A 57,671-nucleotide genomic window follows, 5' to 3' on the forward strand; every position below is an offset into this window, starting at 1 on the left:
CCGACCGGCTGCGCTGGGCGCATCTGGTGATCGCGCGCGCCGGGGCGTCAACCGTGGCCGAACTCGCCTGCGCCGGCCGGCCCGCGATTTTCGTGCCCTATCCGCACGCGATGGACAATCACCAGACCTATAATGTCGTCGATATGGTCGAGGCAGGCGGGGCGCGTTCGATCCCGCAGCCGCAATTCACCGCCAGCGAACTCGCCAAACAGATCCAGCGCATGGCGCTCGAACCCGGCGCGTTGGAAAATGCTGCCGCGCGCGCCGCGAGCTGCGGTCTGCCCGACGCGACCCGCGACCTTGCTGACCTCGTCGAATCGCTCGCCGCGCCGCCGATGATGGACGTCATCCGCGTCGGTGCACCGTCGGGCCAGCGCGCCGCGGCCGGCGGCATGGCGTCGGCGCGCATGGGAGGCGAATGATGCGCGGCGTTGCGACCGACATCGGCACCATCCATTTCATCGGCATCGGCGGCATCGGCATGTCGGGGATTGCCGAGGTCATGCACAACCTCGGTTATCAGGTGCAGGGCAGCGACATTGCCGACGGTTATGTGATCGAAGGCCTGCGCAAACGCGGGATCAAGGTCGCGATCGGCCACGATGCGGCGAACGTCGATGGCGTTTCGGTGGTTGTCACCTCGACGGCGGTCAAGCGCGGCAATCCCGAGGTCGAGGCCGCGCTGGCGCACCGCATCCCGCTGGTCCGCCGCGCCGAAATGCTCGCCGAACTGATGCGGCTGAAATCGACCGTTGCCATCGCCGGGACGCACGGCAAGACGACGACGACCAGCCTTGTCGCTGCGCTGCTCGACGCGGGCGGGATCGACCCGACGGTGATCAACGGCGGCATCATCAACAATTATGGCTCGAACGCGCGCCTTGGCGCCAGCGACTGGATGGTGGTCGAGGCCGACGAGAGCGACGGCAGCTTCCTGCGCCTTGACGGCACGATCGCGGTCGTCACCAACATCGATCCCGAACATCTCGACCATTATGGCTGCTTCGACGCGATCAAGGATGCGTTTGTCGAGTTTATCGAAAATGTGCCTTTCTATGGCGCGGCGATGCTGTGCCTCGATCATCCCGAGGTGCAGGCGATCATCCCGCGCATCCGCGACCGGCGGATCGTCACCTATGGCTTCTCCGCCCAAGCGGACGTGCGCGGCACCAATGTGGTACCCGGCCCCGATGGCAATCGCTTCGACGTCGTGGTGCGCGATCGCGACGGCAACAGCCGGACGATCGAGGGCATCCACCTGCCGATGTCGGGTCGGCACAATGTCCAGAACTCGCTCGCCGCGATCGCGGTCGCGCTGCACATGGGCGTTTCCGACGACAAGATCGTGTCGGGCTTCAACGGCTTTGCCGGGGTCAAGCGGCGTTTCACCAAGGTCGGCGAAATCGCGGTTGGCGCCAAAGGGGAGGGGGGCGTGGTGACCGTCATCGACGATTACGCGCACCACCCGGTCGAAATCCGTGCGGTCCTCTCGGCCGCGCGCGAAGGGGTCGGGGCAGGGCGCGTTGTCGGTGTCGTCCAGCCGCACCGCTTCACGCGCCTGCGCGACCATATGGACGATTTCCAGCAGGCGTTTAACGACGCCGACATCGTCCTCGCGCTGCCCGTCTACGCGGCGGGCGAGGCGCCCATCGACGGGGTCTCTTCGGACGCACTCGTCGAAGGGCTGCGCGATCGCGGGCATCGGCAGGCGAGTGTGGTTGCCGATGCCGGGGCGCTGGCCGCCAGCCTGGCGGCGAGCATCGCGTCCGGAGAGCTGGGCGCGGGCGACAAGATCATCTGCCTTGGTGCGGGCGATATCACCAAGATGGCGGCGGGTCTGGCTGCGGCGGTGGAGGGCGCGGCGTGACAAACTTCTCCGTTCCCAGCCCACCTCCGTTTGTGTCGAGCGAAGTCGAGACACGCCAGCGCCGCGCAGGGCGTCCCTCGACTTCGCTCGGGACGAACGGGGAAGGGGTGCGGTTGTGAGCGACCTTGCCACGCTCCCGGCCGTCCGCGGCAAACTGACCGCAAGCGCACCCCTCGCGCCGCTCGTCTGGTTCAAGTCGGGCGGCCCCGCCGACTGGCTGTTTGAACCGAAGGACGCCGACGATCTCGCCGATTTCCTGCGCGATCTTGATCCGGCCACGGCGGTCATGGCGCTGGGCCTCGGCTCGAATCTGATTGTCCGCGACGGCGGCTTTCCGGGCGTTGTCGTCCGGCTCGGCAAGGCGTTCGCCAAGGTCGAGGCGGTCGATCCGACGACGCTGCGCTGCGGCGGCGGCGCGTCGGGCATTCTCGTTTCCTCGACCGCGCGCGGCGCGGGGATTGCGGGCATGGAGTTCCTGCGCTCGATCCCCGGCACCGTCGGCGGCTTCGTGCGCATGAACGGCGGCGCCTACGGCGGCGAAGTGAAGGACATCCTCATCGACGCCGACGTCGTGTTGCGCTCGGGCGAGCGCCGCACGTTGCCGCTCGCCGACCTTGGCTACACCTATCGCCACAGCGAATTGCCCGACGGCGCGGTCGTCATTGGGGCAACTTTCCGCGGCCGCCCCGGCGATCCGGCGGCCATCCAGGCCGAAATGGACCGCATCTCGGCCAGCCGCGAAGCGTCGCAGCCGCTGCGGTCGAAAACCGGCGGATCGACCTTCAAGAACCCCGATGGGCATAAGGCCTGGCAACTCGTCGACGAGGCCGGCTGCCGCGGCTTCGCGGTCGGCGGCGCGCAGGTCAGCGAGAAGCACACCAACTTCTTGATCAACACCGGCGATGCGACGAGCGCCGACATCGAGGCATTGGGCGAAGAGGTCCGCCGCCGGGTCAAGGTCAAGAGCGGCGTCGAACTGCATTGGGAGATTCAACGCGTGGGGAAACCCGTATGAGCAGGGGGCCGTGGCATGTTGCCGTCCTGATGGGCGGCTGGTCGGCTGAACGCGAAGTGTCGCTCATGAGCGGCAATGGCGTCGCCGACGCGCTGGAAAGCCGCGGGCACAAGGTCACGCGCATCGACATGGACCGCGATGTCGCGCAGCGGCTTGCCGAGGCGAAACCCGACGTCGTGTTCAACGCGCTCCACGGTGTTCCCGGTGAGGACGGCACGGTGCAGGGCATGCTCGACCTGATGGGGCTCAAATATACCCACAGCGGCCTCGTCACCTCGGTCATCGCGATCGACAAGGAATTGACGAAGCAGGCGCTGGTGCCGCATGGTATCCCGATGCCGACGGGGACGATGGTCGACAGCGAAAGCCTGTTTACAGTCGACCCCTTGCCGCGCCCCTATGTGCTGAAACCCGTCAACGAAGGATCGTCGGTCGGGGTCGCGATCGTCAAGGACGACAGCAATTACGGCAACCCGATTGCACGCGAAGCCGTCGGCCCCTGGCAGGAGTTCGACCGCCTGCTCGCCGAACCCTTTATCAAGGGGCGCGAGCTGACCGTCGCGGTGCTGGGCGACCGGGCGCTCGCGGTGACCGAGCTGCGCGTCAAATCGGGCTTTTACGACTATGACGCCAAATATACCGACGGGCTGACCGAACATGTCTGCCCCGCCGATGTCCCCGCCGACGTCGCGCAGCGAATGATGGATCTGGCGCTGCAATCGCACCGGCTGCTAGGCTGCAAGGGCGCTTCGCGATCGGATTTTCGCTGGGATGACGAACATGGGCTCGCAGGAATTTTCCTGCTCGAGGTCAACACCCAACCGGGGATGACGCCGCTCAGTCTGGTGCCCGAACAGGCGCGGGCGGTCGGCATGGATTATGCCGAACTGGTCGAACGCATCGTGGGGGAAGCGTTATGAGTAACACACGCATCAAACGCGGCAGCTCGCCGCCACGGCGTCCGGCGCGTGCGCCGAAGAAGCGGCGCAAGGTGCAGACCTCGCGGCTCAACGCGGTGATCAACGCCCTGCCGATCAGCCCGCAGCGGTTGCAGAAGGTCGCCAACTGGACGATCGCGATCAGCCTGTTCGCGGTCGCCGGCCTCGCCGCGCATGCCACCGGCGTCACCGCGAAAGTCCATGAAGAATGGGCGCAGGCCGTCGGCCGCGCCGGGTTCCAGGTCAAGAAGGTCGAGGTCGTCGGCGCCGACCGCATCGACCGGCTGAAGGTCTACGACATCGCGCTCGCGCAAAAGGATCGCTCGATGGCGGCGGTCGACCTCGACGGGGTGCGCGGCGATTTGATGCGCTATGGCTGGATCAAGGATGCGCGGGTGTCGCGGCGGCTGCCCGACACGCTGGTCGTCGACATCGTCGAGCGCACCCCGGCGGCGATCTGGCAGCATAATAATCGCCTGTCGCTGATCGACGACAAGGGGGTGGTGCTCGAACCGGTGACGGTCGCGACGATGCCCGATTTGCCGCTGGTCATCGGCCCCAAAGCCAACCAGCGCTCGCAGGATCTCGACCGGTTGCTCGCCGAGGCGAGCTCGCTGAAAGAATTGCTCGCTGGCGCTACCTGGGTCGGCAACCGCCGCTGGGACCTGCGCTTCCGCAGCGGCGAGACGTTGTCGCTGCCCGAAGGCGAGGGCGAGGCGAAGGCCGCGCTCGCCAAATTCGCCCATATGGACGGCGCCAACCGCCTGCTCGGGCGCGGTATCCTGCGCTTCGACATGCGCGATCCGAACCGGTTCGTGCTGCGCCTGCCGCACGAAGGACAGGTCGCGCCCGCCAAGCTCGACGAGGCGCGCGCCGCGGTCGATGCGGTCGCCGACGTCGCTGCGGCGGAAAAGGGGTAAGTCATGGCGCCGCCGCGCATCGAAAAAATCATCACCGCGCTCGACGTCGGGTCGTGGAAGGTGTGCGCGCTGATCGCGGGGCAGACCGCCGACGGCCAGCTCCATGTGCTCGGCACCGGCCAGCGCGAAAGCCGCGGCGTCCAGCGCGGCTATGTCGCCGACATGGAGCAGACCGAACATATCGTGCGCGAGGCGATCGAACAGGCCGAGCGGATCGCGGGGCTGAACATCGATGACGTCTGGGTCAGCTTCTCGGCGGGCGGCTTGCTCAGCGATGTGGCGCCGATCGAAAGCGAACTCGGTGGCCACCGGATCGAGAAAGAAGACATCGACGACCTGCTCGCGGCGGGGCGCGCCGGGATCGACCCCGAAGGCCGGATGATCCTGCACGCGCAGCCCGCGCTCTATACGCTCGACGGGCTGACCGGGGTCAAGAACCCGATCGGGCTCCACGCCGACCGGCTGGGCGTCGACATCCATATCATCATGGCCGACGGCGCCCCGGTGCGGAACCTCGAGGCGGCGGTGCGGCAGGCGCATCTCGACGTCAACGCAGTCGTCGCGTCGCCGATCGCGGCGGGGCTGGCGTGCCTGTCCGACGAGGAGCGCGACCTGGGCGTCGCGCTTGTCGAACTTGGCGCCGCGGTTACCACCGTCTCGCTCTACGCCGGGGGGATGCTCGTCGAAATGGCGTCGCTGCCCTTTGGCGCCAGCGACATCACCGACGACATCGCCTCGGCCTTTGGTATCCGCCGCAGCCAGGCGCAGCGTTTGCAGAGCTTTTATGGCTCGGCGTCGGCGTCCCCACGCGACAATAACGAGATTATCGAACTCGAACCCGGCGCGCCGACGACGGGCGATTCCCCGCGGATCACCCGCGCGCAACTGGTGTCGGTGATCCGCCAGCGCCTCGACGCGATGATGGGAGAGATTGGCAGAACGTTGAAAGACCTGCATTTCGTTGGCCCGATCGGGCGCCAGGTGGTGCTCGTCGGTGGCGGCGCCGACCTGAAAGGCATTGCCGACTATACCCAGAGCGCGCTCGGCCGCGCCGCCCGCGTCGGGCGGCCGCGCGGGCTGCACGGACTACCCGATGCGCACAGCGGCCCCGCTTTCGCAACGCTCGCCGGTCTGGTTCTCTACGCCGCGTCGGACCCGGTCGATCTGCGCGATTTGCCGATGATGTCGCAGGATGTCTATCGCCCGGCGGGCACTTCGATCCTCCACCGGTTGATGGCGGCGTTAAAAAGCAGTTTTTAGCGGTGAAACGCGAAAAAAGGTTAATTTTTTGGGTGATTCCCCGGTCACAATAGTGCAATGCGGGGTAAGAAAACCGGGCGGCGGGACACCCGCTCGTTTGGGTCGCAAGGTTGGGGAAGCGGCACCTGTCCGCCGCTGCAGGGAGACTTTTTGATGAGCATCAATATTGGCCCGCCGCAGGTCGATGAGCTGAAGCCGCGGATTGCGGTGATCGGCGTCGGCGGTGCTGGCGGCAATGCCATCGCGAACATGATTGCGGCGCGGGTCGAGGGGGTCGACTTCATCGTTGCCAACACCGATGCGCAGGCGCTGAACGCATCGCCCGCCGAACGGCGCATCCAGCTGGGAACGCAGATCACCCAGGGGCTGGGCGCAGGTTCGCGGCCCGAGGTCGGCCGTGCGGCCGCCGAGGAAAGCATCGCGCAGGTCGAAGAGGCGCTGAACGGCGCGCATATGTGTTTCATCGCGGCGGGCATGGGCGGCGGCACCGGCACCGGGGCGGCGCCGGTCATTGCCAAGGCAGCGCGCGATCGCGGCATCCTGACCGTCGGCGTCGTGACCAAGCCGTTCACCTTTGAAGGCCAGCGCCGCATGCGCTCGGCGGATTCCGGCATTGCCGAGCTGCAGGATCATGTCGACACGCTGATCGTCATTCCGAACCAGAATCTGTTCCTGGTCGCCAATCCGAATACGACCTTCAAAGAAGCCTTCACCATGGCGGATGAAGTGCTGCAACAGGGGGTGCGCGGCATTACCGACCTGATGGTCATGCCCGGCCTGATCAACCTCGACTTTGCCGACGTGCGCAGCGTGATGCGCGAAATGGGCAAGGCGATGATGGGCACCGGCGAAGCCGAAGGCGATGGCCGCGCGCTCGAAGCCGCGCAAAAGGCGATTGCTAACCCGTTGCTCGACGGTGTGTCGATGGCGGGCGCCAAGGGCGTCATCATCTCGATCACCGGCGGCGAGGACATGCGCCTGATGGAAGTCGACGAAGCCGCGAACCATATCCGCGAGCTGGTCGATCCCGACGCCAACATCATCTGGGGCAGCGCGTTCAACGATAACCTCGACGGCAAGATCCGTGTCTCGGTGGTCGCCACCGGCATCGACAGCAACGGTGAAATGGCGGCGCAGGCATCGCCCGCGACGCGCAGCTTCTCCTTTGCTCCGGCACGTGCGGCAACCCCCGCGCCGGTGGCCGAAGAGGCGTTTGAGCCGGTCGTCGAAGAAGAGCTCGTCGCCGAAGTGCCGACGGACGAGGACAATGACCCGACCCCTGGCTTCTCGCTCGGCGACGCCGAAGCGCCTGCGGCCGAAGAAGAGCCGATGGAATTGTCGCAGGTCGCGGCCAGCTATGACGATACGTCGGACGAGCTGGTGCTCGACGCGCCCGAAGCAGCGGTTGCCGAATATCAGGCGCCGTCGGGGCCCGCTGGCGATGCAGCGGCAGGCGAGGAATCGTCGGCCCGCTCGATCGGCGGCGGCACGTTGTTCGAACGCATGTCGCGCCTGTCGCGCGGAGCGCCGGCGCCCGAAGCCGACGGTGGCGACAAGGAAGATGGGGTCGATATTCCCCGTTTCCTGGGGCGGCAGAACAACCAGTAACGGGGCATCGAACGGCCGCCCGCCGGGCACGGCAGGCCGGAAATCGGGATGAGTTGCCCATGCGGCAGGCGAAAATGACGGGCAAGTCGGCGCGCGCGCGGCGCGGTGTCGGCGCGTTCGGCGCGCTGCTCATGGGGCTCGCGGCGCTGCCTGGCCAGGCCCAGGTGACGCCGCCCGATGCCGCGACCAGGGCGGCGATGGAAAAGCGCACCGCGGCCCGGACCCTGCTGTCGTCGGCTTTGGCGCGCATTGCCGCCAACAACAGCGACAGCCGCGCGTTGCTCGACGCCGGTCGTGCGTCGATCGAACTCGATGATTACCGCGCCGCGCTGGGCTTTCTGGTGCGCGCCGAGCAGATCACCCCACGCGACGGCACGGTCAAGGCGGCGCTTGGGTCGGCGATGGTCCATATGGAAAACCCGACCCGCGCTCTCGACTATTTCGGCGAGGCGCAGTTGCTCGGCGCCCCCGAACGGCTGTTCCTGTCCGACCGCGGGCTGGCGCGTGACTTGCTGGGACAGCAGGAGGCGGCGCAGCGCGATTATCAGCTCGCGCTGGCGATTTCGCCGAATGACGAGCTGACGCGGCGCTATGCGCTGTCCTTGGGGATCAGCGGCGAGACCGACCGCGCGGTGGCGATGCTGACCCCGCAACTGCGCGCGCAGGATCGCGGCGCGTGGCGACTGCGTGCGATGATTTTGGCGATGAACGGCCGCGACGGCGAGGCGAGCGAGATCGTCAACGCGACGATGCCGCCCGCGATGGCGCAGAATATCCTGCCCTATCTGACCCAGATGGACCGGCTCAATCCGGCGCAACAGGCCGCCGCGGCGCATTTCGGCCGTTTCCCGAACGGCCAGCTGGCGGCGAAGCGCAAGCCGGTGCAAGTGGCGGCCGCGGCGCCGCCCCCCGCCGCATCTGGAAACCGCGCATTGGTCAGCTCCAAGCGCCCGCCCGCGGCGTCGGTTGCGGCGACCCCGACGCCGGTCACCCGGCGACCGGCGGTCGCGGACGCCGAGCCGCGTTCGGCGACGGCACAGCCCGCGCCGGTTTCCGTGCCGCAGCGATCGACGACATCGGCGACCGCGCCGGTAACGGCTGCCGCGTCGAATACACCAAGGCCGACGCCGGATAATCCATTTCCGGCCGCCGGCAGTCCGCCGCCAACGATCGTCAGGGTCGGACCGACCCCGCAAAACCCGTTCCCCGCCGCCGCTGGGCCAGCGCCCGTGTTTGTCGATGCCAAAGCGGTGGCGGCGTCGCCGGCGGCAGAGCCTTCGCCCGCGCCGATTGGGACAAACCCGGCGCAGTCGGCTGCGCCCGTGGGACCGGGCTTTTCGATCGCCGACATCGGGCGTGGTGCCACCGCCGAGCCGTCGGCCGCCGCGACGGCATCGCAACCGCCGCTAGTCTCGCCCGTCTCGGCGGCGCAAGCATCCGTGGCGGCGCCGCTCGCCTCGCTCGCCGACATCGTCGGGTCGATCGAGATTCCACCCGAGGAACTGACCCAGCCCGATAATGCGATCGGCGCCGACACGCTCGCCAAATTGCTCGCTGACAAGCGCCGCGCCGACGCCGCTGAAGACGCCAAGCGCGAAAAGGACGCCGTCGCCGCGAAAGCCAAGGTCGAGGCCGATGCCAAGGCCAAAGCCGAAGCGGCGGAGAAAAAGGCCAGCCCGGCGCGGATCTGGGTGCAGGTCGCGACCGGCGCGAACGCGAAAGCGCTGGCGACTGACTATGGCAAATTTGCCAAAAAGAGCCCCGATCTGTTCAAGGGCAAAGCCGGTGCAACCGCCGAATGGGGCAAGACCCGCCGCTTGCTGGTCGGCCCGTTCAAGGACCGCAAGGCGGCGCAGGATTGGCTGACCGGCTATAAAAAAGCCGGCGGCGACGGCTTCCTGTTCAACAGCGAGGCGGGCCAGACCGTCGATCCGATCAAGTGAGCGTTGCCCACTGCGCCAGCGACCCCGCGCAAAGCCGCGGGCGCCGCTATGCCGAGCTGGGCCGCGTCGTCCGCGGCCCGCGCGACGATTTCCAGCGCGACCGCGACCGCATCATCCACTCGATCGCCTTTCGCCGCCTGCGCCACAAGACGCAGGTGTTCGTCGCCCCCGACGGCGACCATTACCGCGTCCGCCTGACCCACAGTATCGAGGTCGCGCAGATTGGCCGCGGCATCGCCCGCGCACTCGGGCTGAATGAGGATCTGACCGAGGCTTTGTGTCTGGCGCACGACATCGGCCATCCGCCCTTTGGTCATGCGGGGGAGGATGCGCTGAAGGCGGCGATAGCGGACCATGGCGGGTTCGACCATAATGGCCATACGCTGCGCACGCTGGCGCAGCTCGAATGCCCCTATCCACGCTTCGACGGGCTCAACCTGACGTGGGAAACGCTCGAAGGCCTCGCCAAGCATAATGGCCCGGTGACGAACCCCGGCTGGGCACTTGCCGGGATCGATGGCGATTTTCGGCTCGATCTGGGCAGTCACGCCAGTCTTGAGGCGCAGATTGCGGCGGTCGCCGATGACATCGCTTATGACAATCACGACATCGACGATGGGCTGCGCGCGGGGTTGCTCGATCTCGATCAGTTGATGGAACAGCCGTTCGTTGCCGCTAATTTCCGAGCCGTCGAGGGGCGTTTTCCAGGCGCGCCGCGCGACCGCTTGCTGCGCGAGCTGGTGCGTGACCAGATCGGGGTGATGGTCAATGATGTTATCGCCGCGACCGAAGCCAATGTCGCGGCGGCAGGCGTGGTGAGCGTCGCCGAGGTCCGCGCCGCGGGCCGGTCGCTGGGCGGCTTTTCGCTTGGACTTGCGGCCGAGGAGCGCGAACTCAAGCGCTTCATGTACGCGAATCTTTATCATCATCCCGAACAGGTCGCCGCCGCCGAGGCCGCGAACCAGATCGTCGGCCGCTTGTTCGCTGCCTATATCGACGATCCGCGCCTGATGGGCGAGGATTGGTCGTCGCGGCTGCCCGGCGAAACGACCGCGACAATCCGACATATCGGCGACTATATTGCCGGGATGACCGATCGTTTCGCCATCGACCGTTATGCCGAAATCTTCGGCCGGGAAACGGTACCGGACGCGCTGGCGCATGTCTGAGGCGCTGATCGTTGGTGCCACCGGGCTGATCGGGCGCGCGGTGATCGACGCATTCGGGGACAGGGCCGTCACAATCGTCGCTCGCCGTCCGGTCGAGGGACTGGCGCCGCACCACGCCGAACGGATCGCTCCGCCCGAAAGCTGGCCAGATATCATTGCCGCCGAAAAACCTGCTGTCCTCATCTGTTGCCTTGGTACGACGATCCGCCAGGCGGGGTCGCAGGCGGCTTTCCGCGCCGTCGATCACGACCTGATCCTCGCCGCGGCGCGCGGCGCCCGGCTGGGCGGTACGGCGCAGATGATCGCCGTCAGTTCGGTCGGCGCATCGGCGAAAGCGGGCAATTTCTATTTGCGGACCAAGGGCGAGACCGAGGATGGGCTGCGCGCGCTCGGGTTCGAGCGGCTCGACCTGATCCGTCCTGGCTTGCTGCTCGGCGCTCGGCCTGGTCCACCGCGGCTGGGTGAAGGGCTTGCGACAATCGCGGCGCCGTTGGCCGATGCTTTGCTGCACGGGTCTTTCCGCCGCTACCGCTCGATTCAGGGCGCCGCCGTCGCCGCGGCGATCGTCGCGCTGGCGGGGCAAAGGGGTCCGGGCGTGCATATCCACGAAAACGACGCAATCCGCGCGCTCGCCGATTGACTCCGCTCGGGGGCAGCGCCAAGGCTCGGGCGTCTGTCGGGTCTTGCAAGAGATTCGACCGGCCGCGCGGGAGAGCGTGAGGGCAGGGCAACCGGCGCCTCACCACCGAAGGAGCAACCGCCCCGGAAACTCTCAGGTCAGCAGGACCGCGCAGGCTGGAACGGACACTCTGGAAAGCGTTCCGGCTGTCGGCTGGAACCACCGAAGGGGTAACCCTGGACTTTGCGTTCGGGGGAAAACTCTCAGGTTCCCGTGACAGAGGGGGCATGGCGAAAGGCGCGGCACCCTGCCGCGCATCCGCCGTGCAACCGCGGGAGACTGACATGACCGAAACCGAACAGCTCGACGACGACGTCGCGATCGAAGCCGCGACCGAAGTGCTGCCGCTCGACGCCTGGCACCGCGCCAAAGGCGGCCGGATGGTCGAATTCGCGGGTTACTGGATGCCGATCCAGTATGAAGGCATCATGGCCGAACATCTGTGGGTTCGCGAAAATGCCGGGCTGTTCGACGTGAGCCATATGGGGCAGCTGGCGCTATCAGGCGATAAGGTCGCCGAGGCGCTCGAAACCCTCGTCCCCGGCGATATTTCGGCGTTGAAGCCCGGACGGATGCGCTATTCGCTGCTGCTGGACGAGGATGGTGGCATCCTCGACGATTTGATGATCACCAACGAGGGTGATCAATATGGCATCGTGGTCAATGGCGCGGTGAAGTGGGAAGATATCGGGCATCTGCGCGAAAACCTGCCCGACGACATCACGCTCAATCATAACGAAGATTATGGTCTGCTCGCGCTGCAAGGCCCGAAAGCCGTCACGGCGCTGGCGCGACTGATGCCCGAGGCTGCGGGTCTGGTGTTCATGCAGGCGATGCGCGCGACATGGAACGGTCATGCGATCGGGATCAGCCGCTCGGGCTATACCGGCGAGGATGGGTTTGAGATTTCGCTGCCGAACGCGGCACTGACCGATTTTGCCGATGCGCTGTGCGCGATGGACGAGGTGAAGCCGATCGGGCTTGGCGCGCGCGATTCGCTGCGGCTGGAAGCTGGATTGCCGCTCTATGGCCATGATCTCGACCCGGCGATCGATCCGGTCGAAGGCGATCTGGCGTTCGCGATCAGCAAGCGCCGCCGCGAGGAAGGCGGCTTTCCGGGTGCCGCGCGCATCCTTGGCCATCTCGCCGACGGCTCGCCCCGCAAGCGCGTCGGGTTGCTAGTCGACGGCAAAATGCCGGTGCGCGAAGGCGCGAAGCTGTTCGACGGCAACACCGAAATCGGCGTCGTGACCTCGGGCGGTTTCGCCCCCAGCGTCGGCGCGCCGATCGCGATGGGATATGTGCCGCGGGACCATGCCGAGCCGGGTACCGCGATTGCCGCCGAGGTGCGCGGTAAGCGGGTGGCCTGCACCGTCACCGCCATGCCCTTTGTTCCGCATAATTATGTCCGTAAAGCAGGAGCCTGATCGATGCCGCGTTATTACACCGAAGAACATGAGTGGATCGACGTCGACGGCGACGTCGCGACGGTCGGCATCACCGATTTTGCGCAGGGCCAGCTTGGTGACATCGTGTTCGTCGAAGTTCCCGACACCGGCGCCGAGCTGAGCCAGGGCGGCGACGCTGCGGTGGTCGAATCGGTGAAGGCGGCGAGCGACGTCTATGCCCCCGTCGACGGCACCGTGACCGAGGGCAACGGCCAGCTCGAGGAAGATCCCGCGCTGGTCAATGCGGACCCCGAAGGCGAAGGCTGGTTCTTCCGGCTGGCGCTGAGCGACAAAAGCCAGCTCGACGGGTTGATGGACGCAAAGGCCTACAAGGCCTTCTGCGACGCGCTCTAGCGATTTGACCCCTCCCCTTCAGGGGAGGGGCAGCGAGACTTGGGGGCTTGCTCGCTAGTCGCAGCGGGGTGGGCCCAATACCGCGACCCCCACCTCAACCCCTCCCTGAATGAGAGGGGCTTATGGAGATAATGTTATCGCCACCGAACCCGCCCTCGCCAATTGCCGCCTGATGGTGGCGACGCCCATCTATGAAGGGGCGCAGGGCACCTACGTCCGCGCCGCGCTGGCGCTGGCGCTGCGCGCGCAGGCGATGGGCGTTTCGGTGCGGTTCGAATTCATTCTTTACCAGCCGTCGATTACCCGCGCGCGCAACATGTTGGCGGCGATGTTCCTTGCCAGCGATTGCACGCATCTGCTGTTTATCGATGCCGACATCGATTTTTCGGCCGAGGATGTGTTCTCGCTGATCCGCGCGATGGAGGCGAACCCCGATTGCGGGGTGCTGGGCGGCGCCTATCCGCGGCGGATGATCAACTGGGCCAATGTCGCGCGCGCGGTCGAACAGGGGCTCGCGAAAGATAACCCCGCCGATCTCGCGCGCTATACCGGCGACTTCGCGCTGCATTTCCTGAATCCCGAGCAGAATTTCAAGATGACCGACCTCGTCGAGCTGACGCGGCTCGGCACCGCAATGATGCTGATCCGCCGCCAGGTGCTCGAAGGCATGGCGGCGGCGATGCCTGACCTGGTGTTCCGGCCCGACCCCGCCGAGCGTCAGGCGCACGGCGTCGGCGACATCGTTCCCGCCTTTTTCTGTCCCTATATCGAACCCGAAAGTCAGGCTTTGCTGTCGGACGACTATGCCTTTTGCCGCCGCGTTCGCGACGCGGGGTTTCGCATCTGGCTCGCGCCATGGATCCGCACGACCCACGCCGGTCCGGCGATCTTTTCGGGCACACTCGCCGACACCGTTCAGCTTTTTTCCCAAAAACCAGCTTCTTCTGCGGAGTAGTTCATGCGTTACCTGCCCCTTACCACCGATGACCGCAGCGCAATGCTCGCTACCATCGGCGCGGCGTCAATCGACGATCTGTTCGCCGATGTCCCCGTCGATGCGCGGCTCGACGGCCCGATCGCCGACCTGCCGCTCCACGCCAGCGAGCTGGCCGTCGAGCGCCATATGGCGGCGCTGTCGCGCCAGAACCGCGCCGCGGGCGACGGCCCGTTCTTCCTCGGCGCCGGGGCGTATCGTCACCATGTCCCTGCCAGCGTCGATCATCTGATCCAGCGCGGCGAGTTCCTGACCGCCTATACGCCCTACCAGCCCGAAATCGCGCAGGGCACGCTGCAGATGCTATTCGAGTTTCAGTCACAGGTCGCGCGGCTGCTCGGCACCGATGTCGCCAATGCATCGATGTACGACGGGTCGACCGCGTGCTGGGAAGCGATCGTGATGGCGCGGCGGATCACCAAGCGCGGCAAGGCGCTGCTGTCGACCGGGCTGCACCCGCATTATCGCAGCGTTGCGCGCACGATGGCCAAATATACTGGCGATGTGCTGGTCGACGGCGACCCCAGCCTCGACGCGGGGACCGACTGGGGCGCGCTCGCGGCGGCGATCGACAAGGAAACGAGCTGCGTCGTCGTCCAATATCCCGACATCCTCGGCCGCATCGACGATATGACCGCGCTGGCTGCGGCGTGTCAGGCGGCGGGCGCGCTGCTCATCGCGGTGGTCACCGAACCCGTCGCCCTCGGCCTGATCAAGGCGCCGGGCGAAATGGGCGCCGACATCGTGGTCGGCGAAGGGCAGTCGCTGGGCGTCGGGCTCCAGTTCGGCGGGCCTTACGTTGGCCTGTTCGCCTGCAAGACCAAATATGTCCGCCAGATGCCGGGCCGTCTGTGCGGCGAAACAGTCGATGCCAATGGCAAGCGCGGCTTTGTGTTGACGCTGTCGACGCGCGAACAGCATATTCGCCGTGAGAAGGCGACGAGCAATATCTGCACCAATTCAGGGCTCTGCGCACTGGCCTTCAGCATTCACATGACTTTGCTGGGCGAAGCAGGGCTGCGTCAGCTCGCCGCAATCAACCATGGCCGCGCCAAGATGGCTGCGACCGAACTGGCCAAAATCCCCGGGGTGTCGGTGCTGAACAACAGCTATTTCAACGAATTCACCCTGCTGCTGCCGACCGAGGCGCGCCCGGTGATTCACAAGCTGGCGGAACGCGATATCCTCGGCGGCGTGTCGCTTGGCCGCCTCTACCCCGCCAACGCAAACTTGGCGAACGGCCTCGTCGTCGCAGTGACCGAAACCGTCACCGAGGCGGATATATCCGCCTTCGCTGCCGCTCTGAAGGAGGTGCTGGCATGACCGCGCTCAACCGCGCCGGCTGGCGTCCCGAAATGACCGCTGCGGGCGGTGCCGACGACAACACGACCTTCACCGGCAATCGCGCGCTGATGCTCGAGGAAGCGCTGATCTTCGAAATCGGCTCGACCGCAACCACCGGCGTCGATTTCGACGAGACGGCGCCCACCGCCGATCTCGGCGCGCTGGCGCGCACTGCACCTATCGGCCTGCCGGGGCTGAGCGAAGCAGAAACCGTGCGCCACTACACGCGCCTGTCGCGGCAGAATTATGCGATCGACCTTGGCCTGTTCCCGCTGGGCAGCTGCACGATGAAGCACAACCCGCGCCTGAATGAAAAGGTCGCGCGGATGCCCGGCTTTGCCGACGCGCACCCATTGCAGCCGCAGGAGACGGTGCAGGGTGCCTATGCGGTGATCCACGAACTCGCCGAATGGCTGATCACGCTGACCGGCATGCACAGCGTCGCGATGTCGCCCAAGGCGGGCGCGCACGGCGAGCTGTGCGGCATCCTGTGCATCAAGGCGGCGCTGGAAGCGCGCGGCGAAGACCGCCGCGTGATCCTCGTCCCCGAAAGCGCGCACGGCACCAATCCGGCGACTGCAGCGTTCGCGGGCTTCACCGTCGAGGATATTCCGGCGACCGAAGCCGGCCGCGTCAACCTCGAAGCGCTCAAGGCACGGCTTGGTCCCGATGTCGCGGGGGTGATGATCACCAACCCCAACACCTGCGGGCTGTTCGAGCGCGACATGAAGGCGATTTCGGACGCGGTCCACGCCGCGGGCGGTTATGTCTATTGCGACGGAGCCAATTTCAACGCCATCGTCGGCCGCGTGCGCCCCGGCGATCTGGGCGTTGATGCGATGCACATCAACCTGCACAAGACCTTTTCGACCCCGCACGGCGGCGGTGGGCCGGGTTCGGGGCCGGTGGTGCTGTCCGAAGCGCTCGCGCCGTTCGCGCCGCTGCCCTTCGTCACGAAGCAGGGCGATGCGTTCCGCCTGATCGAAGAGGAAAACGCGGGCGAGGATCATCCGCAGACCTTTGGCCGCATGACCGCCTTTCACGGCCAGATGGGGATGTTCACCCGCGCGCTGACCTATATCCTCAGCCATGGTGCCGACGGGCTGAAACGGGTTGCCGAGGATGCGGTGCTCAACGCCAATTATGTCCTGCGCAGCCTGGAGGGCGTCCTCGATGCGCCGTTCGCAGCGTCGGGGCCGTGCATGCACGAGGCGCTGTTCAGCGATAAAGGCCTCGCCGAAGGTTTCTCGACGCTGGACATCGCCAAGGGGCTGATCGACGAGGGCTATCATCCGATGACGGTCTATTTCCCGCTCGTCGTCCATGGCGCGATGCTCGTCGAGCCGACCGAAACCGAAAGCAAGGCGGCGCTCGACCAGTTCATCGGCGCGCTGCGCAGCATCGCGATGCGTGCCAGAAACGGCGACCCGGCGCTGAAAACCGCCCCGCATTTCGCCCCCCGCGCGCGGCTTGACGAGACCGCGGCGGCGCGCAAGCCGGTGCTGGCCTGGAACGAGCCAGCCGCCGCACCCGGCACCCCGTCGCTGAGCGAGATCGGCGGCAGTTGAGCGAAAGCGTCGACAGCGGCGCGAAACGCACCGCCGCAGGCTGTCTGACGGGTGGAGTGCTGTTCGCGGTCGTCTTCGTCGCCGTCTGGCTCGCCGCGATCACGCTCTACGGGCTGGTAGTCGAGTAATGGGAGCTGGTCGAGGTCCGCCGCGAGTTCAGCTATGACTGGGCGTTTCTCTACGCGCCGCTAATCGCATTAGGGCTCGGCCTCGCCGCGGCCTTCGCGGCGACGCGGCGACTGCCCGCGGCGCGCATGACGCTGCTGATCGTCACGACCGGGCTGGTCGCATTGTTCGGCGGGATCGTGCTGTTCGGGCTTGGCGGGTTGATATAGGCTGTGGTCAACCGAAACGCCCGCGACATGCGTGCACAAGCCGCATGTCGCGGAGACAGAATGCGTTTTGCGTTCAGGGGGAGGGACGATAGATGACTTGGGATACGATCTTTTTGCTCGCCAATTATTGGGCCTTCGCCAGCTGGATCGCACTCGCCTTTCTGCCGCGCGGTCCGAAAATTCTCGCCGTAATCCTTTACGCCGGGGTGTTCCTGCTCTGCCTCGCTTACACCGTGATGATCGTCGGGTTCCTCAGCGGCGGAATCGATCCCGGCGGTCCCGGCGGCGGTAATTTCACGACGCTGGCGGGGGTGATGAAGCTGTTCGACAGCCCCGGCGGCGCGACGCTGGGGTGGACGCATTATCTGGCGTTCGACCTGTTTACTGGCATGTGGATCGCGCGCGATGCTGACAACAAGGGGTTCAGCCGTATCGTCCAGTTCCCGTTCCTGTTCCTGACCCTGATGGTCGGCCCGGTCGGACTGCTGGCATGGCTGATCGTTCGCGAGCGCCGCGCACGGGCGCAGGCCAAGGCCTGATGGCATCGTCACCGCCGTGGATGCCCAGCGACGGCGGCAGCGGCGATAAGCGCCACGCCCCGGCGACGCTGCGCAACCGCGACGCGATTGCGGCGGCGCTGGGCGAATGGCTGCCCGCGACCGGAACGGTGCTGGAAGTCGCGAGCGGATCGGGCGAGCATATCGTCCATTTCGCCGCGACCTTTCCGGCGCTGCACTGGCAACCGAGCGATCCCGATCTGGCGGGGCTGGTGTCGATCGTGGCATGGTGCGCCGATGCGGGGCTGGCCAATATCGCGCCGCCGCTCGCGCTCGACGCATCCGCCGACGACTGGCCGATCGAGCAAACCGACGCAATCTTGTGCATCAACATGGTCCACATTAGCCCATGGGCGGCGACGCTGGGGCTGCTCGCGGGTGCCGCGCGGTTGCTGCCGAGCGGCGCCCCGCTGATCCTCTATGGCCCCTATATCGAGCCCGACGCACCCACCGCGGACAGCAACCTGGCCTTCGACACCAGCCTGCGGATGCGGGATCCGGCGTGGGGACTGCGCCATAGCGATGACGTCAAGGCGGCTGCCGTTGCCGCCGGTCTGACCTTCGTCGAGCGCCGCGCTATGCCCGCGAACAATTTGATGCTGCTGTTCCGCCGCACCTGATGCCGGTGACCGGGTGAGCGATCGCCGCTTTACCTGACCGGCGCAGCCGCTAGCCTTCTCGCAATTGCACGCAAAAGATGCGATTCGAGGAGAGAGAGTTCATGCCCCGCGACGTTTCGGAGCTTTTCACATTCGACGAATTCCTGACCCACTGGGCCAGCGAGCGCGCCGACCGCGTCGCGCTGCGCGAGGAAGATCGCGTCTACACCTACGCCGAACTCGACGAGGCGACCGCGAAAGTCGCGTCGGCGCTGTTCGCTGCAGGGCTGAAAAAGGGCGACCGGATCGCGTGGATCGGCAAGAACAGCGATCTGTATTTCATCCTCTTTTACGGCGCGGCGCGTGCGGGGATCGTGATGGCCCCGATCGGTTGGCGGCTGTCACCCACCGAATGGGCGTTCATCGTCAACGATACGCAGGCAAAGATGGTGTTCGCGGGGCCGGGGTTCGACAGTCTGGCCGAGCAATTGGCGGGGAAGCTCGACCATGCTCCCACCATAATCGCCGCGGCGGCGGCGCGGACGATGATCGATGGGGCAGCGCGCACCGCCTTCGCCTCGTCGGGCGCCAATGATGCGGTGCTGCAACTTTATACGTCGGGCACCACCGGCAATCCCAAGGGCGCGGTGCTGTCGAACCACAATCTGTTCGGCTTGCGCAAACATTCGAACGACCTCGACCTGCCCTACACCAAATGGGAGGATGACGAGGCGGTGCTGGTGGCGATGCCGTGCGCGCATATCGGCGGCACCGGGCTGGGCATCATGGCGCTCGCTGCGGGACTGCCGGGTGTCGTGCTCGCCGAATTCAATCCCGACGGGGTGTTCGACGCGGTCGAGCAGCATGGCGTCACGCGCTTTTTCATGGTCCCCGCGGCGCTGCAATTCCTGCTCATGCACCCGCGCTGTGCCAGCGTCGATTACAGCCGCCTCAAATATATCCTCTATGGCGCAGCGCCGATCCCGCTCGAATTGCTGCGTCAGTGCATCCAGATGTTCGGGGCGCAGTTCATTCAGGCTTATGGGATGACCGAAACCACCGGCACCATCTCGATGCTGCCGCCCGAGGATCATGATCCGGCGGGCAATGCGCGGATGCGATCGGCGGGCAAGCCGTTGCCGGGGGTCGAGATCAGGATCATTGGCCCCGATGGCGAGGAAGTCCCGGTCGGCGATGTCGGCGAGGTCGTCACCCGCTCGTCGAACAACATGCTGGGGTATTGGAATCTGCCCGACGCGACCGCCAAGACAGTGAGCGCCGACGGCTGGATCCGCACCGGCGACGCCGGCTATCTCGACGATGACGGCTATTTGTTCATCCACGACCGGATGAAGGACATGATCATCTCGGGCGGCGAGAATATCTACCCTGCCGAGGTTGAAAGCGCGATCTTCGGCCACCCCGCGGTGCAGGAGGTCGCGGTGTTCGGCATTCCCGACGACAAATGGGGCGAGAGTGTGAAGGCGGTGTGCGTCGCCAAACCCGGGATGACGGTCGACGAGGCCGACATCATCGCCTGGGCGCGCGAACGCATCGCGCCGTTCAAATGCCCGCGCAGCATCGACGTGATCGACGCGCTACCGCGCAACGCGAGCGGCAAGATTTTGCGCAAGGATCTGCGCGCGCCGTACTGGGCGGGCTACGCGCGGATGGTGAATTGAGCGCGGTCGGCTAACGCGCACGCGCGCCTGCGATCAATCGTCATCATCATCGTCGTCGTCGTCGCGCGACCAGCGGCGATTATCGTCGCGATAATATCGCCGGTCGTCGTCGCGGTAGCGCCCGCCGCGACGCCCGTCGCGGTAGATGCTGCGGCGCTCGTAGCGCTGGCAATAGCCGTCCTCGCAATAGCGATCGACAATGCGCTCGCGGGTGACGCCATTGTTCGACGAGCTGTTCGAACTGGTGTTCGACGACTGGCTGGCCGCCTGTGCCGCGGTGGCGGTCAGCAGAGCGGCGGTGGTGAGCAGCGCATAACGGATCATGGGACGTCTCCGGCTTGATGGATGGCGCATCCTGACCGGATGAAGCGATACCCAAGCTGAACGCCGCTCGGCGTGCGCGCGGCTCGGCGCGCCGCGGGCTCGGTCTGGCGCGCGGTCAGGTGGGGGCCGGCCGTTGCCGCTCGCGTGCTTGCTTGAACCCCTCGCGCGCCATGCACCGGGCCAGCCATGCCTTCGTCGCTTCGCCCAGCATATCCTCGGCGCCGAGCGTCGTTGCCAGGAACGCCGCATAGCCGATCGCGATATCGGCGACGGTGAACCGTCCCGCGACCAACCACTCGCGCCCGTCACCCAGCGCCGCTTCGATGCTCTTGGCGCGCCCGCCGAAGAAGGCTTTGTAGTCGTCGACCGCCTGCGCCAGCCGCCGCTCAGGCGCTTCGACGCGCGTATAGCGGATCATGATCGCGAGCGGGAAGGTCAGCGTCGCATCGCTGCGGTGCATCCAGTTGCGATAGTCCCAATAATCACATTCGTCGCGGCGCACCTCCAGCGGGGTTCCCTCGGCAATCCGTTCGCAGATTGCGGCGGATTCGGTCATCAGCCGCCCGTCCTCGACCCAGCCCGGAACCGTCATCAGCGGGTTCACCGCACGATAATCGGGTTCGAACGCGCGCGGCGGGAATTTCAGGACGCGGAGGTCGACGTCGATCCCGGCCTCCTCGACCGCCCACAGACAGCGCAGCGAGCGGGCGTCAGGGCAGTGATACAATATCGCCCGAGTTTCTTGGCTTGTCATGCGGCAACCTCCTTGGGCCGGGCGATATGGCGGCGATGTTCACGCCACGCGATGAACAGGCCCGACGCGACGATCAGCGGCGCGCCGACCCATGTCGTGTCGGCGGGCAGGGTACCAAAGAACCACCAGCCTGCCGCGATCGCCCACAACAGGCTGGAGTAATCCATCGGGATCACCACCGCGACCGGCGCAAGGCGCAGCGCGCCGGTCAGCGACATCTGGACGATCGCCCCCAGGAAACCGAGCGCGAGGAGCAGCAGCCATTCGCTGCCGCTGTGCGGGGTGAAAACAAAGGGTAGCGCGATGCCCAGCGGCACCATCGACAGCAGGCTGAACCAGAAGACGATCGTTGCGGCATTTTCGGTGCGGCCAAGGTCGCGCACGGCGATGGTGATCAGCGCGGTCATGATCGCGCCCGCGAGCGCGACGAGGGTGCCGAGGCCATGCGTGCCGCCGAACCCGCCCGCAAAGCTCGCCAAGGGGTTCAGCACGACGAGCACGCCGACAAAGCCGATGATCACCGCGCTCCACCGCTGCCACCCGGTCGCTTCGCCGAGCAGCAGCGCGGCAAAGATCACGGCAAAGATCGGCACCGACAGGCTGATCGTCGTCGCCTCGGCCATCGGCAGCAGGATCATGCCGCCGAAATTGCACGCCATGCCGGTCAGCCCCATCAGCATCCGCCGCGTGTGCGCGCCGATGCGATTCGTCCGCAGCGAGGCAAAGCCGCCGGTTGCCTTCACCCACATAAGCAGGAAGGGCAGGACCAGCGCCTGCCGCCAGAACAGGCTCTCGACGATGTGGATGCCCGCTCGATCGACATATTTGACCACCACGAACATCAACGACAGGCTGGCCATCGCCAGCAGTCGCAGCGCGATGCCGCCCAGATAGTTTTGCGGCGCGGCGGCGGAGGGGGCGGCGGCGGATGTCATGCGAATTTGCGCATATCAGGCGCGCGCGCGCGCGCAAGCTGCGATCCCCCTTGCCCCGCCTCGGCAATCGGGCTAGTGGCGCACTCCGGCCTAGGGGTATAGCTCAGTTGGTAGAGCATCGGTCTCCAAAACCGAGGGTCGTAGGTTCGAGTCCTACTGCCCCTGCCAGGCCTTAAATCACCAAGAGGCCACGTCCTCCCCGCGCCGCGCGCGGGTTTTCAAGTCCGGGACGGCCCGGCAGCCTTGCAAAGGAGGCTGTCCTGGCCTGGATTTATCTCGCAATTGCCGGTGCGCTCGAAATCGTCTGGGCGTTTTCGATGAAACAATCGGACGGCTTTACCAAGCTGGGCCCGTCGCTGGTCACGCTTGTCGCGGCGTTCGCCAGCTTTGCGCTGCTGGCGCTTTCGATGAAATCGCTGCCGCTCGGCACGGCCTATACGATCTGGACCGGGATCGGCGCGGTGGGGGCGTTCCTGGTTGGTATTGCGGTGCTGGGCGAACAGGCGAGCGCGATGCGGATTGTCGCGGCGCTGCTGATCGTCAGCGGGCTGGTGCTGATGAAATATTCCTCACCGGGCTGACCGGCCAAAGGTGGTGATCGTCGGCCAGTCGCCGCCGGTCTCGACGCGCGCGTCGATGCCGTAAACGGCGCGCAGCCGTTCGGCGGTCAGCACCTGGGCAGGGGTGCCGTCGGCGACGATCCGCCCGGCGTCGATCAACAGCAGCCGGTCGCAATAGCGCGCCGCGAGCGTCAGATCGTGCAGCACCGCGATGACCAGCGCGCCGCCCGCCGCTTCGGCGCGCAGCATGTCCATGACGTCGATCTGGTGCCCCGGATCGAGGCTGGCCAGCGGTTCGTCGGCGATCAGCGCCGCCGCCTCGACCGCCAGCGCCCGCGCGAACAGCACTCGCGCGCGTTCACCACCCGACAATTCGGTCGCGACCCGGTCGCGCAGATCGAGCACGTCGGCACGCGCCATCGCGCGCTCGATCGCCGCGGTGTCGGCGGCGCCGATCCGCGACATCGGGGCAAGGTGGGGCAGGCGGCCCAGCCCGACCAGCCGTTCGACGGTCAGCGGCCAGTGCAGCAGCTGCCCCTGCGGGACATAGGCGATCCGCCGCGCCAGAGCGGCGCGCGGCATCGCGGCGGCATCGACGCCATCGACACGGATCTTCCCGGTCGCGGGGACAAGCGCAAGCATCGCCCGCGCCAGCGTCGATTTTCCGGCGCCATTGGGGCCGACGATGGCGGTCAGCGTGCCGGGGGCGAAGGTGGCTGATACGTCGCGGACGACGGCGCGGCGGCCGAGGGTGACGCCGACATGGTCGAGGACCAGACTCACCATAGCCGCCGCTCCCGCATCAGATGGACCAGGAAGACCGGTACCCCCAGGAAAGCGGTGACGACGCCGAGTTTCAGCTCGTTGGTCGATGGAATGATCCGCACGCCGAGGTCGGCAAGGGTCAGCAAGGCCGCGCCGCCGATCGCCGAGGGCAGCAGGATCGCCGACGGGCTGCGATCGGTCAGCGGGCGGATCAGATGCGGGACGATCAGCCCGACAAAGCCGATCGCCCCCGCCACCGCGACCGCGCCGCCGACCCCGATCGCGGTGCCGAGCAGCAGCCGCAGGCGGGTGCGTTTGAGGTCGGTGCCGAGCGCCTGCGCCGCATCTTCGCCCAGCGTCAGCGCGTCGAGCGCGCGGCCGTTCCACAGCAGCATTGCGGTGCCGATGGCGATGCACGGCAGCGCGATCCACACATGGTCGAGCGACCGGTTTTCGAGGCTGCCGAGCAGCCAGGTCATGATCTCCATCGCGGCAAAGGGATTGGGCGACAGGTTGAGCGCGAGGCTGGTTCCCGCGACCGCCAGCGTTCCGACCGCGATCCCTGCGAGGATCAAGGTCAGCGGGCTTTCGGCCTGTCCCGCCAGCGCGACGAGCAAGGCGAGCGACACCAGCGCGCCGCCCGTCGCGAGCAGCGGCAGCACAATCGGATGGATGTCGGCCAGTCCGAAATAGATTGCCGCGACGCCGCCGAGCGCAGCGGCGTTCGAGGTGCCGAGCACCGACGGTTCGGCCAGCGGATTGCGCAAATAGCCCTGCAGCGCCGCCCCGGCGAGCCCGAGCATCGCGCCGACTGCGAGCGCCAACACGGTGCGCGGCAGGCGGAGGTCGAACAGGATGATCGATGCGACTTTGTCGCCGTCGCCGGTCGCGGCGGCGACCAGTCGCGCGACCGACAAATCGACGGCGCCGAACAGCAATGACGCGATCGCGGCAGCGAGCGTCAGAGCGGCAAGTGCCGCGATCAGGGACCAACGCGGCAGGGTCATGACGGTTTTCTCCCCAAACGCATGATCTGGTCCGCCATGCTGCGCGCCGCCTGTGTATAGGCCGGGCTGCCGCACACCGTCCACGCCTGCGGCAGGCTGATCCGCGGGATGTCCTTCAGCGCCGGGTGGTGCAGCATTTCGCTCCCCTGATCGATCACTGTGTCGGTGGCGCTTTCGACGATCAGGAAATCGGGCTGCGCCGCGACCATTTCCTCCAGACTGAGCTGCGACAGCGGCGGCTTGCCGAGTTTGCCGGCGAGGTTGACGAGACCGACGCGCGCCATCAGCTCGTCGATCAGCGTGCCCGTCCCGGTCATATAGCCGCGCCGCTGATAATAGGCGGCGACCCGCCCTTGGCCCGGCTTGGGCAGCCCCGCCAGCTCGCGCTGCATCCGCGCGATCAGCGCGTCGCCGCGCGCGGGATGGCCGACGGCCGCCGCGGTCTGGCCGATCGAGGTGTGGATTTCGTCGAGGCTGTTCGCGGTGTCGAGGTCGAGCAGCCGGTAATCCTGCTGCGGCAAGGCGGCGAGCGCGGAACTGCGGCTTGCGGGCATGCCGATGATCAGGTCGGGCTCGATCGCGAGGATTTGCTCGGCCGAATTGCTCAGCAGCGGGATACCGCGCGCGGCGGCGGCTTCGCCCGACATTTCGCGATCGGTCGCATTTTTCGTCAGCCCGGCGATCTGTCCGCGGTCGGCGAGCGCGAGTACCAGTTGGTCGGCGCACAGGTTGATCGATACGATGCGCTGCGGCACCGCGGGCGCCTTTGCGGCGGGGGCAGGGGATGCAGCCCACAGCACGGCCGCGCTGCCGAGCAACGCTGTCGCCGCCAGGAGGCTGCGCCGCGGCATCAGAACTCGATCCCCCGCTGCGCCTTCACATTCTGTTCGCGGAACGGGTGCTTGACCTGCGCCATTTCGGTGACGAGGTCGGCGGCATCGATCAGCTCCGGCGGCGCGTTGCGGCCGGTGATGATGACATGCGTCATATGCGGTTTGGCCGCGAGCACCTCCAGCACCTCGCCCACCGGCAGATAGTCGTAACGCAGCACGATGTTGAGCTCGTCGGCGATCACCATCGCGTAAGACGGATCCGCGATCATCCGTTTCACTTCTTCCCACGCGGTGCGCGTCACCGCGATGTCGCGCGCGCGATCCTGCGTGTCCCAGGTAAAGCCTTCGCCCATCGGCTTGAATTCGATCAAGGCGGGAAAGCGGTCGAACACCGCCTTTTCGCCCGTCGTCATCGCGCCTTTGACGAATTGCACCACGCCGACTTTCATGTCGTGCCCGATCGCGCGGATCGCCATGCCGAGCGCCGCCGAAGTCTTGCCCTTGCCAGGGCCGGTGTGGACGATCACCAGCCCTTTTTCGACCGTCTTCGCCGCGACCTTCTTGTTCTGCGCGGCCTGAATCTTCTTCATCTTGGCATTATGCTCGGCGTCGGTGCGGGCTTTCATCAGAAACTCACCCGCACACCACCATAGGCGGCGCGGCCATAGGTACCAAAGCCCGCGGCGGTCGCATAATCGGCATCGAACAGATTGTCGACGCGGCCGTAAAGTTCGAGATTTTGCCCGATCGGCAGCGAAGCGCGGACGCCCGCGAGCGCATAGCCGTCGAGCCGCACGCTGTTTGCTGCGTTGTCGAAACTGTCGCCGACCAGCGTGACCGTCGCGCCGGTCGACAGCCCGAACGACCAGTCATAATCGGCCGACAGGCTGACGGCATGTTCGGCGCGGCGCGGCAGGCGCTTGCCATCGAATAGCGGGCGGCCCGAGCGGTCGCGGGCATCGATGTAGCTGTAGGATGCGGTGACATTGAGCGCATCGACGGGGCGCAGCGCCAATGTCGCCTCGACACCTTTGGCGCGGGTGCGGTCGATATTGCCATAGGTGAAGGTGGCGTTGTCGAAATTGATCTGGTCCGTGGTGTTGCGCAGGAACGCGGTGAGCGAGATCGTCGCGCGGCCGTCGGCCAGGCTCTGATCGACGCCAACGTCATAGCTTTTCGAGCGTTCGGGGCGCAGCGCGGCATTGCCGCTGAACGCATCGTAAAGCTGGTAGAGCGAGGGCGCCTTGAAGCCTTCGCCATAGCTGAGGCGGATATTGGTCGCGCCGTCGTTGGGCGAATAATTCGCATTGGCGCCAAGCGTCGTCGCGCCGCCGAACTGGCTGTGGTCGTCGTGGCGGATCCCGCCGGTCAGCGACAGCCCGGTCAGCGGCTGGACGATGCCCAGCGCATAGACGCTGTCGACATTGGCGCGCTGGCTGTCGGTCGATCCAAAGCCGAAAAAGTCATAATCGGGGCGCTCATGCTCATAGCCGAAGATCAGCTTGGCGCGCGCGCTCGGCGCGACGACGCCCTGATATTCGAAGCGCAAATTGGTACCCGAATAGCCATAGTCGGGTGCGGTGCCGCGCACGAAATAATAGTCGCGGTCGTTCTGCAACCAGGTCACCGCAGCGCGGCTGGTAAAGCGCCCGTCTAACAGCCCCAGGTTCAGCCCCGCATAACCGACATATTGGTCGAGCTTTGCGACATCAGGGCTGTCGGCGGGCGCACCGAAGAAGCTGTCATAATCGAGGTCGGCGTTGATATAATAGCCGCGCAGGTCGAGGCTCAGCGCGTCGCTGAACGCCACCTTCAACCGCGCGTTGCCCGCGAAATTTTTGTAGCCGTCCCGCTCGGTGCCCACCGCCGCCGACGAAATGCCGTCGGTGCGGAAATAAGCGCCGCCGATCTCACCCGACACGCGCCCGGCGGTGCCTGACACGTCGGCCCTGGCACTGAGCGTATCGCTATAACCGTAGTCGGCCGAGGCGCTCGCGGCAAAGCCCGCGGCGGGGGGCGCGGTCATCAGGCTGACGACGCCGCCGATCGCCTGGCTGCCATGCACCACCGAGTTCGACCCGCGCAGCACCTCGATCCGGCTGATATTGCCGGTCAGCAGATGACCGAAATCATAGCCGTCGCCGATCCCGCTCGGATCATTGACCTTCACCCCGTCGATCAGCACCAACGTCTGCGTCGTTTCGGCGCCGCGCAGCGACACCCCGGCGACCGATCCGGTGCTGCCGGTGCGGTTGAAGCGCACCCCGGGGGTGGTGGCGAGCAGGTCGACGATATCGACCGACTGGCGCCGTTCGATCGCTCCGGCATCGATGACGGTGATCGCTTGCCCGACCTCGTCGCGCGGCTGTGCGATGCCCGATGCGGTGACGACGATGTCGTCAGCGGGTGTGCTGTCGGTGGTTTGCGCAACAGCGGGTGCCGCCGCCAATGCGATCAAGGAAATGCTTATGGACTTCAACATGGGAGACCCCCGCACGCCGGCAACGAAGGCGGGAGCCTGCCGAAACGCGCGCGCGATCGACCGATGTCCGGGCACAGGCGGCGAACATGCCTGCGGCCCCGACACCGAAGCGGCTCCAGCCGCTTGGTCGTCGCTCGACGGATGCGTCCGTGCCGCGGCCTTTCCCTGGGCTTTGGCAGTGAGCGACCCACGCCGGCAGGTCTCCTGGCTCGCGGGTCAGGGCTTGATGCACGCCTTCCCAGGTTGCCCCAGTGGCTGTCCGGATCGAAACCCGAACGGTGCATCGCGCTCGCCGCTTACAGTTGCAGGGACAGCCTCGGCTTCGGGGGTTCAGGACGAACCCCTTCACCGCGTTCCCATTTTAAGCCCTTTCGGGCACCGGCGCGATCTGCGCGGGGTGAACCCCGCACGCGCCGCCCATAGCGGAATGGCGGCTTTGCGCAATCGGGTTTATTGGCGCTCGACGATCATCGCCGCCCCGACTCCCATCGCGCCGGTGAGCACGACGAGGCCATATCGGCCTTCGCACGCGTCGAGCGCGTCGAGCAGGGTGGATGTCAGGATCGCGCCGCTAGCCCCCATCGGATGCCCCTTCGCCAGATGCCCGCCGCTCACATTGACGCGCGCCGGATCGGCATTGCGGTCGCGATGGAATTTGGCGATGGTGACGGCAAAGGCTTCCATGAACTCGATGCGGTCGATGTCGGCGAGGGTCAGGCCAGCGCGGGCAAGCACCTTGTCCATCGCCGCGAACCCGGCGGTCAGCGATGCGGCCGGATCGCCGCCGCTTTCGGCAAAGGCAACGATGCGGGCGCGGGGGGCGGGGCCAAGTCTTTCGCCGCCGACCAGCGCAAGCCCTGCACCATCGCAGATCGGCGGAGCGTGCGCGATGCTGTGGAGCGGCTCGAACGTCTCGCCCTCAAGCGCGTCGGCATATTGCTGCTGCAATTCGCCAAATGCGGGCGGTGCGGCGGCGAGCGATTTCGCCGTGGTTTGCGGACGGATGCACTCCTCGCCGGTCAGCGGTCCGGTGGCGATCCGCGACTGCTGGAGCGCGGTGTCGCTGTCGGTTGCCGCGGCCTTTTGCTGCGAAGCGAGCGCCAAGGCGTCGAGGCCGGCGCGGGTGATGCCTTCGGCATTCGCGAGCCGGTCGGCGGCGAGCACCGGCGGGACGAAGCGGGCGCGCGGCGGCAAGCTGTCGTCAGTGTAAAAGGCTGCGCGGTCGCTCAGGAAGGGGGTCGCGCTCATCGACTCGACCCCGCCGGCGAGGACGCAATGGGCTTCGCCGCTCGCAACCTTCGCGACCGCCTGACCGATCGCCGACAGCCCCGACGCGCAATAATTGTTGATGCTGTGCGCTGCCGTGGTGTCCGGCAGTCCCGCGTAGAGCTTCGCCAGCATCGCTATATGCCCGCCCTGCGCGCCGACTTGGGTGACACAGCCGAGCAATAGGGCGTCGGGATTGCGCGCGACATCGCCGCACCGCGTCGCCAGCGCGACCGTCTGCTGGCGCACCAGTTCCTGCGGGCTCAGCCCGGCGAGTCCGCCGTCGGGCCGCGCCTTGCCGCGCGGGGTGCGGACCGCGTCATACAGATAGACGTTCAACCGATCAGACACCGACGACGAAGCTGACCGCGGTCGTCGCGCTGCCGCCGACATTGAACGTCGCGAAATTCTTCGCGCCCTCGACCTGATAGTCGCCCGCGTTTCCGGTGACCTGCCGCCAGCTGTCGAGCATCATCCGCACCCCCGTCGCCCCGACCGGATGGCCCAGCCCGATCAGCCCGCCCGACGGGTTGACCGGCAGCTTGCCACCGAGCGCAATCGTGCCGTCCTCGACCGCGCGCCAGCTTTCGCCCGGCGGGGTGATCCCGAAATGGTCGATCGCCATATATTCGGTGATCGAGAAACAGTCATGCACTTCTACCCCGTCGCACGCATAGACATCGGGCATCTCGGCGCGGCGCAGCGCATCCATCATCGCCTTGCGCACGCTCGGGAACACATAGGGCTCTCCGCGGCTGCCCGCGACCTTGGTCGAATAGAGGAGGGGGGCGGTCGAATGGCCCCAGCCCTTGATGCGAGGGATAGTGTCGATCGAAATCCCGCGCCGTTTGGCGTAAGCCTCGGCAACCCCGCGCGAGGCGAGGAAGATCGCCGCCGCGCCGTCGGTGACCTGCCCGCAATCGGATTTGCGAAGCGAGCCTTCGATCAGCGGATTGACCTCGTCATTCTCGCCGAGGTGATCGTCGGTCACCGCCCAGCCGCGCGTTTGCGAGTTCGGGTTCTTTTTGGCATTGGCGAAATTATTCGCCGAAATGCCGCGCAGATGCGCGCGGTCGAGCCCGAAGCGCTCGTGATATTCCTCGGCAACGCGCGCAAACATCCATGGCCACAGGTAGCGCGCCTCCTGCGCCTCGCGTCCGGCCCAAGCCGCGGCGCCGAGATATTCGGCGGCGCGCTGGCCGGGGACGTTGCGCATCAATTCGATGCCGAGCACCAGCGCGAGGCCGTAGCGCTCGGCCTCGATCTCGGCGGCGGCGGCGAGGATTGCGATGCTGCCTGACGCGCAAGCGGCCTCGTGCCGCGACGCGGGGATACCCGCGAGGTCGGGGTCGACGTGGCCGAAGAACCCGCCGAGCTGGCCTTGCCCCGCAAACAGTTCGCCGACGAAATTGCCCACATGCGCGGTTTCGACCTCTTTGGGTTCGATCCCCGTCGCGGCGAAGGCCGCCTCGGCGACGTCGCGGAACAGCTCGAACAAACCGCCGCCTTCGCGTTCCATGTTGCGTGCAAAATCGCTCTGCGCGCCGCCGAGGATGAAGACGTCTTTCGCCATGTCAGGCTTCCTTTTCCAAAGTCGCAAGCGCCAGTTCGCGCACTTCGCTACGCATCACCTTGTTGGTGACGTTGCGCGGCAAAGCGTCGAAGCGGAACAGGCGTTCGGGCAGTTTGAACACCGCCAGATCATGCCCGCGCAGATAGTCGGCGACCTCGGGCAAGCCGACGTCGTCGGCGCCGCGCGGGACATAGGCGAGGCCGATGCGCTCGCCCATCGTCGGGTCGGGCAGGGAGAAGACGCAGGCCTCGGCAAGCAACGGATGCCCGCCGAGCAACTGGTCGATTTCCTCGGGCGAGATATTCACCCCGCCGCGGATGATCAGATCTTTGCAGCGTCCGACGAAGCGATAGAAATCGCCGCCCTCGGCGATCTCGAACAGGTCGCCGGTGCGGAACCAGCCGTCGTCGGTAAACGCGGCGGCGGTCTGTTCGGGGGCGTTGTGATAGCCCTCGAACAGCGTTGGCCCGCGGATCTGTAATTCGCCCGAGACGCCATCGACCTCGATCGGATCGCCGCCGCCGGGCGACACCAGGCGGCTTTCGATATTGGGGGCGCGGCCCTCGCCATAGGGGCGCTGATAGATGCCGCGCCGCGGGAAGAGGCTCGCGCGCTTGTCGGGGTCGGGCATGTCGCCCTCGCCGGTGATGAAGCTCATCCCCTCGTTCGACCCGAAGACATTGACGATGATGATCCCGAGCTTTTCCTGAAACCCGCGCACCATCGCGGGCGCAAGCGGCGCCGAACCCGAGGCGATGACGCGCAGGCTCGACAGGTCGACCGACGCGAGCAAAGCCTCATTCTGCAACAGCATGTTGAGCACCGCGGGCGGTGCGATGGTCAGGCTCGGGCGCTCGGTGGCGATCTGCTTCAAGTAAATGCCGGGATCGAACGGATGGTGCAGCACCATCGTCCCCGCGCTGGTCAGCCAGCACATGGTGATGCCACCAATGCTCGCCATATTGATGAGCGGGAAGGGGTTGAGCAGCACGTCGCCCGGCCCGACCTTCATCGCTTCGTAACCCGCGGCGGCGACGGCGATCCAGTGATTGTGGCTGCGCGGCACGCCCTTGGGCACGCCGGTGGTGCCCGAGGTCCAGCAGATGGTGAAAATGTCGTCGGCGTCGACCGGATTCGCGGCGACATGCTCAGCGAGGGCGTCGGCGTCGGCGTCGCCGTTTGCGGTCGACAGATCGAGCGCGCCCACGGGTGGGTTCGGGCCGAAGGTCATCAGCTGGATGCCATCTAGCAACGGCGCTGCAACGCCAACATGGTCGCAGCCCTTTACCTGCGTCGCGCAGGCGAAAGCCTTGGGCTCGACCACGCCGATCATGCCTTTCAGCTCGTGGCTGCGATATTGCACCGCCGCGGGGCTGACGATCGCGCCGATCTTTGCGGCAGCGAAATAGAGCGCGACGAATTCGCTGATGTTCGGAAGCTGCACGAGCAGCACATCGTCCTTGCCGATCCCCGCCGTAACGAGCGCGCCCGCGAGCCGGTCGATCTCCGCCGCCAGCTCGGCATAATCCAGCCGCTGCGGCTCGCCGAACGCGAAGTCGCTGCGGTTCGGCGCATCGACCAAAGCGAGCCGCTCGGGATGCGCCACTGCATTGGCCGCGAACAGGTCGGCAAAGGTCTCGTCGCCCCACCAGCCGCTTTCCCTGTGCTGTTGCCGTTTATCCTCTCCCGCGGCGATCATCGTCAGGCCGCCAGCACGCTGTTGTCGCCCATCCCGATATCGTCGCCGCTCGCCCAGACGGTGTGGGTACCCGAGCAGATGCGTTCGGGCAGGATGATCCGGCACACCGGCCCCGCGGCGATATTCTTCGCGTCGATCAAGACACATTCGGAGCGATCGGTTTCGAGGTCGGCGATGAAGGAGACGAGATAGCCATCGTCCTCGTCCCTGGCATCGATGCGCGGCGCAAAGGGCGCTTCGCTGCCGAAGCGGCCGGGGCCGAATTCATATTCTTCGCTCGTGCGGTTTTCGAGGTCGTGCTTGACCAGTCCGCGGAACAGAAACCAGCCCGGCTCGGGGATCGCGCTATAGGCGTAGCGGTACGGCTTGCCCGCATAGCGGTGGTTGAACATGCCGAATTCGAGATCGCGGTCGTCGAGCCGTTCTTCGACCGTCTCGCCGGTCTTGAGGTTGAAGCGCCAGCGATGGAGCCGCGGCTTGAGCAATCCCTGATCGAGATAGGCCATCATCCGCTCCAAGCCGTCGGGGGCATTGGGATAGGATTTCGGCATCGGCTCTTCCTGATAATAGCCGTCGAGGATGATCTCGTCGCCTTCCTCCCACGCGTTGAGCCAGTGCAGCGTATAGGTCGGCTCGGCCGTAAACCAGCGGATGTCCTCGGGCTGGCCGTGGCGCGGAATGATCGCGAAGCGCGTCTTTTCGTCGGGATGGAATTGCACGACGTGCAGGTTCCGCTCAAGCAGCTCCTCGTTCCAATAGAGCGGCATGTCGTTGAGGATCGTGTAATTTTCGGTGAACGCCATGTCGTGCGGCAGGCGCGGTCCGGGCAGCGGTACCGGGATATAATGTTTGAGCTTATTGTCGGCGCCGACGACGCCATAATGCATATAGGGCGCGTGCTTCGAATAGTTGAAGAACATCAGCTCGCCGGTCGCCAGGTCGACTTTGCAATGCGCCGAAATGCCGTCGAGCGGCACCCAGGCTTCGGTGCCATGCTGCTCCAGCGTGAACGGGTCGAGCCGGTACGCCTCGCCGCATTGGTAGAAGGTCGAGATGATCTTGCCCGCATGGATCGCGACGTCGGTCGAGGATGAATCCTTGAGCCACTCCTGCGCCCCCCAGCCGTGCCGCGTCGACTTGTGCGGCGGCTCCATCAGCCCGGCCCACAGCGAGCGACCGGCTTCCTTCTCGGCCGCAAAGCCCTTGGTGCGGACGAAGCGGCTGCGATAGCTGGCGCGGCCATCCTTGAACGAGATGGCGTGGATGAAACCGTCGCCGTCGAAGGGGTGATAGCGGCCGATCGGCTCGTGAATCTGGTTCTCGCCGGTGCGGACATAGACCCCGTCGATGTCGGTCGGGATGTTGCCGATCACCTCGGCATCGCCATTGGCGAAGATCGCGTTCCACTCGTTATAGGTGGGCCGCCACGCGCCCTGCATATAGGGGTGGTCGTTCGGCTGGATCGTGGTCTCGATCGTCTCGACAAGCTGGGCGGTCATGCAGGGACTCCTTCGGCAACGGCAAAGCGCGGCCTTGCGGCGGCGGCATCATATTCGGAAACCAGGCGGTCGACGATCGCCGCCACCGGCTCGACGCCGCGCACCGCGCCGACGCCTTGCCCGGCGGACCAGACATTCTTCCACGCCTTGGCATCGTCCTGCGCGTCCGAGAAGTTCGGGCGCTTGTCCTCGGGCATGTTCGCGGGGTCATATCCGGCGTCGATCAGGCTGGGCTTCAGCCAGTTGGCGGTCACCCCGGTAATTCCCTTCGACGGCACGATATCCTCGGCCCCCGCCGCGACGATCATGTCCTTGTAGCCCGGCACCGCCATGCTTTCGGCGCAGGCGATCAGCGAGGTGCCGAGATAGGCAAAGTCAGCGCCCAAAATCTCTGCCGCGCGCACCGCATGCCCGGTTGAGATCGCCCCGCCGAGCACCAGCGGCCCGTCCCAGAACTGGCGCACCTCCTCGACGAATGCGAAGCCCGCGGTCGCGCCGGTATGCCCGCCCGCGCCCGCGGCGACGAGCACGAGGCCATCGACCCCGGCGGCGGCAGCCTTGCGCGCAAAGCCGACCGAATTGACATCGGCAAACACCAGTCCGCCATAGGCCTGGATTTCCTCGACCACCCGCGCCGGGCTGCCGAGCGCGGTGATGACCAGCGGCACCTTGTGGCGCACGACGCAGGCGAGGTCTTCGGGCAACCGGCTGTTCGACGGATGGACGACCAGATTGACCGCCCATGCCGCGGCGTCGGGATCGTGCGACAGCGCCGCATCGATTCGGCTGACCCAATCCTCGAGGTCGGCTGAGGTCCGCGCGTTGGGGGCAGGGAAGCTGCCGATCATCCCGGCGCGCGACGCGGCGATCACCATCTCCGGTCCCGAGACAAGGAACATCGGCGCGGCGATTGCGGGCAGGCGCAAATTGCGCGTCAGCGCGGGGGGAAGGCCGTTTTGCGGCACCGTTGTCCTCTCTCAAATTATCTGACTTGCATAACGATACTTAAAGCCGTTATGAGTCGCAAGGCAAGAAAAACATCGCGGGCGGCGGTCGCCAAGACGATGGTGCGTGGGAGGATCCTAATGAAGAGCTATTTTGTTGCGCTGCTCGCTGCGTCGGCGCTCGCCAGCCCCGGTATGGCTTTTGCGCAGGACGCAGCTCCGGCCGACGATCAGGGCGGGCTCGAGGAAATCATCGTTACCGCACAGAAACGCGCCGAGGGTCTGTCGGATGTGCCGATCTCGATCTCGGCGATCAGCGGCAAGCAGGTCGAAAATTACGGCCAGACCAACCTCGAACAGATTTCGTCGTCGGTCCCGAACCTGAAAATCACCCAGACCGCGATCGCCAACCGCATCGCGATCCGCGGCATCGCGTCGGGCGACAACAAGGGCTTTGAACAGTCGGTCGCGATGTTCGTCGATGGCGTCTATTACGGCCGCGACCAGCTGTCGCGCTTGCCCCTCGTCGATATGGAGCGGGTCGAGGTGCTGCGCGGGCCGCAGCCGACGCTGTTCGGCAAAAATGCGATCGCCGGCGCGGTGAACATCACGACGCGCAGCCCGACCGACGAATTTGAAGGGTCGGTCAGCGGCCTGTATGAATTCAACCATAAGGAATTGCAGCTGACCGGGGTGCTGTCCGGCCCGCTGAGCGAAGGCGTCGAGGCGCGCGTCGTCGGCTATTACCGCAACATGGATGGTTATTTTTACAACCAGAAGCTCGACCGTGACGAGCCGAACGTCGATGAGAAATATGTCCGCGGCAAGCTGGAGTTTGATCGCGGCGGCCCGTTCGCTGCCGAGCTCAAGCTCGAATATGCGGACTTTGAAATGAAGGGCCAGCCGCGCGACGTGTTCGGTGCGGTCGGCAATTACAACACCGTGTTTCAGGGACCGTTTTTCGTCAGTACCAACCCCGATTATGTCCGCGAGGACAATGGCTATGAAAGCCGCAACAAGGTGTTCGGCGCGACGCTCAACGCCGATCTGGAAATCGGCGAGCATACGCTGACCTCGGTCAGCTCGCTGCTCGATTACAAGACGCGCGAAATCGTCGATGTCGACTTTTCGGGGATCAGTTTCCTCGACGGCACCAATTTACAGGAAGATTACCGGCAATATTCGCAGGAACTGCGACTGGCGTCGCCGGGCGGCGAGACCTTCAACTATATCGCCGGCGCTTATTATCAGAACGCCAAGCTGAACGTCGACGATCAGGTGCTGTTCAACTCGACCTTCCTGGCGCTGGGCCCGCCGTTCAACGCGCTGGGCGACACCCGCAACGACCGCGTCTATTCGCAGAAATCGGATCTGATCTCGGTGTTCGCGCAGGGCGAGCTGGCGGTCAGCGACCGGTTCCGCATCACCGCGGGCGCGCGCTTCAACCATGAGAAGAAAAGCGGCAGCCGCGATCTGCGGATCGTCCAGGGGCCGCTCAACACCTTCAATCCGCTGGTCGTCGCGGGCACCTTCCGCGCGCTCAATATCGAGGCGCACAACATATCGGGCAAATTGAGCGAAGACAGCTTCAACCCGATGGTCAATGTCCAGTTCGACGCGACCGACGATCTGATGCTCTACGCCTCGTTCGCGCGCGGCACCAAGGCGGGCGGTTTCGATATCCGCTCCAACTCCTTGCCCGGATCGACCACCGTCGCACGCCCCGGGGCGTTCCAGTTCGAGGATGAAAGCGCCGACAATTATGAGGCGGGGCTGAAGTACAAGGGCCGAAATGTCGCGTTCAACCTGTCGCTCTATCGCACCACCTACAAGGATTTGCAGGTCAACATCTTTGATGGAACGCTGAATTTCAACGTCCGCAACGCCGCCGGCGCACGCACCCAAGGCGTCGAAGCCGACTTCCGCGCCGCGATCGCCGACGGGCTGACGGTCAGGGGGGCGGTCGCCTATCTCGACTTCAAATTCACCAATTTCACCTCGGGCCAATGCTTTTATCTGCAAACCCCGGGGCCGGGCGGGTTCTGCGACTATACCGGGCTGCGCAACGCGCTGTCGCCAAAATGGTCGGGCAACCTTAACGTCGATTACACGACCCCGGTCAGCAGTGACATGAAGGTCGCGTTCAATATCAACGCCGACTTCTCCTCCTCCTATATCGCGGCGGCGAACCTTGATCCGCGCACGTTTCAGGATGGCTATGTGAAGCTCGGCGCGCGGCTCGCGCTCGGCCAGATCGACAATCGCTGGGAAGTGGCGCTGATCGGGCGCAACCTGACCAACCAGCGCATCCTGCAAACCGGGAGCGCGATGCCGCTGGCGACGACGATCACGCGCAACGCCGGCAATGCGTATAACGGCATCGTCGACCGCCCGCGCACGATTGCGGTGCAATTGACCGGACGCTTTTAACCGCCTCTCCCCAGGGAAGAGGGGGCGCGGGCACCGCTCCCTCTCCCCGACCGCTGCCTTGTCGATGCCGGGTCGCTGGGGTAGGGCGGCGAGGGAGCAAGGAATGGCTTGGGCTTGAAACACGATCGCACCATCAGGGCCTGTTCGATCTGGCGCGCGCTCGACGTCGTCGGCGACGTGCCGGTGCTGTTGCTGATGGAACAGGCGTTGCTTGGCATCCACAGCTTCGACGAATTTGTCGCGCGCACGGGCCTCGCGCGGTCGGTGGTCAACGGGCGGCTGAAAAAACTGGTCGACGAAGATTGCCTGGCCAAGGTGCCGCGCAAGGGCGGCCGCGGCTTTCACTATATGCTCACCCAAAAAGGCCGCGACCAGTTTCCCAACGGCCTGATGATGCTGCGCTGGCAGCATAAATGGGAGGCAGACAGCCGCGATTTTCAGGTCCGTCTGCACCATGCGAGTTGCGGCCACGCGACCGAGCCGGTGCCGACCTGCGCGCATTGCCGCGGTGAGATTGATCCGCGCGATGTCGACTGGCGCGAGGGACCGGGGCTGGCGCAGGTCGTCCCGCATTATGAGCGCCGCCGCTTCAACGGCGACGTCGGCACCCGGCGCCCCGGCGGGCGGCCGCTGGTCGATACGATGATCGAGCTGTTCGGCGACCGCTGGGCGACGCTCGTCGTCCGCGCGATGTTCACGCGGATTAACCGTTTCGACGACATTCAGCGCGATACGCTGATGGCGACCAATATCCTGACCGGCCGTCTGGAGCGCCTGATCCGGCAGGGCATCATTCGGGCGGTTCCTTATTCCGACCGCAGCGACCGGTTCGAATATCGGCTGACGGCCAAGGGCCGCGATCTTTATCCGGTGCTGCTCGCGTTGCTGCAATGGGGCGACCGCTGGTTTTCGGACGAGCGCGGGCCGCCGGTCCTGCTCACCCATCGCAGTTGCGGCCACGATCTCCATATGGTGGTCGCGTGCAGCCATTGCGGCGACCAATTGCAGATCGAAAATAGCCGGTTCACGATCGAGCAGGCCGACGCTGCCGCAGATTAGCCGGGGCGATAGCGGGTCCGGTGTCGTCGCCATATTGGCGGCGCAGCGCAATTAATCGCGTCTTCAGCGCCGTAATTACCCTCGCCATCGCCGGATCCGCGATGCGATTGTGCATTTCGCCGGGGTCGGTTTTCAGATCGTAAAGCTCCCATTCGTCGATGTCGGCGCCGTAAAAGCGCGCGAGTTTGTACCGCTCGCCGCGCACCCCATAGTGCGCGCGCACCGCGTGAAAGCCCGGATATTCGTAATAATGATAATAGACGTCTTTGCGCCAGTCGGCCGGCGGCCGGCCGCTGAACAGCGCGCGCAGCGACCGGCCCTGGATCGTGTCCGCACCTTTTACCCCGGCGAAGTCGAGGAAGGTGGGGGCGTAGTCGATATTCTGGATCGGCGCGGCGACGCGCGAGCCGGGGCGGATATGCCCGGGATACTGGATCACAAAGGGCGTCCGCATCGATTCTTCATAGATGAAGCGCTTGTCGAACCAGCCATGTTCGCCGAGGTAAAAGCCCTGGTCCGATGTATAAACGACGATCGTGTTGCGATCGAGACCGCTGTCCTCCAGATAGTCGAGGACGGCGCCGACCCCCTCGTCGACCGCCGCGACGGTGCCAAGATATTGCTGCATATAGCGCTGGTATTTCCAGCGCGCCATGTCCGGGCCGGTCAGGTTCGCGGCGTTCATCCGGTCGTTGTCGGGCTGCATCAGCGCGTCCCATTCGGCCTGCTGCCGATGCGTCATACGGTCGAAAGCGCCGGGCCAGCGGTTATAGCGCAGCTGCGGCGATCCTGCCGCGACCGTCATCTTCAGGTCGTGACCCTCATACATGTCGCGATAGATGTTCATTTCCTGCGCCGCCGCCGCCTTGCGGCCGCGATAGTCGTCGAAATAATTGGCGGGCATGGGAAAGCTGACGCCCTGATATTTCTGCACATGGCGCAGCGCCGGCATGAAATTGCGGTGCGGCGCCTTGTGATGGATCAGGATCGCGAACGGCTTGCTTTTGTCGCGCCCGTTTTTCAGCCAGTCGAGGCTATATTGGGTGATGAGGTCGGTCGCATAGCCCTCGACGGTGCTGCGGCCCTTGGGCGTGATGATGTCGGGGTTATAATATTCGCCCTGATCGTCGAGCACTTTCCAGTCGTCGAAGCCGATCCCGGCGGGCGAATAGTTGATGTGCCATTTGCCGAACATCGCGGTCGCATAACCCGCCTCTGACAGCGCGCGCGGCCATACCCATGCCTTGTTGTCAAAGGTCGCCCCATTCTGCCGAAAGCCATGGGCATGGCTCTGTCGCCCGGTGAGCAGCGTCGCGCGGCTGGGGCCGCACAGCGAATTGCCGACGAAGCTGTTGGTAAAGATCGCGCCGTTCCGCGCGATCCGGTCGATATTCGGCGTCGGCGCCAGCCTCGACACCGCCGATCCATAGGCCGAAATCGCCTGATAGGCGTGGTCGTCCGACATGATATAGACGATGTTCGGCCGCGCCGGACTCGGTGCGGCCGCGCGAGCGGCGGCGGTTCCGACGGTCAGCAGCGGCGCGGCGACGATGGCGGTGATCAGCATCCGGTGCATGATGGCGCGCGATCCTATTCGGTCAGTTCAAAGCTTGCTTCTGACCCGGTAGCCGACGACGGGCCGATCCATAGCGTGTACTGGCCGGGCTCGCTGCCCCAGCTCATGTCCTGGCGCGTAAAGGCCAGGTCGGCGTCGGTCAGGGTAAAGCGGATCGTTCGCTTTTCGCCCTTCTTCAGGCTGATCTTCTCGAAACCCTTCAACTCCTTGACCGGCCGGGTCACCGACCCGACGAGGTCGCGGACGTAAAGCTGCACCACCTCTTCGCCGGCGCGGGCGCCGCTGTTGGTCACCGTCACGCTGGCGGTCAGCGGTTCGCCGGGGCGGATCTTCGCCTTGTTCAGCGTCACCGGCGAATAGGCGAAGCTAGCATAGCTGAGCCCAAAGCCGAAGGGGTAGAGCGGGGTGTTGGGGGTGTTCAGGTAGCGCGAGACATATTTCGCCCCCGGCGCCCCCAGCTCGATCGGCCGCCCGGTGTTCTTCATGTCGTAATGGATCGGCACCTGCCCGACATTGCGCGGGAAGGTGACCGGCAACTTGCCCGACGGGTTGTAGTCGCCGTACAGCACATCGGCGATGGCATGGCCGCCCATCGTGCCGGGATACCAGGCCTCCAGGATCGCATCGACATGCGTGTCGGCCCATTCGATGCTGTTCGGACGCCCGCTCATCAGCACCAGAATGATCGGCTTGCCGGTCCTTTTCAGCGCCTCCAGCAACGCCTGCTGGTTGCCCGGCAGGTCGAGCGAGGTGCGGCTCGCCGCTTCGCCGGTCATATCCCAGCGTTCGCCCATCGCGGCGATGACGACGTCCGATTTCGCCGCCAGCGCCAGTGCCTCGGCAAAGCCGTCCTGCTTGCCCGCATCCTCAAAGGCATAGCTGGCGCCCTTGGCATAAGCGACCGTGGTTCCCTTGGGCGCGCCCGCCTGCAAGCCTTCCAGCAGCGTAATCGGGCGGGTTTTGCGGTCGCCGGCGGCCGACCAGCTGCCGATCATATCGTCCTTGCTGTTGCCGAGCGGGCCGATCACCGCGATCGATTTTGCGGTGGCGGCGAGGGGAAGAACATTGTCCTTGTTCTTGAGCAGCACGATCGACTTGCGCGCAACGTCGCGCGCCGCATCGAGGAATTCGGGTTTGTAGATCGTCGCCTTTTCGCGCTTTTCGTCGGCGTAGCGATAGGGGTCGTCGAACAGCCCGAGGCGATATTTCATCTCGAGGATCGATTTCACCGCGGCGTCGATGCGCGCGGTATCGACCTTGCCCTCGGCCACCGATTTGGCGAGGTTTTCCATATAGACCGCGCCCTGCATGTCCATATCGACCCCGGCGTTCATCGCCTGCTCGCCCGCCTGTTTCAGGTCTGCCGAATAGCCGTGTGGGACCATTTCGTTGATCGACGTGTAATCGGTTACGACAAAGCCCTTGAAGCCCCATTTCTCGCGCAGAACGTCGGTCAGCAGGTAACGGCTGCCCGACGCGGGAACGCCATCGACTTCGTTGAACGAGGTCATGAAGGTCGCGGCGCCGGCATCGGTCGCGGCCTTGAACGGCGGCAGATAGATGTCGCGCAGGGTGCGTTCCGACATGTCGACGGTGTGATAATCGCGTCCGGCCTGCGCCGCGCCATAGGCGGCAAAATGCTTGGCGGTGGCGAGGATCGTGTCGGGGCGCGACAAATCTTCGCCCTGATAGCCGCGCACCCGCGCCTTGGCGATCAGGCTGCCCAGATAGACATCCTCGCCCGCGCCTTCGGAAATGCGCCCCCAGCGCGGATCGCGCGCGATGTCGACCATCGGCGAAAAGGTCCAGTGAATCCCCTCGGCCGATGCCTCGATTGCCGAAATTCGGGCTGCCTTTTTAATGGCCTGAAGATCCCAGCTGGCGGCTTCGCCCAGCGAGATCGGAAAGATGGTGCGGTGACCGTGGATGACGTCATAGCCAAAGATCAGCGGAATCTTGAGCCGCGTGCCTTCGACCGCGAGCGCCTGCAACTCGCGCGTATATTTGGCGGTGTAGGCGTTGAAGATCGCACCGACGCGGCCGGCGCGGATGTCGTCCTTATAGCCCTCGCGCATCGTCGGACCGGTCGATTCCCAATTGCTGGTTAGCAGGGTCAGCTGGCCGATCTTTTCATCGAGCGTCATCTTGGCCATCAGGTCGGCGATGAAGCGGTCCATCTTCGGATCGGCGCGCATCCAGCCCGCGGCATCGACCGGTGCCTTCGCACTCGCGCTCGTCGCCGGTTTGGCGAGCAGCGGGGCGGGAGACAGCTGCCCGGCCAGCAACAGCGTGGCCATCGTCAGGCGTGTCAGGTTGCGCGAAATCGGCGGCATGATTCGTCCTTCCCAGTTCATTCTACTTATACATTTTCACGTAGATTGGCCGAAATTCGGCCAAAACCGGCTGGTCCCCGATCGCATCTTCCCGTGTCGCTTCCCCCTATACAGCTATCGTGAAACCGGTTACAAATCAAAAAAACAACGACGCGATTTCCCGCGATTCGTCGCTGCCCGGTGGCAAGGCCGGTCAGCAAGTGAGACGAAAGCGGGAAATGTCGGGGGCACAAAAAGGGAGGATGCCGTGAAGTTTCAGCGTGAAATCTCGATCAATTCCGCGCGCCGGTCGCGCGCCAAGGCCGTTGCTGCGGCGCTGGCGTGGAGCAGCGCGGGTGCGGCGCTCGCGGTCGCGGTCGCCACCCCCGCCTATGCCCAGGTGTCGAACGCATCGCTGCGCGGCACGGTAAAGGCCGACGGCGGCGTGTCGCAGGTCACCGCGATCAACGTGAACACCGGCCTGACGCGCAGCGTCGCGGTCGGCGAGAGCGGCAGCTATAACATCGCGTCGCTGCCGGTCGGCACCTATCGCCTCGAAATCACGACCCCGGGCGGCGTGCGCAACACCGACGAATTCACCCTGTCGGTCGGCCAGAATGCCGTCCTCGACTTCGACTTTTCGCAGCCCGACATCGCCGAAGGCGCGGGCGACGCGATCATCGTCACCGGCACCCGCATCCGCTCGATGGAGGGCGGCGAGGTTGGTTCGAACATCACCCAACGCCAGATCGAGGTGCTGCCGCAGAACAACCGCAACTTCCTGGCCTTTGCCGACCTGGCGCCGGGGGTCCAGTTCGTGACCGGCGGCAATGGCCAGTCGCGCCTGCAAGGCGGCGCGCAGGACAGCCGCAGCGTCAACATCTTCATCGATGGCGTCGGGCAAAAGGACTATGTCCTGAAAAACGGCATCACCGGCCAGGATTCGACCCAGGGCAATCCCTTCCCGCAGCTTGCGGTCGGCGAATATCGGGTTATCTCGTCCAACTATAAGGCGGAATTCGATCAGGTCAGCTCGGTGGCGATCACCGCGGTGACCAAGTCGGGGACCAACGAGTTCCACGGCGAAGCGTTCATCGACTACACCGATCAGAGCTTTCGCGACCGCCGACCGAACGAGCTGACCGGGACCAAGATCAAAACGAAGGATTTCCAGTTTGGCGGCGCGCTCGGCGGCCCGATCATCAAGGACATGCTGCACTTCTTCGTGACCTATGAAGGCAAGCGTCAGCAGAATCCGGTCGATGTGACCCCGGGGCTCAGCCTGCCGGTTACCTATTTCCCGTCGGAATATCAGAGCGTGTTTGGACCCACCAACGCGACGTTCAACGAAGATCTGTATTTCGGCAAGCTCAGCTTTCAGCCGTCTAACAGCGACCTCATTGAATTGTCGGGCAAATACCGCAAGGAAACCGGCGAGTTCCTGGGCAGCGGCATCAACGCGCGCAGCACGATCAGCTCGCAGGATGTCGAAGAAATCCGCGGCACCGCGCGCTGGGAACATACCGCCGAAAACTGGATCAACGATTTCAAGGTCACCTACGAAGACGTCAAATGGGCGCCGACGCCGTTTGAGTTCGGCAATGGTTTCCTGTTTGCCTATGCCGGACCGTCGCCGACCAACCCACAACCCGGGGTCGTCGTGCGCGGCGACATCCTGCGCATCGGCGGCGGCAGCAACTATCAGGAAAAGGGCCAGAAGGGCTGGGGCGTCCAGAACGACTTCACCTGGACCGGGCTGGAAGGCCATACGATCAAGGTGGGCGCCAAGGCGAAATGGGTCGAGCTCAATTCGCTTCAGCTCAACGCCTTCAACCCCGTCTATACCTATAACCCCGCGTTCAACCCGGGCGGCGGGACGTTCAACGACGACGTTCCGTACCGCGTCCAGTTCGGCGCCTCGACCGGCAACGGCAGCCCGATCATCAATTCAAAGAATTTCCAGTTCGGCATTTATGTGCAGGACGATTGGGAAGTCACCGATCGGCTGACGCTGAACCTCGGCGTGCGCTGGGATTATGAGCGGACGCCCGCCTTCCTCAATTTCGTCCACCCCGCCGATGCGGTCAATGCGGTGTCGCCGACCAATTATCCGAACCTGGTCAACGCCGACTATGACATTGGCGACTTCATCTCGACCGGCAGCGAGCGCAAGGCGTTCAAGGGCGCCTGGCAGCCGCGCATCGGGTTCAGCTACGAGCTGGACGACGAGGGGCGCTATGTCCTGTTCGGCGGTATCGGCCGGTCGTACGACCGCAACCAGTTCGATTTCCTGCAACAGGAAATCAGCGTCGGATCCTATACGACCCGGACCTTTAACTTCATCACCGGCGATCCGAACAACACCTGCGTCGCCGGGCCGACCTGCGTCGCGTTCAACCCGATCTTTCTGACCGAAGCGGGGCGCCAGCAGCTGCTGGCGGGCGCCGGGCCGGGCGGCGGGCGCGAGCTGCGTTTTATCGATAACGACCTGAAAGTCCCCTATTCGGATCAGGCCAGCATCGGTTTCCGCGCCCGCGTCACCCCGCTGTTCGAAGCCGAGGTCGGCTATAGCCATGTCGAGAGCAAGGACGGCTTTGCCTATCTGCTCGGCAACCGCCGTCCCGACGGCACCTTCTTCCCGCCGGCGCCGGCAGCGCCCAACTCGCCGTTCGGTTTTGCACCGCCGGGATTTGGGTCGATCATCATCGGCACCAACGGGATCGAAACGAGCGCCGACACGGCCTATTTGAAGCTGGTGAAAAACTACGCGCTGGCTTCGCCGTGGAGCTTCTCGGCGACCTACACCTATACCGAAGCCGAGGAAAATCGGCAGTTTGGTGAGACCTTCAGCCTCGATTTCCCGTCGATCGACGATTATCCGGTCACGCGGTCGAGCGGAGTGCGCAAGCATCGCCTCGTCGCCACCGGATCGGTCGATCTGCCGATCGGGGTGACGCTGTCGGGCAAGTTCCAGATCGCCTCGCCGCCTTATCTCAAGCGGTTCATCGATATCGGCGGTGCTACTCCGTCGCGCAACGTGATCTCGAACGAGGCCGACGGCAACGGCGATCGCTGGGGTTTCCGCCAGATGGATATCGCGATCACCAAATATATCCCGGTCCGGTTCATCACCGACGAATCGCGGCTGCGGCTGCGCGTCGACATCCTGAACCTGTTCAACGATCGCAACTATGTCGATTATAACAACGACCCCAGCTCGCCCCGTTATCTGGAGATTTCAGGCATTGGGGTTGGCGGCAACGCGCCGCGCACAGTAAAGGTATCGGCCGGGTTCTCTTTCTGACCGGCTGAACTAGGCGTCCGGCCCGCACCCCCCTCCCGTGGGTCGGACGCCTGATTTTTGGAGTATCGAATGTCGTTCCGGATCGGGGCGCTGGCCCTGCCGTTGGTGGCGCTGACCGCCGCTTGCACCGCCACCCCTGTGCCCACCACGGTTGCGGCGTCGCCGCCCGCGCTGGCGCCGATCAGCGAAGCGGCGTTTTCGGAAGAATTGACCGAGCGGACCTTCCGCTATTTCTGGGACACCACCGACACCCGGCGCTGCCTGGCGCCCGATCGTTGGCCCAGCAATCCCTTTTCGTCGATCGCGGCCACGGGCTTTGCGCTGACTGCTTATGGCATCGGCGCGGAGCGCGGCTATGTGACGCGCGCCGAGGCGGCGCTGCGCACCCGCGACTGTTTGCGCTTTTACTGGACCGCGCCGCAAGGGCCGGATGCTGCTGGGAACACCGGCTACAAGGGCTTTTTCTATCATTTCCTGCAGAATGACGACGGTACGCGGTACAAGACCAACGAGCTGTCGACCGTCGATACCAGCCTGTTTCTGGGCGGCGCGCTGTTTGCGCAAAGCTATTACGACCGCAATGACCCGGTCGAGGCCGAGATTCGCGATCTGGCCGAGAAAATCTACACCCGCGTCGACTGGACCTTTGTCCAGCGGAACCGCACCGGAACCGAGGCGCGCAACCTGGCGGGTTCGCACGGGATCACAATGGGGTGGAAGCCCGAGAAGGGGTTCGAGACGCACGACTGGGTCGGGTATAACGAGGGCATGCTGGTCTATGTGCTGGCGCTCGGATCGCCGACGCATCCCGTCGGCAAGGACGCGTGGGACAAAGGCTGGGCCGCCCGCCTCGAAAAGGACTGGGGCACCTATTACGGGCAGCAGCATCTGCAGTTCGAGCCGTTGTTCGGGCACCAATACAGCCATGTGTGGATCGACTTCCGCGGTATTCGCGATGCCTTCATGCGCGGCAAGGGTATCGATTATTTCGAGAACAGCCGCCGCGCGACGCTGGCGCAGCGCGCCTACGGCGCCGACAATCCGAACAAATGGGCTGGCTATAGTGCCGACATCTGGGGCTGGACCGCGTCGGACGGGCCGGGATATGCGCAGGGCAAATATAGCGTGAACGGCGCCGCGCGCGACTTCAACGGCTATATGGCGCGGGGCGCCAGCGCGATCCGCGTCGTCGATGACGGGACGATTGTTCCGACCGCGGCGGGCGGCTCGATCCCCTTCGCGCCCGAGGTGACGATTCCGGCGCTGATGGCGATGCGGAGCCAATATGGGGCCAAACTCTATACACGTTACGGTTTCAAGGATGCGTTCAACCCCAGCTTTACCTTTACCGATGCAGCGTCGCGCAGCGGCACGGTCGATCCGGTTCATGGCTGGGTCGCGGGCGATCATCTGGGCATCGACCAGGGACCGATCCTGGCGATGATGGAAAATCACCGCAGCGGTTTCGTGTGGAAGGTTATGCGCAAGAACCCGCACATCGTCCGCGGTCTGAAACGCATCGGCTTTACCGGCGGCTGGCTCAAAACGGCAGCCGCCGAATAATCAGCAACCCTTGCCGACGCACAGGTCGGTCAGCACCGGATAATGGTCCGACGGTAGTTTGCCGCCGGTCTGCTGGGTCAGCGTCGCGTGGCGCAGCACCGCGACGTCGTCACTCACGAAAATATGGTCGATCGGGCTGGGCGCGACCTGGTCGATCTTGAACGCGGTAAAGGTGCCGAGCGGCCCGAAATGCGGCGTGCGGCTGATCGTCAGGGTGTCGCGCAGCGCTCCTGCGCCGGGTTCGACGATCGCCGCAAAAGCGGGACTGTCGGTCGGGCTGTTGAAATCGCCCATCAGCACCAATGTCTCGCCGGGCCGACGCTGGCCTGCAATCCAGCGGCGGATTTGTCGAGCGCCCTCCAGCCGTGCGGTGGTGCCGACATGGTCCATATGCGTGTTCACGACGAGCAGGTGGCGCTTCGCGGTCTTGTCCCTGAGCCGCGCCCAGCTTGCGACGCGCGGGTAAGCGGCATCCCAGCCTTTGCCGGGAACCTCGGGCGTCGGCGACAGCCAAAAGGTGCCCGACGCGATCAGCGCGAAACGGTCGCGGCGGAACCCGAGCGGCGAAAACTCGCCCTTGTCCCGGCCGTCATCGCGCGCCACGCCGACGAATTGATAGCCGGGCAGGTCGGCCTCGACCGCCTGTTTCTGGTGCAGCAACACCTCCTGCATCCCGACCAGATCGGGAGCAAAATAAGCGACCAGGCCGGTCAGCGCGGTGCGCCGGTGCGGCCAGGCATTGTCGCCGTCCGACGCGATGTCGAGCCGGATATTGTATGTCATCGCGCTGTAGCGGTCGGCGCGTTCCTTCGCCGCCGCGGGCAGCGCGAACAGTGCCACCAGCAGGATCAACAGCAACCTCATCCCAGGTTGCCGCCGTTCGCCGCGATCACGCTGCTATAGAATCGCGCGCTGCGCTTGGGCGTGCGAACCTGCGTTTGATAATCGACATGGACGATGCCGAAACGCTTAGAAAAGCCCAACGACCATTCGAGATTGTCGAGCAGCGACCACGCCATATAGCCGCGCACATCGACGCCCTGTTTGATCGCATCGCCGATCGCCGCGATGTGGGTGCGCAGGTAATCGCAGCGCAGCGGGTCGTCGATTCCATCGGGACCGGCGGTCGGCGGATCGTAAAAAGCGGCGCCGTTCTCGGTGATATAGACGGGGATGTTGCCATAGGTGTCGCGGAACCAGACAAGCATGTCGGTCAGCGCGGGGGGATAAACCTCCCACTCGGTCGTGGTGTGGGTCGCGACTTGTTTGACCGGCGAGGCGCCGACCGGCCACTGGTTGGGATCGGCCTTCACCACGTTGCGGGTATAATAGTTGATCCCGATGAAATCGACCGGCTGGCAGATGTCTTTCAGATCCTCGGCAGACCAGTCCTGCCAGGCTTCGCCAAACACCTCGGCGAGTTCTTCCGGGTATGCCCCCTTCAGCGCCGGGTCGAGATATTGGCGGTTCATATAGGCGTGCGCGCGCGCGGTCGCGGCGATGTCCTCGGCGCTGTCGCTCGCCGGATATTTGGGCTCGATATTGACAACCAGCCCGATTTCGTGCGCGCCGTCGCTGCGATAGGCCTGCACCGCGCGACCGTGCGCGCGCATCAGATTGTGGCTGGCGATCGGCGTCTCGAACAGATTGCGATGGCCGGGGGCGAGCGCGCCGTGGAGATAGCCGCCGTCGGTGATCACCCATGGTTCGTTCAGCGTCACCCATTTCTTCACGCGGCCGTCGAGGCGGCGGTACATCACCGAGCCGTACTCGGCGAACCAGTCGGCGCTGTCGCGGTTGAGCCAGCCGCCCTTGTCGTCGAGCGCGGCGGGCAAATCCCAATGGTGGAGGGTCAGCAGCGGTTCGATGTCATTCTTCAGCAATTCATCGACGAGCCGCTCATAAAAATCGAGCCCGGGTTCGTTCACCCGCCCGATCCCTTCGGGCAGCACACGCCCCCAGTTGACGCTGAAACGATAGGCCTTGAGCCCCAGTTCTTTCATCAGCGCGACGTCGGCGGGCATACGGTTATAATGATCGCAGGCGATATCGCCGGTGTCGCCCTTGACCGCCATCAGGCGCGGATCGTGACTGAACCGCTGCCAGATGCTGGCGCCCGCACCGTCGGCGAGCGGCGATCCCTCGATCTGATAGGCGGCGGTTGCCGCGCCCCACAGGAAATTGGCGGGGAAAACAGTTTGGGTCATTTCTTGTCCTTGGTGGGCATTGGGGTGGGGAGGCGGTGTTCGAGCAGCCAGGCGTAGAGCGCCGGGTCGTCATAGGCGGGGTCCCAGCTGTTGTGGCCCAGATCGGGATAGATGGTCAGACGGACCTTGCGGCCGCCGCAGCCGCGGATCGCGCGCGCCATGGTAAAGCTGCCTTCGGGAATGACGACATCGTCGCGGTCGCCGTGAAAGGCCCAGACGGGCAGGTCCATCAACCGGCACGCGCCGCCGGGATCGCCGCGCCCGGCAACCGGCGCGACCGCGGCAAAGCGCCGCGGCTGGGCAATCGCCCAGCGCCAGCTCGCATGGCCGCCGCGGCTAAGCCCGGTCAGATAGACGCGCGCCGGATCGACGCGATAGGTTTTGGCGATATGGTCGACCAGCCTGTCGAGCCTGTCGATCTCCCAATCCTGATCGGCGCCGAGCAGCGGCGAGACGGTGAGGAACGGAAAGGCGGGATCGCGGTCGGCAACCTTGGGCGGCCCGTGGACCTTGACCTTGGCGACATCGTCGCCGCGTTCGCCTGAGCCGTGCAGGAAAATGAGCAGCGGCCAGGCCTTGTCCTTGTCGGCCAGATAACCCTTCGGCAGGAACAGCTGAAAGGGATAGCTGCCGGGCTCGATCGCCGACTGGGGCGTTTGCCCCTCGACCATGGGGGGCATTTTCGTCCTTGCAGTTGCGGGGGCGGCGGCAAGGGCAAGGCCCAGCAGCGCCGCGGTCCAGTATGTCATTCGCTTGTCCTTGGTTGAAAAGATCATCCCTTGACGCTCCCCGTCAAAAGACCGCTCAGATAGAAGCGCTGGAGCGCGAGGAAGAGGATCAGCACCGGCAGCGTCGTCACGACCGCGCCCGCCATCATCAGCTCATTATCCTGGACATGTTCGCGGCTCATCGCGGCGAGAGCGACCGGCAGGGTGTAGAGATTCTGGTCGGCGAGGACGATCAGCGGCCACATGAAATCGTTCCAGCTGCCGAGGAACACGAACAGCGCCAGCGTGACGATGATCGGGGTCAGGATCGGCAGCACGATGCGGCGCAAAATCTGGCCCTCGCTGGCGCCGTCGATGCGCGCCGCCTCGAGCATTTCGTCGGGGATCGACAGGCAATATTGGCGGACGAGGAAAATGCCGAAGATGCCCGCGAGCCATGGCACGAGCGCACCGGCATAGCTGTTGACCAGCCCCATCGCCTTGAGTTCGAGGAACAGCGGCAGCATCCCGATCTGTCCCGGCACGACGAGCGCCGCGACGAGCAGGCGAAAGGTCGCGTCGCGGCCCCTGAAGCGCAATTTGGCAAAGGCGTAGCCCGCGGGGATGGTAAAGATCAGCGCGAGGATCGTCGCGAGCGTCGACACGAGCAGGCTGTTGGCGAGGAAGCGTCCGATGCCAAAGCTGCCGAACAAGGTGTGATAATTTGCCATGGTCGGATCGGCGGGCAGCAGCGGCGGCGGAAATTGCGCCGCCTCGCCCGGCGCCATGAAGCTGACCGACACCATCCACAACAGCGGCGCGGTGGTGAGCAGCGCAACGAATGCTGCAAGCAGGGTGACCGACCAGCGCCGCAGGCTCATATCGCGCCGCTCCGCTTGGCAAGCTGCAGCTGCACGAGTGTCAGCGCCAGGATGCACAGGAAGAGGAGGAAGGCGACCGCCGCGCCCGACCCCAGGTTCCACCATTTGAAGCCCTCTTCATACATGAAGTAGAGGACGGTGACGGTGGATTGGGCGGGGCCGCCCTGCGTCATCACATAGGGTTCGGCGAACAGCTGGAACATGCCCGCAACGGTCAGCACCGACACCAGCAGCACGGTCGGCGCGATCGCGGGCAGGGTGACGTGGCGCAGCCGCGTCCACCAACCCGCGCCGTCGATCCGCGCCGCCTCGTCGAGTTCGCGCGGGACGGTCTGCAGCGCCGCGAGAAAGATGATCATATTATAGCCAAAGGTCTTCCACCCGACAAAGATCAGGATCGCGGGCAGCGAGGCGTTGGGGCTGCCCAGCCAGTCGATCGGCGCGATCCCGACCAGCGACAGCAGATAATTGACCAAGCCATAGCGGGTGTGGAGCAGGTAGCGCCACACGACGGCGGTCGCGACCAGCGTCGTCACATAGGGCGCGAACAGCGCGACGCGCCACGCCGGGCGCCACGCCAGCCAGCGCGAATTGACCAGCATCGCCGCGAACAGCGACAGCGCGACGATGAACGGCACCCCCAGCGCCACGAACAGCAAGGTGTTCGTCATCGCTTTCCAGAACAGTGGGTTTTCGATCAGCCGCGCATAGTTCTGAAACCCGACGAAGCGCAGATTATCGAGGTTGGCGAGCGCGTAGATGTCGAAATCGGTGAAGCTGAGGAACAGCGACGCGATCGCCGGGAAGACGAAAAACAATGTGATCGCAGCGAGCGCCGGCGACGACATCGCCCAGCCGGCACGAGCCTCGCTGACGCGGCGCGCGGCGCTCATAGTGCTAAGCCCTTGTCCAGCATCCAGCGCCGCTTTTCGAGCAGACGGTCGGCGCGGCGGTCGATCTCGGCTGCGGCTTCATCGACGCTGTACTGGCCGCGCACCATGCGTTCGGCGACGACCTGCATTTCGGTGACGATGCGTTCCCATTCGGGCACCTTGGGCAGCGCGGTGGCGCGCTCGAGCTGGGTGGCGAAGGGGGCGACCACCGGGTCGCTGCTCAGCCCGGCGCCCCGCCACACCGCGCGCCGCGCCGGAAGATCGCCGGTCAGCTGGTGAAATTTAAACTGTGCCGATGGCGCGAGCAGGCGTGTCACGACGTCCCACGCCGCATCGGGATCTTCGGTGCCTGTGAACACGACCAGGCTCGATCCGCCGGGCGCTGCCGATCCGATCCCCGCGGGGCCGGGATTGGGAGCGGTGCCCCATTGCGCTTGCATCGCGGCGGGCAGGCGCGTCTTCATGTCGCCGATCGTCCACGGCCCGGACAGAAAAATGCTGAAAAATCCGCGCGCGAACTCGTTCCAGATGTTCGAAATCTGCGTCGCCGAAGCGACCGGCGCCAGTCTCTCGTCGAACAGCGATTTATAAAAGGCGAGCGCCGCCTTGAATTCGGGATCGGAAAAGGCGCCGCGCCCACCCTCGTCGCGCAGCAGCCGTGCCCCCGCCGAAAGCGCGATGGTCAGCAGCTGCTCGAATTCGTTGACCGGCAGCAGCACGGCATAATTGCCGTCGCCCGCCAGCGCCTTGACCTTGTGCAGCGCTGCTTTCCATCCCGCCCAGTCGAGCGGCGGCGCAGCGTAACCGGCGCGCGCGAACAAGTCCTTGCGGTAAAATTGCAGCCGGGTGTCGACATACCAGGGGACCGCCCAAATCCGGCCCGCGATGCGGTTGGTATCGACGACGGCGGCGAACTGGTCGTCGAGCAGGCCGCGCGCCGACGCGGGGACGGGGGCGATGGCGCCGATCGCGGCCATTTCGGCGATCCAGCTATTCCCGACCTGGCCGATCGCGGGCAGCGAATTGCCGGCGAACCCGGTGAGCAATTTTTCGTGCGCCGCGGTCCACGGTAACGGCTGTACCTTCACCTTGGGCGCGTCGCCAGGACGCCCCAGGCTGGCCAGCAACGCGGGCAGGCTCGCCGCCTCATTGCCCATTGCCCAGATCGTCAACCCGTCGTCGCTGCGCGCGCCGCAGCCGCCGAGCATCGGCAGCAGAGGCAGCGCCGCGAGCGCACCCGTCATCTGGCGCCGCGTCACCTGCATCGGGCGCCGCCATCGGTCATGGGCGTGCGCCGACCACCGGCGTTTTCTCGTTGGCCGCAACGCCCACTGCGCCGCCGGTCGTGCCGCGGGCGACCAGCGTCGGGGTCAGGATCGTCGCGCTCGCCGCGCCCAGCGTTTCGCCGCGCAGGATACGCAGCAGCATCATCATCGCGGTCGACCCCAGTCGGTCGATATTGACCTGCATCGTCGACAGCGAGGGGTTGAGGTGGCGGGCGAGGGGGATATCATCGAACCCGGCGACCATGATGTCGCCGGGCACCGACACGCCCGATCCGGCGAGTTCGGCGATCAGCCCCACCGCCATCTGGTCGTTGGCGGCAAAGACCGCGTCGACGGGCAGCCGCCCCTGCACCAGCAGCCGCGCCGCCTGTGCGCCGCTTTCCTCGGAAAAGTCGCCGGGCAGGATCGCGGGGCTCTGCACTTTGGCGATTTTCGCCATTGCGTCGGCAAAGCCGCGCTGGCGGTCGCGCGCGTCGCGGTTGTGTTTCGGGCCGGCGATATGGACGACCTGCTGCGCGCCGCGTTCGAGCAGCGCTTCGGTCATCGCATAGGCGCCGTGATAATTGTCGACCGCGACGAATGGCAGGTCGAGCGACCCCGCGTCATAGTTGAGCAGGACCGTCGGCAGCGCCGGGTCAAGATAGCCCGACAGCAATTCGGGCTTCACGTCGGGCGGCATCACCAGCAACCCGTCGACGCGCCCGCGCATTGCGGCGATGGCGGCGGCGGTTTCGTGCGTGCTGCCGTGCATGTTCCCGAGCAGCAGGTGCATGCCCGATTCATGCGCGACCAGGTCGATACCGCGAATGATCTCCGAAAAGAATTCGCCGAACAGGTCGGGCAGGATGACGCCGACGGTATCGGTCTTGCGCCGGGTCAGGCTGCGCGCGCCGCTGTGGGGGACGAAATTGAGCTTCTTCACCGCCGCCAGCACCGCGGCCTTGGTCGGGGCGGTGACATTGCTGTGGCCATTGATCGCGCGTGATGCCGTGGCGACCGAAACTCCCGCCTCGCGGGCGACATCCCTCAACGTGGTCATGCTGCTCGCCCCCTCATTGTCCGATGGTCCCACCCCGCCGCTGCGACGCCGTTGTGATGGTGGATAGCGGACACGGAACGGCAACTAGGTAACCGGTTACAGAAACAAATTGCAAGGTCATTTGCGCGCCTCCCGGGGGATCGCGCGGCCTATGGCGTCAAACAGGTGCAGCTGGTCCGGTGGCAACAGCGCTACGACCTTTTCGCCCTCGCGCAGGCTGCCATCGTCGCGCCGCTGACACGCGATGGGATCGCCGCCGTCGGCTGCCTGCAGATGCACGGTAGCCAGGCCGCCGAGCCGCTCGACGAAGGTGATGGTAAAGGGCAATGCGCCCGCCGCGGCGCCGATCTCGATATCTTCGGGCCGGATGCCGACCGACACCGGCGTGCCCGGCGCGAGCGGCGCCGCAAGCGGGGGCAGGGCGACGCAGCCGCCATCGATCAGCTGGGCCGATCCATCATCGGCAACGACCGCCGCCAGAATGTTCATGCGCGGGGTGCCGAGAAACTGGGCGACGAAGATGTTGGCGGGACTTTCGTAAAGCGCGCGCGGGCTGCCGACCTGTTCGATAATGCCATCGCGCAGCACGATGATCCGGTCGGCGAGCGTCATCGCCTCGACCTGATCGTGGGTGACGTACAGCGTCGTCGTGCCGAGCTGGCGGTGCAGGCTGGCGAACTCATACCGCATCCGCACGCGCAAATCGGCATCGAGGTTCGACAACGGTTCGTCGAACAGGAAAATCTGCGGCTGGCGGACGATCGCGCGGCCGATCGCGACGCGCTGGCGCTGACCGCCGGACAAGGCCGCGGGCTTGCGATCGAGCAGCGGCTCGATGTGCAGGATAGCGGCGGCGCGGCGCACCGCGTCGTCGATCTCCGTCTTCGATGCCTTGGCGATCTTGAGCCCGAACGCCATATTCTCGCGAACGGTCAGGTGCGGGTACAGCGCGTAGGATTGGAAGACCATCGCGATGCCGCGCTCCGATGGCGGCAGGTCGGTGACGTCGCGGTCGCCGATGCTGATGCGGCCGCTCGTCAGCTCTTCCAGCCCGGCGACTGCGCGCAGCAAGGTCGATTTGCCGCACCCCGACGGCCCGACGATCACGGTGAATTCGCCGTCGGCGACGTCGATCGATACGCCCTTCAGCACCTCGGTCTCGCCAAAGTTCTTGCGCGCGTCACGGATCGACAATCCCGCCATGGCTTAAGTCATCCCCCGTTATCGCCGTCAGTAGACCGTCGCGCCGACGACGATGATCGCCGGCGCCGGAAAGATAGCTGTGGCCGGGCTGAAGCGCGCAATCGGGGTCGCCATCGCATTCGATCGTTCGCCACTGCTGGCGGACGTCTGGCTGGGTACGTCCATCCTGATATCCTCTACGCCGTTCTTATGTTATGCCAAAGGTCTAACGAGAGGCCGGAACCAATGCAACCGGTTACATCGTGAGATAGGCGGAGCGGGCGCCGCGCTGCTTGAGCCATCCGACGCCCGCCGCAATTCACGCCGCGAAATAATCATTCGCCGCCCACTGGCGCGCGCGGGGCCGACTGGTTACATGGGCCGCCACCAAACGAATCGCGCGTGCCGCCCCGAAATGCGGGACAGGCGCCGCCCGCACCAGAAAGTGGCCCCGATGGAAATCACGACCGGTCTGACCTTTGACGATGTGCTGCTGGTGCCCGGCCCATCCGAGATCCTGCCTAGCGACGCGATTCTGTCGACCCGCCTGACCAGCGAGATCGGCCTGAACATCCCGATCCTGTCGTCGGCGATGGACACGGTGACCGAGGCCGATATGGCGATCCTGATGGCGCAGATCGGCGGCATCGGTGTCCTCCACCGTAATCTGACGGTCGAGGAACAGGCCGCCGCGGTGCGGCAGGTGAAGCGCTTTGAAAGCGGGATGATTGTCAATCCGATCACCATCACCCCCGACGCGCCGCTGTCCTATGCCACCGCGCTGATGGACCAGCACAGGATTTCGGGCATTCCGGTGGTTGAAACCGGCGGCAAGCTGGTCGGCATCCTGACCCACCGCGATGTCCGCTTTGCCGACAATCCGGGCCAGCCGGTGCGCGAGCTGATGACCGCCGACAATCTGGCCACCGTGCGCCCCGGCGTCGGGCAGGACGAGGCGCGCAAGCTGCTGCACCAGCGCCGCATCGAAAAGCTGCTGGTCGTCGATGATGATTATCGCTGCATCGGGCTGATCACCGTCAAGGACATGGAAAAGGCGGTCAATTTCCCCGATGCGACCAAGGACGGTAGCGGCCGCCTGCGCGTCGCCGCGGCGACCAACACCGGCGATTCCGGGATCGAGCGCGCCGAGGCGCTGCTCGAAGCCGAGTGTGACCTGATCGTCGTCGACACCGCGCATGGGCACAGCAAACTCGTCGCTCAGACCGTCGAACGCATCAAGAAGCTGTCGAACCGCGTCCAGATCCTTGCGGGCAATGTCGCGACCGGCGATGCGACCCGCGCGCTGATCGACGCCGGCGCCGACGGGGTAAAGGTCGGTATCGGCCCCGGCTCGATCTGCACGACGCGCATCGTCGCGGGGGTGGGCGTGCCACAGCTGACCGCGATCCTCGACAGCGTCGAGCAGGCGGCAAAGCAAAATATCCCGGTCATCGCCGACGGCGGCCTGCGCACCTCGGGCGACATCGCCAAGGCGCTGGCGGCGGGCGCGTCGTGTGTGATGGTCGGCTCGCTGCTGGCCGGGACCGCCGAGGCGCCGGGCGAGAGCTTTCTGTTCCAGGGCCGCACCTATAAAAGCTATCGCGGCATGGGCAGCGTCGGCGCGATGGCGCGCGGCAGCGCCGACCGCTATTTCCAGCAGGACATCAAGGACCAGATGAAACTCGTTCCCGAAGGGATCGAGGGGCAGGTGCCGTTCAAGGGTGCCGCCAAGGACGTCATCCACCAGCTGGTCGGCGGGGTAAAGGCGGCGATGGGCTATACCGGCAGCCGCACCCTCGCCGATTTCCGCGACCGCGCCAAATTTGTGCGGATCACCAACGCGGGTCTGCGCGAAAGCCATGTCCACGACGTCTCGATCACGCGCGAAGCGCCGAACTATCCGGCGGGGTAAATTCGCTTCGTCGTTGCGACCCCGGGCTCGATCCGGGGGAAGCAATCCAGAGCGATTACCGCTACGCTGGATTGCCGCGTCGCTTCGCTCCTCGCAATGACGATCAAAGGTATAAAATCATGACCCCCGCTGCCCGCGTCCAGACCGCGATCGAGATCCTTGACGTCATTGCCGCCGCCGCTCGCGACGGTGGTGCCCCCGCCGACGCGATCTTTGCCGAGGCGATGCGCGCGCGCCGCTATGCCGGGTCAAAGGACCGCCGCGCGATCCGCGGACTCGTCTATGATGCGATCCGCCGCGTGCGCTCGGCGCCCGCATCGGGCCGCGCCGCGATGCTTGCGCTCGCCGACGCCGATCCGGAGCTGGCCGCGCTGTTCGACGGCGCCGCCTATGGCCCGG

At 65.4% G+C, this 57,671-nt stretch carries 51 protein-coding genes, 1 tRNA gene and 3 riboswitches (1 of these 55 running past the window's edge); of the genes, 27 read left to right on the forward strand and 25 right to left on the reverse strand.

Features of this window, described 5'->3' with window-relative positions; genetic code table 11:
* The 16 genes from FFS68_RS09665 to FFS68_RS18200 all read left to right on the forward strand — a co-directional run.
* Positions 1-422, forward strand: a 422-nt coding sequence (locus FFS68_RS09665) for a glycosyltransferase (protein ID WP_283214599.1), incomplete at its 5' end; no start/stop codon positions are given.
* Positions 422-1,867, forward strand: a complete 1,446-nt coding sequence (murC, locus tag FFS68_RS09670; RefSeq protein ID WP_137752988.1) for a UDP-N-acetylmuramate--L-alanine ligase — start codon at positions 422-424, stop codon at positions 1,865-1,867. The genes FFS68_RS09665 and murC, both read left to right, overlap by 1 nt.
* A gap of 115 nt (positions 1,868-1,982) precedes the next feature.
* Entirely contained in the window at positions 1,983-2,882 is a 900-nt protein-coding gene (gene murB / locus FFS68_RS09680) for a UDP-N-acetylmuramate dehydrogenase (protein WP_137752989.1), read from the forward strand.
* Positions 2,879-3,802 carry a D-alanine--D-alanine ligase gene (locus FFS68_RS09685; RefSeq protein ID WP_137752990.1) on the forward strand — a complete coding sequence of 308 codons (924 nt, stop codon included), beginning with the start codon at positions 2,879-2,881 and terminating at the stop codon, positions 3,800-3,802. Before murB ends, FFS68_RS09685 begins: the two co-directional genes overlap by 4 nt.
* Entirely contained in the window at positions 3,799-4,740 is a 942-nt protein-coding gene (locus FFS68_RS09690) for a cell division protein FtsQ/DivIB (RefSeq protein WP_137752991.1), read from the forward strand. The genes FFS68_RS09685 and FFS68_RS09690 overlap by 4 nt, the downstream gene beginning before the upstream one ends.
* Before the next feature lie 3 nt (positions 4,741-4,743).
* Positions 4,744-6,000 (forward strand): cell division protein FtsA, encoded by a 1,257-nt coding sequence (ftsA, locus tag FFS68_RS09695; RefSeq protein ID WP_137752992.1) that lies wholly within the window; start codon positions 4,744-4,746, stop codon positions 5,998-6,000.
* A gap of 153 nt (positions 6,001-6,153) precedes the next feature.
* Positions 6,154-7,608, forward strand: a complete 1,455-nt coding sequence (ftsZ, locus tag FFS68_RS09700) for a cell division protein FtsZ (RefSeq protein ID WP_137752993.1) — start codon at positions 6,154-6,156, stop codon at positions 7,606-7,608.
* A 59-nt stretch (positions 7,609-7,667) separates the two neighbouring features.
* Complete coding sequence (locus FFS68_RS09705; protein WP_249340110.1) at positions 7,668-9,551, forward strand: SPOR domain-containing protein; 1,884 nt, start codon at positions 7,668-7,670, stop codon at positions 9,549-9,551.
* Positions 9,548-10,720: a deoxyguanosinetriphosphate triphosphohydrolase gene (locus tag FFS68_RS09710; RefSeq protein WP_137752994.1), complete on the forward strand. Its 1,173-nt coding sequence runs from the start codon at positions 9,548-9,550 to the stop codon at positions 10,718-10,720. Before FFS68_RS09705 ends, FFS68_RS09710 begins: the two co-directional genes overlap by 4 nt.
* The gene (locus tag FFS68_RS09715; RefSeq protein WP_137752995.1) at positions 10,713-11,360 is read left to right on the forward strand and encodes an NAD-dependent dehydratase; all 648 of its coding nucleotides are present in this window, start codon (positions 10,713-10,715) and stop codon (positions 11,358-11,360) included. The genes FFS68_RS09710 and FFS68_RS09715 overlap by 8 nt, the downstream gene beginning before the upstream one ends.
* A gap of 57 nt (positions 11,361-11,417) precedes the next feature.
* Positions 11,418-11,519: riboswitch (glycine riboswitch) on the forward strand.
* Positions 11,520-11,629, forward strand: a riboswitch (glycine riboswitch).
* A 54-nt stretch (positions 11,630-11,683) separates the two neighbouring features.
* On the forward strand, positions 11,684-12,826 hold the full coding sequence (gene gcvT, locus FFS68_RS09720) for a glycine cleavage system aminomethyltransferase GcvT (protein ID WP_137752996.1): 1,143 nt from the start codon (positions 11,684-11,686) through the stop codon (positions 12,824-12,826).
* A gap of 3 nt (positions 12,827-12,829) precedes the next feature.
* Positions 12,830-13,201 carry a glycine cleavage system protein GcvH gene (gene gcvH / locus FFS68_RS09725; RefSeq protein WP_137752997.1) on the forward strand — a complete coding sequence of 124 codons (372 nt, stop codon included), beginning with the start codon at positions 12,830-12,832 and terminating at the stop codon, positions 13,199-13,201.
* A 172-nt stretch (positions 13,202-13,373) separates the two neighbouring features.
* Complete coding sequence (locus FFS68_RS09730; protein ID WP_249340111.1) at positions 13,374-14,156, forward strand: hypothetical protein; 783 nt, start codon at positions 13,374-13,376, stop codon at positions 14,154-14,156.
* Between the two features lie 3 nt (positions 14,157-14,159).
* Positions 14,160-15,518: an aminomethyl-transferring glycine dehydrogenase subunit GcvPA gene (gene gcvPA, locus FFS68_RS09735; RefSeq protein WP_137752999.1), complete on the forward strand. Its 1,359-nt coding sequence runs from the start codon at positions 14,160-14,162 to the stop codon at positions 15,516-15,518.
* 32 nt (positions 15,519-15,550) lie between these two features.
* Positions 15,551-17,107, forward strand: a complete 1,557-nt coding sequence (gcvPB, locus tag FFS68_RS09740) for an aminomethyl-transferring glycine dehydrogenase subunit GcvPB (protein WP_249340120.1) — start codon at positions 15,551-15,553, stop codon at positions 17,105-17,107.
* On the forward strand, positions 17,104-17,235 hold the full coding sequence (locus FFS68_RS18200) for a hypothetical protein (RefSeq protein ID WP_283214600.1): 132 nt from the start codon (positions 17,104-17,106) through the stop codon (positions 17,233-17,235). The genes gcvPB and FFS68_RS18200 overlap by 4 nt, the downstream gene beginning before the upstream one ends.
* Positions 17,236-17,285: 50 nt before the next feature.
* On the opposite strand, the gene FFS68_RS17875 is transcribed toward FFS68_RS18200, so the two are convergent.
* Positions 17,286-17,453, reverse strand: coding sequence for a hypothetical protein (locus FFS68_RS17875; RefSeq protein WP_171003807.1), 168 nt, complete (start codon positions 17,451-17,453; stop codon positions 17,286-17,288).
* A gap of 81 nt (positions 17,454-17,534) precedes the next feature.
* On the opposite strand from FFS68_RS17875, the gene FFS68_RS09745 reads away from it, so the two are divergent.
* The 3 genes from FFS68_RS09745 to FFS68_RS09755 all read left to right on the forward strand — a co-directional run bounded on the left by FFS68_RS09745 (position 17,535) and on the right by FFS68_RS09755 (position 20,280).
* Positions 17,535-17,981, forward strand: a complete 447-nt coding sequence (locus tag FFS68_RS09745; RefSeq protein WP_137753001.1) for an ABA4-like family protein — start codon at positions 17,535-17,537, stop codon at positions 17,979-17,981.
* The gene (locus FFS68_RS09750; protein WP_171003808.1) at positions 17,981-18,619 is read left to right on the forward strand and encodes a DUF938 domain-containing protein; all 639 of its coding nucleotides are present in this window, start codon (positions 17,981-17,983) and stop codon (positions 18,617-18,619) included. The genes FFS68_RS09745 and FFS68_RS09750 overlap by 1 nt, the downstream gene beginning before the upstream one ends.
* A gap of 101 nt (positions 18,620-18,720) precedes the next feature.
* Positions 18,721-20,280, forward strand: a complete 1,560-nt coding sequence (locus tag FFS68_RS09755) for a fatty acid--CoA ligase (protein ID WP_137753002.1) — start codon at positions 18,721-18,723, stop codon at positions 20,278-20,280.
* Between the two features lie 33 nt (positions 20,281-20,313).
* On the opposite strand, the gene FFS68_RS09760 is transcribed toward FFS68_RS09755, so the two are convergent.
* The 3 genes from FFS68_RS09760 to FFS68_RS09770 all read right to left on the reverse strand — a co-directional run bounded on the left by FFS68_RS09760 (position 20,314) and on the right by FFS68_RS09770 (position 22,293).
* Positions 20,314-20,604, reverse strand: coding sequence for a hypothetical protein (locus tag FFS68_RS09760; RefSeq protein ID WP_137753003.1), 291 nt, complete (start codon positions 20,602-20,604; stop codon positions 20,314-20,316).
* Between the two features lie 115 nt (positions 20,605-20,719).
* Complete coding sequence (locus tag FFS68_RS09765) at positions 20,720-21,358, reverse strand: glutathione S-transferase (RefSeq protein WP_137753004.1); 639 nt, start codon at positions 21,356-21,358, stop codon at positions 20,720-20,722.
* The gene (locus FFS68_RS09770) at positions 21,355-22,293 is read right to left on the reverse strand and encodes a DMT family transporter (RefSeq protein WP_137753005.1); all 939 of its coding nucleotides are present in this window, start codon (positions 22,291-22,293) and stop codon (positions 21,355-21,357) included. The genes FFS68_RS09765 and FFS68_RS09770 overlap by 4 nt, the downstream gene beginning before the upstream one ends.
* Positions 22,294-22,385: 92 nt before the next feature.
* Here FFS68_RS09770 and FFS68_RS09775 point away from each other — a divergent pair.
* Together FFS68_RS09775 and FFS68_RS09780 are read left to right on the forward strand one after the other, a co-directional pair.
* Positions 22,386-22,461 (forward strand) — tRNA-Trp (locus FFS68_RS09775).
* Between the two features lie 92 nt (positions 22,462-22,553).
* Positions 22,554-22,874, forward strand: a complete 321-nt coding sequence (locus FFS68_RS09780) for a multidrug efflux SMR transporter (protein ID WP_137753006.1) — start codon at positions 22,554-22,556, stop codon at positions 22,872-22,874.
* On the opposite strand, the gene FFS68_RS09785 is transcribed toward FFS68_RS09780, so the two are convergent.
* From FFS68_RS09785 to FFS68_RS09830, 10 genes are all read right to left on the reverse strand, one after another.
* Entirely contained in the window at positions 22,863-23,639 is a 777-nt protein-coding gene (locus FFS68_RS09785; protein ID WP_137753007.1) for an ABC transporter ATP-binding protein, read from the reverse strand. The genes FFS68_RS09780 and FFS68_RS09785 overlap by 12 nt on opposite strands.
* The gene (locus FFS68_RS09790) at positions 23,633-24,625 is read right to left on the reverse strand and encodes an iron ABC transporter permease (RefSeq protein WP_137753008.1); all 993 of its coding nucleotides are present in this window, start codon (positions 24,623-24,625) and stop codon (positions 23,633-23,635) included. Before FFS68_RS09790 ends, FFS68_RS09785 begins: the two co-directional genes overlap by 7 nt.
* A complete protein-coding gene (locus FFS68_RS09795; protein WP_137753009.1) occupies positions 24,622-25,476 on the reverse strand; it encodes an ABC transporter substrate-binding protein in 855 nt (284 codons plus the stop codon). The genes FFS68_RS09790 and FFS68_RS09795 overlap by 4 nt, the downstream gene beginning before the upstream one ends.
* Complete coding sequence (gene cobO / locus FFS68_RS09800) at positions 25,476-26,084, reverse strand: cob(I)yrinic acid a,c-diamide adenosyltransferase (protein ID WP_137753010.1); 609 nt, start codon at positions 26,082-26,084, stop codon at positions 25,476-25,478. The genes FFS68_RS09795 and cobO overlap by 1 nt, the downstream gene beginning before the upstream one ends.
* A complete protein-coding gene (locus tag FFS68_RS09805) occupies positions 26,084-27,940 on the reverse strand; it encodes a TonB-dependent receptor (RefSeq protein ID WP_137753011.1) in 1,857 nt (618 codons plus the stop codon). Before FFS68_RS09805 ends, cobO begins: the two co-directional genes overlap by 1 nt.
* A gap of 176 nt (positions 27,941-28,116) precedes the next feature.
* Positions 28,117-28,338, reverse strand: a riboswitch (cobalamin riboswitch).
* Positions 28,339-28,390: 52 nt separating this feature from the next.
* On the reverse strand, positions 28,391-29,557 hold the full coding sequence (locus FFS68_RS09810) for an acetyl-CoA C-acyltransferase (protein WP_249340112.1): 1,167 nt from the start codon (positions 29,555-29,557) through the stop codon (positions 28,391-28,393).
* On the reverse strand, positions 29,550-30,779 hold the full coding sequence (locus tag FFS68_RS09815) for an acetyl-CoA acetyltransferase (RefSeq protein ID WP_137753013.1): 1,230 nt from the start codon (positions 30,777-30,779) through the stop codon (positions 29,550-29,552). Before FFS68_RS09815 ends, FFS68_RS09810 begins: the two co-directional genes overlap by 8 nt.
* A 1-nt stretch (position 30,780) precedes the next feature.
* Positions 30,781-32,478 (reverse strand): class I adenylate-forming enzyme family protein, encoded by a 1,698-nt coding sequence (locus FFS68_RS09820; protein ID WP_137753014.1) that lies wholly within the window; start codon positions 32,476-32,478, stop codon positions 30,781-30,783.
* A 2-nt stretch (positions 32,479-32,480) separates the two neighbouring features.
* The gene (locus FFS68_RS09825) at positions 32,481-33,977 is read right to left on the reverse strand and encodes a carotenoid oxygenase family protein (protein WP_137753015.1); all 1,497 of its coding nucleotides are present in this window, start codon (positions 33,975-33,977) and stop codon (positions 32,481-32,483) included.
* Positions 33,974-34,942: a nitronate monooxygenase gene (locus FFS68_RS09830; RefSeq protein WP_137753016.1), complete on the reverse strand. Its 969-nt coding sequence runs from the start codon at positions 34,940-34,942 to the stop codon at positions 33,974-33,976. The genes FFS68_RS09825 and FFS68_RS09830 overlap by 4 nt, the downstream gene beginning before the upstream one ends.
* 120 nt (positions 34,943-35,062) lie before the next feature.
* Between FFS68_RS09830 and FFS68_RS09835 the strand changes: the two genes are divergently transcribed.
* Together FFS68_RS09835 and FFS68_RS09840 are read left to right on the forward strand one after the other, a co-directional pair.
* Complete coding sequence (locus FFS68_RS09835; RefSeq protein ID WP_249340113.1) at positions 35,063-37,351, forward strand: TonB-dependent receptor; 2,289 nt, start codon at positions 35,063-35,065, stop codon at positions 37,349-37,351.
* Positions 37,352-37,465: 114 nt separating this feature from the next.
* Complete coding sequence (locus FFS68_RS09840) at positions 37,466-38,410, forward strand: winged helix-turn-helix transcriptional regulator (protein WP_137753017.1); 945 nt, start codon at positions 37,466-37,468, stop codon at positions 38,408-38,410.
* On the opposite strand, the gene FFS68_RS09845 is transcribed toward FFS68_RS09840, so the two are convergent.
* Both FFS68_RS09845 and bglX read right to left on the reverse strand, forming a co-directional pair.
* Entirely contained in the window at positions 38,376-39,986 is a 1,611-nt protein-coding gene (locus tag FFS68_RS09845) for a sulfatase (protein WP_249340114.1), read from the reverse strand. The genes FFS68_RS09840 and FFS68_RS09845 overlap by 35 nt on opposite strands.
* Before the next feature lie 14 nt (positions 39,987-40,000).
* Positions 40,001-42,319, reverse strand: coding sequence for a beta-glucosidase BglX (gene bglX, locus FFS68_RS09850; protein WP_137753018.1), 2,319 nt, complete (start codon positions 42,317-42,319; stop codon positions 40,001-40,003).
* A gap of 247 nt (positions 42,320-42,566) precedes the next feature.
* Here bglX and FFS68_RS09855 point away from each other — a divergent pair, with 247 nt between their 5' ends.
* Both FFS68_RS09855 and FFS68_RS09860 read left to right on the forward strand, forming a co-directional pair.
* On the forward strand, positions 42,567-45,602 hold the full coding sequence (locus FFS68_RS09855) for a TonB-dependent receptor (RefSeq protein ID WP_137753019.1): 3,036 nt from the start codon (positions 42,567-42,569) through the stop codon (positions 45,600-45,602).
* Positions 45,603-45,671: 69 nt separating this feature from the next.
* The gene (locus FFS68_RS09860) at positions 45,672-47,165 is read left to right on the forward strand and encodes a glucoamylase family protein (protein WP_137753020.1); all 1,494 of its coding nucleotides are present in this window, start codon (positions 45,672-45,674) and stop codon (positions 47,163-47,165) included.
* Here the strand turns inward: FFS68_RS09860 and FFS68_RS09865 are convergent, their stop codons facing one another.
* The 9 genes from FFS68_RS09865 to FFS68_RS17880 all read right to left on the reverse strand — a co-directional run bounded on the left by FFS68_RS09865 (position 47,166) and on the right by FFS68_RS17880 (position 55,546).
* On the reverse strand, positions 47,166-48,029 hold the full coding sequence (locus FFS68_RS09865) for an endonuclease/exonuclease/phosphatase family protein (protein WP_137753021.1): 864 nt from the start codon (positions 48,027-48,029) through the stop codon (positions 47,166-47,168). It lies immediately after the preceding gene.
* Complete coding sequence (locus FFS68_RS09870; RefSeq protein WP_137753022.1) at positions 48,026-49,372, reverse strand: GH1 family beta-glucosidase; 1,347 nt, start codon at positions 49,370-49,372, stop codon at positions 48,026-48,028. The genes FFS68_RS09865 and FFS68_RS09870 overlap by 4 nt, the downstream gene beginning before the upstream one ends.
* Complete coding sequence (locus tag FFS68_RS09875) at positions 49,369-50,121, reverse strand: PHB depolymerase family esterase (RefSeq protein WP_171003809.1); 753 nt, start codon at positions 50,119-50,121, stop codon at positions 49,369-49,371. Before FFS68_RS09875 ends, FFS68_RS09870 begins: the two co-directional genes overlap by 4 nt.
* 23 nt (positions 50,122-50,144) lie before the next feature.
* On the reverse strand, positions 50,145-50,960 hold the full coding sequence (locus FFS68_RS09880; protein WP_171003810.1) for a carbohydrate ABC transporter permease: 816 nt from the start codon (positions 50,958-50,960) through the stop codon (positions 50,145-50,147).
* Positions 50,957-51,853, reverse strand: a complete 897-nt coding sequence (locus FFS68_RS09885) for a sugar ABC transporter permease (protein WP_171003811.1) — start codon at positions 51,851-51,853, stop codon at positions 50,957-50,959. The genes FFS68_RS09880 and FFS68_RS09885 overlap by 4 nt, the downstream gene beginning before the upstream one ends.
* Positions 51,850-53,118, reverse strand: a complete 1,269-nt coding sequence (locus tag FFS68_RS09890) for an extracellular solute-binding protein (RefSeq protein WP_137753024.1) — start codon at positions 53,116-53,118, stop codon at positions 51,850-51,852. The genes FFS68_RS09885 and FFS68_RS09890 overlap by 4 nt, the downstream gene beginning before the upstream one ends.
* A gap of 16 nt (positions 53,119-53,134) precedes the next feature.
* On the reverse strand, positions 53,135-54,178 hold the full coding sequence (locus FFS68_RS09895; protein WP_137753025.1) for a LacI family DNA-binding transcriptional regulator: 1,044 nt from the start codon (positions 54,176-54,178) through the stop codon (positions 53,135-53,137).
* 117 nt (positions 54,179-54,295) lie between these two features.
* Entirely contained in the window at positions 54,296-55,381 is a 1,086-nt protein-coding gene (gene ugpC, locus FFS68_RS09900) for a sn-glycerol-3-phosphate ABC transporter ATP-binding protein UgpC (protein ID WP_137753026.1), read from the reverse strand.
* Positions 55,382-55,408: 27 nt separating this feature from the next.
* Entirely contained in the window at positions 55,409-55,546 is a 138-nt protein-coding gene (locus tag FFS68_RS17880; RefSeq protein WP_171003812.1) for a hypothetical protein, read from the reverse strand.
* Positions 55,547-55,814: 268 nt separating this feature from the next.
* Here FFS68_RS17880 and guaB point away from each other — a divergent pair, with 268 nt between their 5' ends.
* Together guaB and FFS68_RS09910 are read left to right on the forward strand one after the other, a co-directional pair.
* Complete coding sequence (gene guaB / locus FFS68_RS09905) at positions 55,815-57,272, forward strand: IMP dehydrogenase (protein WP_137753027.1); 1,458 nt, start codon at positions 55,815-55,817, stop codon at positions 57,270-57,272.
* 119 nt (positions 57,273-57,391) lie between these two features.
* Positions 57,392-57,671 carry the start of an RsmB/NOP family class I SAM-dependent RNA methyltransferase gene (locus tag FFS68_RS09910; RefSeq protein ID WP_137753028.1) on the forward strand. 911 nt of this gene lie beyond the right edge of the window, so 280 of the gene's 1,191 nt are visible here — the first part of the coding sequence; its start codon is at positions 57,392-57,394; the stop codon falls past the right edge of the window.

Origin of the sequence: Sphingopyxis sp. L1A2A (assembly GCF_005502465.1) — a bacterium.
GTDB lineage: Bacteria > Pseudomonadota > Alphaproteobacteria > Sphingomonadales > Sphingomonadaceae > Sphingopyxis.

Coding starts and splice junctions, on each gene's coding strand:
- murC (WP_137752988.1), top strand. CDS start 422: ATGCGCGGCGTTGCGACCGACATCGGCACCATCCATTTCATCGGCATC.
- FFS68_RS09685 (WP_137752990.1), top strand. CDS start 2,879: ATGAGCAGGGGGCCGTGGCATGTTGCCGTCCTGATGGGCGGCTGGTCG.
- FFS68_RS09690 (WP_137752991.1), top strand. CDS start 3,799: ATGAGTAACACACGCATCAAACGCGGCAGCTCGCCGCCACGGCGTCCG.
- ftsA (WP_137752992.1), top strand. CDS start 4,744: ATGGCGCCGCCGCGCATCGAAAAAATCATCACCGCGCTCGACGTCGGG.
- ftsZ (WP_137752993.1), top strand. CDS start 6,154: ATGAGCATCAATATTGGCCCGCCGCAGGTCGATGAGCTGAAGCCGCGG.
- FFS68_RS09705 (WP_249340110.1), top strand. CDS start 7,668: ATGCGGCAGGCGAAAATGACGGGCAAGTCGGCGCGCGCGCGGCGCGGT.
- FFS68_RS09715 (WP_137752995.1), top strand. CDS start 10,713: ATGTCTGAGGCGCTGATCGTTGGTGCCACCGGGCTGATCGGGCGCGCG.
- gcvT (WP_137752996.1), top strand. CDS start 11,684: ATGACCGAAACCGAACAGCTCGACGACGACGTCGCGATCGAAGCCGCG.
- gcvH (WP_137752997.1), top strand. CDS start 12,830: ATGCCGCGTTATTACACCGAAGAACATGAGTGGATCGACGTCGACGGC.
- FFS68_RS09730 (WP_249340111.1), top strand. CDS start 13,374: ATGGTGGCGACGCCCATCTATGAAGGGGCGCAGGGCACCTACGTCCGC.
- gcvPA (WP_137752999.1), top strand. CDS start 14,160: ATGCGTTACCTGCCCCTTACCACCGATGACCGCAGCGCAATGCTCGCT.
- gcvPB (WP_249340120.1), top strand. CDS start 15,551: ATGACCGCTGCGGGCGGTGCCGACGACAACACGACCTTCACCGGCAAT.
- FFS68_RS09745 (WP_137753001.1), top strand. CDS start 17,535: ATGACTTGGGATACGATCTTTTTGCTCGCCAATTATTGGGCCTTCGCC.
- FFS68_RS09750 (WP_171003808.1), top strand. CDS start 17,981: ATGGCATCGTCACCGCCGTGGATGCCCAGCGACGGCGGCAGCGGCGAT.
- FFS68_RS09755 (WP_137753002.1), top strand. CDS start 18,721: ATGCCCCGCGACGTTTCGGAGCTTTTCACATTCGACGAATTCCTGACC.
- FFS68_RS09760 (WP_137753003.1), bottom strand. CDS start 20,604: ATGATCCGTTATGCGCTGCTCACCACCGCCGCTCTGCTGACCGCCACC.
- FFS68_RS09765 (WP_137753004.1), bottom strand. CDS start 21,358: ATGACAAGCCAAGAAACTCGGGCGATATTGTATCACTGCCCTGACGCC.
- FFS68_RS09770 (WP_137753005.1), bottom strand. CDS start 22,293: ATGACATCCGCCGCCGCCCCCTCCGCCGCCGCGCCGCAAAACTATCTG.
- FFS68_RS09785 (WP_137753007.1), bottom strand. CDS start 23,639: ATGGTGAGTCTGGTCCTCGACCATGTCGGCGTCACCCTCGGCCGCCGC.
- FFS68_RS09790 (WP_137753008.1), bottom strand. CDS start 24,625: ATGACCCTGCCGCGTTGGTCCCTGATCGCGGCACTTGCCGCTCTGACG.
- FFS68_RS09795 (WP_137753009.1), bottom strand. CDS start 25,476: ATGCCGCGGCGCAGCCTCCTGGCGGCGACAGCGTTGCTCGGCAGCGCG.
- cobO (WP_137753010.1), bottom strand. CDS start 26,084: ATGAAAGCCCGCACCGACGCCGAGCATAATGCCAAGATGAAGAAGATT.
- FFS68_RS09805 (WP_137753011.1), bottom strand. CDS start 27,940: ATGTTGAAGTCCATAAGCATTTCCTTGATCGCATTGGCGGCGGCACCC.
- FFS68_RS09815 (WP_137753013.1), bottom strand. CDS start 30,779: ATGGCGAAAGACGTCTTCATCCTCGGCGGCGCGCAGAGCGATTTTGCA.
- FFS68_RS09820 (WP_137753014.1), bottom strand. CDS start 32,478: ATGATCGCCGCGGGAGAGGATAAACGGCAACAGCACAGGGAAAGCGGC.
- FFS68_RS09825 (WP_137753015.1), bottom strand. CDS start 33,977: ATGACCGCCCAGCTTGTCGAGACGATCGAGACCACGATCCAGCCGAAC.
- FFS68_RS09835 (WP_249340113.1), top strand. CDS start 35,063: ATGAAGAGCTATTTTGTTGCGCTGCTCGCTGCGTCGGCGCTCGCCAGC.
- FFS68_RS09845 (WP_249340114.1), bottom strand. CDS start 39,986: ATGCACCGGATGCTGATCACCGCCATCGTCGCCGCGCCGCTGCTGACC.
- bglX (WP_137753018.1), bottom strand. CDS start 42,319: ATGCCGCCGATTTCGCGCAACCTGACACGCCTGACGATGGCCACGCTG.
- FFS68_RS09860 (WP_137753020.1), top strand. CDS start 45,672: ATGTCGTTCCGGATCGGGGCGCTGGCCCTGCCGTTGGTGGCGCTGACC.
- FFS68_RS09865 (WP_137753021.1), bottom strand. CDS start 48,029: ATGAGGTTGCTGTTGATCCTGCTGGTGGCACTGTTCGCGCTGCCCGCG.
- FFS68_RS09870 (WP_137753022.1), bottom strand. CDS start 49,372: ATGACCCAAACTGTTTTCCCCGCCAATTTCCTGTGGGGCGCGGCAACC.
- FFS68_RS09875 (WP_171003809.1), bottom strand. CDS start 50,121: ATGACATACTGGACCGCGGCGCTGCTGGGCCTTGCCCTTGCCGCCGCC.
- FFS68_RS09880 (WP_171003810.1), bottom strand. CDS start 50,960: ATGAGCCTGCGGCGCTGGTCGGTCACCCTGCTTGCAGCATTCGTTGCG.
- FFS68_RS09885 (WP_171003811.1), bottom strand. CDS start 51,853: ATGAGCGCCGCGCGCCGCGTCAGCGAGGCTCGTGCCGGCTGGGCGATG.
- FFS68_RS09890 (WP_137753024.1), bottom strand. CDS start 53,118: ATGCAGGTGACGCGGCGCCAGATGACGGGTGCGCTCGCGGCGCTGCCT.
- FFS68_RS09895 (WP_137753025.1), bottom strand. CDS start 54,178: ATGACCACGTTGAGGGATGTCGCCCGCGAGGCGGGAGTTTCGGTCGCC.
- ugpC (WP_137753026.1), bottom strand. CDS start 55,381: ATGGCGGGATTGTCGATCCGTGACGCGCGCAAGAACTTTGGCGAGACC.
- FFS68_RS17880 (WP_171003812.1), bottom strand. CDS start 55,546: ATGGACGTACCCAGCCAGACGTCCGCCAGCAGTGGCGAACGATCGAAT.
- guaB (WP_137753027.1), top strand. CDS start 55,815: ATGGAAATCACGACCGGTCTGACCTTTGACGATGTGCTGCTGGTGCCC.